Genomic DNA, 57,671 nt, shown 5'->3' with positions numbered 1-57,671 from the left:
TGTTTGCCTCCTTAATGCACGAATACGCAATGGAAGTCAATCAACTGCAAAAAGACGCACCCTTTATTATTTTTAACTGTGCTGACTATGCGAATAATCCGCAGCTTTTGCTTGGACAACTCTTCGGAATCAAAAAGGGTGCTTACACTGGTGCAAATGAGCAAAAAGGATTACTTGAAAAGGCCCATGAAGGCATTTTATTTTTAGATGAAGTACATCGTCTTCCGCCGGAAGGACAAGAAATGCTCTTCACGTTTATCGATCGTGGTGTATATCGTCGCCTTGGTGAAACAGAAAATGAACGTAAGGCAAAAGTATTAATTATTGCAGCAACAACAGAGGAACCAAATTCATTTTTATTAAAAACATTTACAAGACGAATTCCAATGACCATCACATTGCCACCGCTTCGAGAACGAACATATGAAGAACGCTTTACACTTTTACAGCTTTTTTTTACAAATGAAGCCATTCGTCTCAGAAAGAACATACATGTGAGTCCAAATGCAATGCGTGCCCTCGTCTTTTATCAATGTCCAAATAATATCGGGCAGTTGAAAACAGACGTCCAAATTGCATGTGCAAAAGCCTATTCTGATTTTGTAACAAAAAAGCGAGAATCTGTCCGCGTCTCGAGTACCGATTTGCCATGGTATATAAAAGAAGGACTCTTTATTGAAAGAAAAAGCCGTCACTTATACCAAGTGCCAAATGAAACGTTTTTATTTACAAGTGATAAAGGGTGGAGCAAGCACGAACTAGACAATCAACGTACATCGATTTATGAGTACATCGATCATAAATATGAAGAACTTCAAGCTCGAGGGATTGAAGAAGATGAACTAGAACTGCTCATTGAAAATGATATTCAAAGCTTCTTCGTTCAATATTTTAATCAAATGTCTAAAACAACCAATCATGAAAATGTGTTTAAAATAGTGGACCATCGCATTGTTTCTGTATGTGAAAAAATTGCCTCACTAGTAGAAAAACACTTAGCTAAGACTTTTGATGAAAAGGTATTTCTTGCTTTAAGTTTGCATGTACAGACAACTTTACAACGAATACGAAGTGGGAAACAAATCCATCACCCACAGCTGAACCAAATTCGAACAAAATATAAAGAAGCTTTCTCTGTAGCAATGAAGTGCATTCAAGTTTTAGAAGACGAATTACAAATCACGATGCCAATTGACGAAGCCGGATTTTTAACAATGTTTTTCGTTGTTGATCCACTTCCCACCTCACAAGCGGAAGTAAAAGTCTTAATTTTAGCTCACGGAAATGGTATTGCAACTGAAATGGCTAATGTCGCCAATGAGCTTCTTGGTATGCATGAAGTAACTGGCATCGATATGCCACTACACGAATCGCCAAAAGACTTTTTAGAGCGCGTTAAAGTCTACATGCGAACACTTGAACATATAAACGGACTTCTCTTACTTGTAGATATGGGATCACTCGCTTATATAGGAGATATATTAGAAACTGAATTTCAAATTCCGGTTCGCGTCCTCTCTATGACGAGTACACCGCATGTACTAGAAGCGGCTCGAAAGGCTCAGCTTGGCTATTCATTGGATGCTTTATATGAAACCGTAAAAAATTTAACACCTTTTTATTTACATGTACACGAAGAAAAGAAAAAACCACTGTCTCCAATGAAATCAGTTATTTTAACAGCCTGCCTAACTGGCGAAGGAAGCGCGATTGCTATTCAAAAGATGCTTGAAAATTATTTGCGCTTTGATAAAAATTTAATTGAAATTATTCCCATTAGCATCGTTCATCAAAAAGATTTAACAAAGATGCTTGAGAATATAAAAAAGGAACGAAATGTCATTTGTATTGTGACCAATTTCGATGTGCAAGTACCATGCTTAACTTACCATTTCCAAGATATCGTAAACTATAAAGCCATTCAGCCAATTCAAGAACTTATTACGTATGAAGAAACATACGCTAAAATGGCTGATATTCTCGGACAACAAATGCAGCGAGACGACGGGGCACTCATGATTAAGACGATTCGTTATACATTAAATACAATTCAAGAGCTCATCTCCTTGCAGCTAAATCCCGATAGCCTAATGGGCGTCATCTTACATATGAGCTGTATGATTGATCGTCTTCAAAAAGGAGAGAGTTTACTTCCTTATCCAGACCGAGAAGCTCGTCGCCAAGATGAATATTGGATGTATATGAAAGTAAAAAAAGCGCTGCAACCAATTGAAAATACATTTAAAGTAAACATTCCAGATGATGAAGTATTTTATGTGTTGGACTTCTTCATCAAGAATCAACCGCAAAAAGATCATGAAACAAACGAACGCCCGTGAAACTTCACAGGCGTTTCTTAATCCGTCTTATTCTTCCTCGTATCTCCCCTTTTTTAAAGGTTTCCGTATAAACATTCACATATGCATTTGCATGTTCGATTTCTTTCAAAAGCTGCTCAAATGTCTTTCGTTGTAAAGGCCCTTCTAAATCTTCAGTCGTTACTGTCCCTTTAACAATTCCTTGATCTACACTTATTCCATGCTTCACAGGCCCATATAAAAACAAAACTTCTGGCCCCACTTGATTCTTTCTTCCGAGATGGATTTGACATGATATCACTTTCTCTATTTCCTTTACTATTACTCTATAATGGATTTTCGTTAAATCACTATTAAAAATAAGCTCGACTACACCATAAGCGTTCGTCTTTACAGGAGGTACTTCCCTCTCTCCTTTTAACCTAGCAAAGAAATGTTTTGTCATACACGCAACATTCTCCTTATATAAAATTTACTTTACACACTCCTGTAACTAATTTATTGCTAAGGCATAATCAATTATGACCTTTTCCCTTTCATTCCCCATTCCACACATTTATAAAAACTTTACAAAGCAACGACTCCCCTTATATCACGCGCTTAAATTTTCATTTTCTTTAGATGATCCTTTGAAAATTTTACAAGCTCTATTCCTTCCGGTAAGCAAGTCTCTGTTAAAATTTGCAGTTCTTTTACGCGGTCCATCACGTAAGAAGATCGCTTTATCAGCTCCGGATCAATATAGGCCGGATGTACCATAACTTCTACAGTTTGCTCGTCCTTCACACGTTCTTTTAGTTTTAGAAAATAATCTCTCTGCACGCCAGCGCTATAAAAGTCACAATAAAATACATCTGAAAATGGAAACACCGCTTTTTCCTCTTCGCAGCGACGAACGGGCACGTTATATTTAGCTGCCAATCGCTTCATGACATCATGTAAAATGGGCAAACCGTGTATATGATGATGACTATCTAAATGCGTGAGTCGTAATCCAAATGATAAAAATTTTTCAATTTGAGCATTCCATTCTCTCTCAACCTCTTTTGGATTAAATTCCTCTTCTCTTACAATACTTTGTTTATGAAACAATCCCGTTTTTTCATCTACGAGGGATGGAACGTTCGTAAGGAGCGGCTTTCCAGCAGTTAAAACGAGATGTACCCCTACTCCTAATGATGGATATTCATTTGCTAAACGAACCGCATGCTCTACTGCTGGCATGTTCATCATCATTGTTGTCGAATTGACAATTCCATTTACATGACCATGAATAATCCCGTAATTTGTACCTTCTGAAAGACCGAAATCATCTGCGTTTACAATTAATTGAATCATCATTTCTCCTCCTCATTCAAGAAAAAAGCGGGCTTAGTAAGCGCCGCTTTTTATTTCTCTATTTTTTTAAAGAACTGCGGAAGATGTTCTTTATGCGCTTCCAACATTTCATCTAAAATTTGTTTTGCCACTTTATCTGATGGTACAAGTGGGTTAATTGTCATTGCAAGCAGTGCTTTATGATAATCTCCTGTAACAGCTGCTTCAATTGTTGTGCGTTCAAATGATTTAATTTGCTGTACTAAACCGCGAACTGGAACTGGTAAGTCCCCGACCGTTATTGGTTTTGGACCATCCTTTGTAATGATGCAGTTTACTTCAACAGCAGAATCGTGCGGTAAGCTTGCAATAGTACCGTTATTTCTCGTATTTACAGGCTGAATGTCACCTTTATTATTGTAAATAGATGTAATTAAACTACATGCTGCATCGCTGTAATACGCGCCACCTCTTTTTTCTAATTGCGGTGGTTTAATATCTAAGTTTGGATCTTTATATAGTTCAAATAAGTCCTCTTCTAATTGTTTCACTACTTCTGCACGTGTTCCTTTTTCTACAGAAGCCTGTTTCTCTTCTTCTAACATTTCACGTGTTTTATAATAGTAGCGATGATACGGACATGGAATCGCACGCAACGCACGAATAAAATCTGGCTCCCAATCAAGAGCAGCGATATTTTCCATCGTAATTTGGTTTTCTGGATCTGTTACAAGTTCTAACACACGATCCATCACACTTACCCCGTCTAAATACACATCTAATCCGTAAACCATATGGTTTAAACCTGCAAAATCAACTTGTATGCGGCTTGCATCCACTTCAAAAAGCTTTGCAAGACCCATACGAATACCGATTGGAACGTTACATAGTCCAACTACTTTTTCAATATTTGTATAACGAAGTACAGCTTCCGTTACCATACCTGCTGGATTTGCAAAGTTAATTAACCAAGCATTTGGGCAAAGCTCCTCCATATCTTTACAAATATCTAAAATAACAGGAATCGTTCTCAACGCTTTGAATAGACCACCAGGGCCATTTGTTTCCTGACCGAGTACATCATATTTTAATGGAATTGCTTCATCCTTCGCACGCGCTTCTAATAAACCAACGCGGAGCTGCGTTGTAACAAAATCTGCATCTTTCAATGCTGCGCGGCGATCTAATGTAAGATGAATATCAATTGGTAAGCCAGCTTTTTTCACCATTCGTTTCGCTAAATTACCAACAATTTCTAATTTTTCTTTTCCAGCCTCAATATCGACTAACCAAATTTCACGAACTGGCAATTCATCATATCTTTTAATAAATCCTTCTATTAACTCTGGTGTATAACTAGAGCCACCACCAATTGTAGCAATTTTAATCCCTTTCATACTTTACTCTCCTTTCGCATCCAGCTTTTTATATAGATCAATAAATTCTGTTGCTAATTCTTTTACTGTAATCGCATTCATTAAATGATCTTGTGCATGAATTAAAAGGACACTAATCTCTGTTTTTTCTCCTCTTGCTTCTGATTGTATGAGTTCTGTTTGAAAATGATGTGCTTCATTAATCGCTTCTTTCGCTCTCCCCATTGCTTCATCTGCCGCTTGTAAATCTCCTTGTTTTGCATATTGCAATGCTTCCATTGCATAACTTCTTGCATTCCCGCTGTGTAAAATCAATTGAAATGGAATTTGTTCTGCTGTAGTCATCATTATTACCGCCCTCTCTATTTCGTTCAAGCTTGGCATTCCTTCTGCTTGAACCTCTCTATTACATTGTTATTATTTTTATCTTATTTTAATGTTCTTCCAGATGTTTTCTTGTGTAGAAAGTGACTGTTCTCACAGACTATATGAACCTGTGAGAACAATCATGATTACATAGGTACAGATTGATCGTTTCCTTGCGCTGCTGCCTTTTCAGTGCGTACAACAGAGCGATCACATAATACAACGAATGGATAGTAAATCACCATCGCAAGAACAAAGTTAAACAATTGTAGAATTGCACCAGAAATATGTCCTCCTGTTACAAGATAACCACTAATAACTGGCGGTGTTGCCCATGGAATCATCGCAACTGTTTTTGGTACCCACCCAAAATAAAGAGCTGTATAAGAAGTAATGACAAGTACAATTGGCGTAATAATAAACGGAACGAATAGAATTGGATTTAAAATAATTGGTGTACCAAAAATAACTGGTTCGTTAATATTGAATGTACCCGGTCCAATTGACAGACGAGATACACCGCGTAATTGCGCGCTTTTTGCGACAATTAATACAACAACTAAGAATGCTAATGTTGCTCCGGAACCACCAAGATATACGAAAGTATCAAAGAATGGTTTTGTAACAATGTTCGGAACATCAAATGCAGATGTACCATCTTGGAATAATTTAATATTTTTCTCTAATGCCGGTAAATACAATGGCTCAATAATACCTGCAACAATATTTGGGCCATGTAACCCAAAGAACCAAAGTACATGAACAAATAAAACAACAATAATTGCACTTGGTAATGAACCTGCTAAGTTTTGTAATGGTACTTGAAGTGTATGAAAGATGAACTCATGAACACTTGTACCTGCTAATTTCACTGCTAATGTAATAAATGATACAACTGTTAAAATTACAAACGCTGGAACTAATGCTGCAAAAGATCGAATAACCGCTGGTGGTACCCCATCTGGCATTTTAAGAGTGATTTCTCTTTGTACAAAAAAGCGAAATACTTCAGTCACAAGAAGTGCAACAATAATTGCTACGAATAAACCTTGAGCACCTGTCCAAAGAAAGTTCAAACCGCCTTCTTTTGGGGTTACTGGAGTCAGAATAATTAAAGAACAGAATGAGATAAGACCTGCTGACAATCCATCAACGTTATAAGATTTCCCTAAGTTATAAGCTGTCGTAAATGCTACACTCAGCGCCAAAATTGCAAATGAACCAGTCCACATTCCACCTCCAATATCTTTCCAAACTTCACCAAATGTATCTTTCATAAAATTTTGGAAAACTTCAGATGGAAAACCATTCACAAGTGATGCAAGCGCCCCCACTAAAATCAATGGCATAACTGCAATAAATCCGTCACGAATCGCCGCCAAATGGCGTTGCGATCCGATTCTACCAGCAACTGGAACAATATACTTCTCCATAAATGCAATAAACTTTTGCATTTCATTTCCCTCCCTAATTATTTTTTAAGTGTTAACGCATGATCTAATACTGCTTCTCCATTCATCATGCCGTAGTGCATTGGATTAATTACATCGATTCCTACATTTCTTTCATCTGCAAGCGGTTTCAAAGAAGATAGCATGTAACGAACTTGTGGTCCCAGTAATAATACATCCGCTTCATCAATATTGTTTTTTACTGCATCACCAGATACAGCCCAAATCTTTCCTTCTAGACCACGAGCTTTTGCAGCGGCTTCCATTTTTGTAACTAGTAAACTTGTAGACATTCCTGCTGAACAGCAAAGTAAAATATTCATAAATAAGTCCCCCTATGATTGTAAATTATTTTTTATTTTTCTTTACGCCTTTTATTAATGCAATTACCGTGCCAACTTTTATAAACAGCTAAAAACCAGCACTTTTTATATGTATTCTCCTTGTGTGTTATCGCTTTCATTTAGTGTGTCGTCAAAATATGTATAGTGTGTTGCGAAACAACACACTTTTAACACATAACGGCAGAAAAAGCATTTACTGTTTAAAAATAAAACTACCCCCACCTCCTCTATATGAGTTTAAGGTGGGGGCTTACTAGCCGACATTTTCATCCTTTATTTAAGCAGCTTATTCAATTCCTGAATTTTTTTCCTCCAATAGATCGCCATTACATACCATATAATGAAGTAAATAAGAATGAAACTACTTATACAAATTACGATTGGAATAGGACGAGCTGGAACCCACCCCATCCAGATTGCAATCGGTAAGAATGTACCTAGCAAAATGATAAAATGCACAATCGTTTGTATTAATATCCCCCACTGTTCTTTCTCAAATACAAAAGAAGCAAAAGAAAAAATTACCCCGACTATATTCGCGATCCCAAGATGAAAAAGTAACGTCTTTGTCTCTAGTACATCCATTCCATTCACATAGCCAATCCATAAAAATAATAGACTATACATCATCGCCATCGCTATCCCTGTAAGCACTTTACTCCACACTCTCTCAAACAATGTAACCATATCCCTATCCTCCTCCCATATTTAAAGTTTCTTTAATAAGCGGTACATATTTTCTTGAAACATACTCCTTCATCCCATTTGAAAAGTGCGCACACATCGTGCCACTAAAAGACATTTCAAAACTCGTTACATGTTTTAGATTTGCTAATATAGATTTTGAGAATCTAACAAAATGGTCCCCTTGTAATTTTATTTCTAACTCATACAAGCGCGATTTCACTTCCAGAATGCCCTTTATTGTTTGAGCCATTACTTTGCGATCCTCTGCATAAAACCAATAAATATCTTTCGGTTCCAACACATAATATTGTTGTTCAAATATCCCCACAATTTGCTTCATATTCCCCCCTTCTATCCTTTTTAAAAGTTGCTGAACTTCATCAGTCACTTCTTTTGCTTTCACAATAACCTCTACCTCATCTTGTGATGGATTTAATTCAAGGTAAATCTTCAATTGCTCCCCCCCTTACACTTCTATTGTTACATATATTCCAAAAAAAGGAATGAACAGGTGTATAAGTGGTGTTGTTTTCGTCATAACCGACTCGTTTTCGGACATAAAAGGTGGCGAGGTGGCAAGAGGTGTTGAAATATGTCGACTGGTCGATATCTCGTGTCGAACCGCCGATATGTTATGCTGAATCGCCGATATATTTTAACTTGCGCCGATAAATGAGGGAGAATCGCCGATATATTTGATGTTGTGAAGAGTAAATAGAAAAACCTGTGCCAAAGGCACAGGTTTTTCTTCTATTCTTCCGCTATTTTCTTATATAATGCAATAAACTCACTAGCTAATTCTTTCACTGTAATCGCATTCATTAAATGATCTTGCGCATGAACCATAAGCAATGTAACCTTTGTTTGATCTCCGCCAGCTTCTCTTTGAATTAAATCTGTCTGCAAGCTATGAGCTTTCTGTAACTCTTGAAGCGCTTTTTGTATTTTAGCTTCTGCCTCCTCAAACTCTCCATGCTTAGCATGACCGATTGCTTCCATCGCATAACTTCTTGCATTTCCTCCGTGTAAAATTAAATGAAAAGCTTGCGTTTCTAACGTATCCATTCGAATTCCCTACTCCCCTTTTTCTTCAGCTATTTTTTGTTTGTCTCACATTTTCTAAAGCGGCAAATACATGAAAAACGCGAGTACAAAGTTCATAATTCGTAAGACAACCGCTGAAAAGAATCAGTGTCGTCCATGGTACCGCTGCACCGCTTGGTCTCGCCACAATTCCCTACTCTATTGCAAAATCTCTCCTACTATATTATGAATGCTTCGGAAACTTGTTTGTTCTAAATGAAACAAATGACCCAAAACCTGGAACAAGCGCTATGAATAAACTCTTGACTCCCCACTCTCTTGCGTATGAAGTATATGCGGCATTGCGAGTAAAAAATAATCCCCCTGCCGCCAGCTCATCTACTTTATACTACTCGCCTAGACTGTAAGCGATTCCAAAACTTACTATTAAAGACATTATATTAAATGTTTCTCCAACTGGATACCCTAATTCCTTTTGCCAATTTTCTCCGAATCAACTTGCTATAAGCTCACTGTACCCCGGTATTGGCAAAGTAAAATATGCATCATACTCCCCCTTTCTTATGATAAATCTAAGTAGCTACTAGGTTATCAATCTATCTGTCTAGATTTCATTCGTTATACCAAACATAAAAACAAAAATTTCCCTGTTTTCACGCTATTCTATCTATCTGTATTTTCCTAGTAAAGAGAGCTACAACTCGCTATAATGGTTCAGTATGATTTTTTTATTTGATAGGAGGGTATAAATATGAAAGCTTATCGCTTTCCCATTATTTTATTATCTTCCATCCTAATTGGTGGTTTCATTGGGTATTTCATGGGCGCTGATGCGGTTTCTTTAAAGCCGCTTGGTGACATTTTCTTAAACTTAATGTTTACGATTGTCGTACCTCTCGTGTTCTTTAGTATCGCATCATCAATTGCCAATATGGATGGCTTAAAACGCTTTGGAAAAATTATGTCTAGCATGGCTGGGACTTTCTTATTTACAAGTATTATCGCTGCAATTTTTATGATTATTGTTGTGAAAATCTTCCCGCCTGCACAAGGTGTTGTATTAGAACTAACACAGCCTGATAAAGTTGAAAAAGGTGTTAGTGTTGCTGATCAAATCGTTGGTATTCTTACAGTATCAGACTTTTCTAAGTTGCTATCTCGCGAAAATATGTTAGCTCTTATTTTCTTCTCTATTTTAATGGGGATTGCAACTTCAGCAGTTGGTGAAAAAGGAAAACCATTTGCAACATTCTTACAAGCTGGTGCTGAAATCTCAATGAAAGTTGTATCTTTCATTATGTATTACGCTCCAATTGGACTCGGTGCTTACTTCGCCGCGTTAGTTGGTGAATTTGGACCACAGCTTCTTGGAACGTACTTCCGAGCTGCAATGGTATATTATCCATCTTCTCTGGTATACTTCTTTATTGCATTTACATTTTATGCCTACCTTGCAGGCCGCAAACAAGGTGTGCATATCTTTTGGAAGAACATGGTCTCTCCTACAGTGACATCACTTGCAACTTGTAGTAGTGCCGCAAGTATTCCAGCAAACTTAGAAGCCACGAAAAAAATGGGCATTTCTTCTGATGTTCGTGAAACAGTTGTCCTTCTTGGATCTACACTTCATAAAGATGGCTCTGTTTTAGGCGGTGTGTTAAAAATCTCATTCTTATTTGGGATTTTCAATATGGACTTCTCAAGTCCAAAGACATTAGCGATTGCACTTGTTGTTTCCCTATTAGTAGGAACCGTAATGGGCGCAATTCCTGGTGGCGGTATGATTGGTGAAATGTTAATTGTTTCTCTATATGGCTTTCCACCAGAAGCTCTTCCGATTATTGCAGCAATTAGTACAATCATCGATCCACCAGCAACAATGTTAAACGTAACAGCAGACAACGCTTGTGCCGTAATGACAGCTCGTCTTGTTGAAGGAAAGAACTGGATAAAAAATAAATTTGCATAATATATAACAAAAAGCAGAGGCAACAGGCCTCTGCTTTTTTAGCTGTTGTTTTACAAAATCCCTTATTACAACAAGAAAGACAATGCTATCTTTTCGGATGCCATTGTCTTTTACTTCTTCTTATTCAATTCTGTCTCAGCCAATAATGGTAATATATTATCAAAAATATGAGTATTGTTATCTTTTCCGGTTACATATCCACCATAAAATCTGCTGAATACACTATCATTTCGAAATTCATTCATCCGCGCATATAATGTTTTCGCAAACTCTATGTCCCCTGTTTTTAATACATATAAAATTGTTAATCCATATACAGCTGGCGATTCATAATCAACTGCTGGCTCTCCTGTTTCTAAATGATAACGACCGTATAACTTTCCATCTTGTTGGAACTTCTTCTTAATAAACGCAAAGTAAGCCTCTGATGTAAGTCCTCCCAAACTACGGTGATATGCTACATAAGATTGATCAATTAAGTTTACAATCTTGTCATATCGAAATGTACCATCTTCTTTATATTCTTTTGGAAATGCCCAATTCTGTCGCGGGTAATCTGCTAAAAATTGAATGATTTCTTCATAATGCGTCGCTGAAATTTTCCCATTTTTCTTCATATAATAAAAAGCATGTGGATTTATATAAGATGTCGTTAAAAAATTATTTTGTATGCGATTGTCTGCATCATAATAATCAACATACTGCTTTCCTCTTTTATTGAAACGAAGTACAGCATCACTCAATTGATCAGCAAGACGTTTATAACGTTTTTCTTTATACATATCATACGCACGATATAACTGTTCAATAATGCGTAAATCATCAATAAGTGCATTTGTTGCGGATTGCTTCTTCCCCACTTCAGAAATTTTCCATAAAACAATATAGTCTTTCTGTATAAAATAATTTTGAAGTACCTTTAATTGCTCGTCAAACAACGATTGGTCATCTTGATCAAGAGCATATTGGAACCAAAGACCCACTGATTCTGACAATGCTTCGCGACCAGCGGCCTCATTCTTCCCCTCTTTTGGATCGGATATTCGATGTGTTGCAAGTGAACCATTTTCGTTAAACATATGCCTTAAAATAAAGTGCTCAGTCCGGTTTCCTTGAAATGCAGTCAAAAAAACCAATCCCCCTAACAAAAATAACACAATCATTCCAGTCCAAATGTACAGGCGTTTGTTCACATTCTCTCACCTCCTCAATCAGATTAACCGTAATTGTATGAGAACATACATAAATGAAGAATCTTTATATCATATTTTTGCAATTCAACCAGAGGTATTCATGAACCGACGAAACACTTATAAAAAAAAGCCCGTCCAAAAGTTATACTTTTAGACAGGCTCTTCCTTACCCTTTTTTTGTAGGTCTATATAATAATTGGACAAGATGGTCATATTCCTTCCGGGTAATCTCTTTATTATATAATTTTAGTAACAAGTCTTTATGCTTTTTTGAAAATGCCATTTTATTAATGACCTCAGGATACATAAAACATCTCCTCCGTTTCATATGAACTTCTTTCTTCTATTTGCTTCAGCTGCCCCTCAAAAACAGAACTCATGTTCGCAAAAAGAATTATAAAAGATTTTGTTCTAAAACACAAACGAAATGTTCCTTTGTCTTCTTTCTGAATTTTTCAACACAATACTATCATATTCATTTTTTAAAATACAGATATACCCTAAGATTTTTTGAATAAATTTACCAATCCAATCAGAAAATAATGGCAAAAATGTAGAGGAGTAGAATTATGGATACTGTTACATTATCACGTGCTTTCTTTGGGTCATCATTAGCATTCCATATCATTTTTGCAACACTTGGAATCGGGCTTTCTTTAATGATTTTCATCAGTGAAGTATTATACCACTTAAAAAAAGATTCCGATTATGCCATCATGGCAAAGCGCTGGACAAAAGCTTTTGCTATTCTTCTTGGCGTCGCAATCCCGACTGGAACAATTGTAGGTGTACAAATTTCACTTCTTTGGCCTGGATTCGCGAAAATTGTCGGCCAAGTTATTTCCGTTCCCTTTCAGATTGAAATTTTCGCCTTCTTTTTAGAGGCATTATTTATGTCTATTTACGTATACGCAGCGGATAAATTACCTCCAATGATGAGACTTGTTTCGCTCTTTTTTGTCATGCTTGGCGCGACTGCTTCCGCTGTATTAATTACATCGGCAAATACATGGATGAATACACCAGCGGGATTTTCTATGAATCCAGATGGTTCTGTCTACAACGTAAACCCTTGGAAAGCTTTCTTTAACCCAAGCTTTTTCACAAGTTCCTTTCATGTTGTCATTACAGCTTACGCAACAGGGGCAGCTGTTATTGCGGCGATTGGGGCTTTTAAATTATTAAAAAGAAATACGAGCAAGCGAGAAATTGCCTATCATAAAAAAGGATTATTTTTAGGACTTGTCGTCACGTGTATAACAGGAGCTATTATGTGGGTTTCTGGGCACGAATCTGCGATTGCCTTACATAACCATTCGCCAGAAAAATTAGCAGCGGCAGAAGCTTTATTTGAAACGACATCACATGCGCCCCTTGCGATTGGTGGATTTGTAGATTCCGCAACCAATAAGCTGCAATATGCGTTAGAAATTCCAAATATGCTGAGCTTATTAGTTGGCCTAGATCCTAACACGGTTGTAAAAGGGTTAAATGAATTCCCACAGGAAACATGGCCACCATTTTATACGCACACCTTTTTCAACTTAATGGTAGGCTCAGCTGTATTTACTTTTGCTGTTGCGGTCATTGCACTTCTTTACTGGTACTTTATTTACCGAAAGAAAGGAGTACAGTTACCAAGATGGTTACTATGGGCTACTGTTGCATGCGGACCCATTATGATGCTTGGCATTGAATTTGGATGGATCTTTAGCTGTAGCGGCCGACAACCTTGGACCATTTACGGTATGCAGCGAACCGTTGACGCGGCTACACGCGCCGATTTCGTTGGACCGTTATTCATCTTATTTATTATTTTATATATTGGACTCGGTCTTTTAACTGTTGTTGTACTTCGAACATTCTTTAAAAGACATCCATTAAAAAATGATTTACACCCGCAAGGAGGAGACTCGCATGCATGAAGCTAGTATTGCCATCATCATCTTATGGGCTCTTATTTTCGTATACAGCATTTTAGGTTCCATTGATTTCGGAGCGGGATTTTGGGGCATGGTGTATGCAAAACATCCAACGCTTGCTGCTAAGCTTGCGAATCGTTATTTATCACCAACTTGGGAAGTGACGAATACGTTTCTCGTATTTGTTGTCGTTGCCTTTCTTGGTTTTTTTCCTAAAGCAGCTTTTACACTCGCTACCGTCATGTTTGTACCTGTTACACTCATTTTAGTTCTCGTCTCTATTCGTAGTACATTTATGGTATTTGCCTATTCTGTTCCGAAGTATGAACATACTTTACGCTTTATTTCCGGTATTACAGGATTGCTTATTCCAGCCTTACTGATTACCGTTTTACCAGTAACAGAGGGTGCCTATATTTCAACGAGCGGAGGCAAAGAGGTTCTCTTATATAGTAAACTTTTATCAAGTCCTGTTATTTATTGTTATATGCTATTTGGATTAACTTCTGAGCTATTTTTATCTTCACTTTTCCTAGCTGATTTTGCTAGAGAACGCCGCTCAGAAGATACATACCGTCTTTATAGACGAAACGCCATTATACTTGGACCAGCTACCCTTGTTACAGCTATCATTGCCCTTGTGGTCATGGATCCGGAAACACATTGGCTTATGCAAGGATTAATTAAACAATTCCCCTGGTTCACGATATCTATTATTTTATTTGTTATCGGTTATTCCTCTCTATGGTGGTCAAATAAAAAGCATGGTTCTCTCGGTTGGCCTCGCATTGCTGTTTTAGCAGTCGTTGCTCAATATGCTTTCGCAAGTTATGCCTATGGCGTTGCTCATTTACCATATATTATTTATCCAGATATCACCGTGTTCACAAGCTTTACAACGAAAGAAACATTCTATGCTTTGCTTATCCTTTATGCGATTGGTATCGCAATCTTGCTTCCAGGCTTTATCTTCTTCTGGAACCTCTTCCTAAAGGATCGAACATTTTTAAAAGAGAAGTAAGAAATGTAAAAAGACAGTTTCAAAGTCATACGCGGCTTATGATTCCTTTTCTTTCATCTGTAAAACAAAATAACCCCCTTTGCTACCGTCTTAGTAAAGGGGGCTTCTCTATTATAAAGCTAGGTACATGTGATCCATTAAGGAAAAGGTGTTCAAAATCGTACATATTTCTATTTGTAGACATCTATACCCTATCTTGCATAAACGTCATTATTGATATAAGTGACTACCAGCCTCTTTAAATTCTTTCGCTTTTTCTTTCATTCCTTTTTCAATTGCTTCTGTCGTTTCTAAATCATTTTCTTTTGCATATTCTCGAATATCATGTGAAATTTTCATACTACAAAATTTCGGGCCACACATCGAACAGAAATGAGCTGTTTTCGCTCCTTCTGCTGGCAATGTTTCATCATGAAATTCCATTGCTCTTTCAGGGTCTAACGATAAATTGAATTGATCGCGCCAACGGAATTCAAAACGCGCTTTTGATAACGCATCATCTCTTTGTTGTGCTGTTTTATGTCCTTTTGCAAGGTCAGCTGCATGCGCTGCAATTTTGTAAGTAATCACACCTTCTCGGACATCATCTTTATTTGGCAACCCTAAATGCTCTTTCGGTGTTACATAACAAAGCATCGCAGTCCCAAACCAACCAATCATCGCTGCACCAATTGCAGAAGTAATATGGTCATAACCTGGTGCAATATCTGTCGTTAAAGGCCCGAGCGTATAAAAAGGCGCACCTTGACAAATATCTATTTCTTTCTCCATGTTTTCTTTAATTAAATGCATCGGTACGTGCCCTGGTCCCTCAATCATGACTTGTACATCATGCTTCCAAGCAATTTTCGTTAACTCACCTAACGTTTCAAGCTCTGCAAACTGAGATTCATCGTTTGCATCTGCGATAGATCCTGGGCGTAACCCGTCTCCTAAAGAGAAGGAAACATCATACTGTTTCATAATCTCACAAATTTCTTCAAAATGAGTATACAAGAAGTTTTCTTTATGATGATATAGACACCACTGCGCCATAATCGACCCGCCCCGTGAAACAATTCCCGTCATACGTTTTGCTGTGAGCGGGATGTAGCGCAATAATACGCCCGCGTGAATTGTAAAATAATCCACACCTTGTTCCGCTTGTTCAATTAATGTATCGCGGTATACTTCCCAAGTTAAGTTTTCAGCAATCCCATTTACCTTTTCTAACGCTTGGTAAATCGGTACTGTCCCAACTGGTACAGGAGCATTACGAATAATCCATTCGCGCGTCGTATGAATATTTTTCCCCGTTGATAAATCCATAATGGTATCCGCACCCCAGCGCGTTGCCCATGTCATCTTTTCTACCTCTTCGGCAATCGAAGACGAAACAGCAGAATTTCCGATATTCGCATTTACTTTCACATGGAAATTACGGCCGATAATCATTGGTTCTGCTTCTGGATGGTTAATATTTGCTGGTAAAATGGCGCGTCCTTCTGCAATTTCTTTACGAACAAACTCCGGTTCTACCCCTTCACGAATTGCAACATATTCCATCTCAGATGTAATAATGCCTTTACGAGCATAATGCATCTGTGTGACATTCGCATCTTTCTTCGCTCTAAGAGGTTTACGACCCATTTGCGGGAACACAGGCGTATGGTTCGAAGCAGCTTTCACACCATCATCTTCCGGTTTGATTTCGCGGCCCTCATACTCCTCTACATCTCCGCGTTCCATAATCCAATTGCGACGAGGAGTTGGAATCCCTTTTTCTAGTTCCACTTTATATGCTGGATCCGTGTAGGGACCGCTTGTGTCATATACACGAATCGGGGGATTTGGCACTCCGTTTGTGTCACTTAATTCAATCTCACGCATCGGCACTTTCATACCTTCACGTGATCCATCCACATACACTTTCTTACTCCCTGGTAAACTCGCCTTCAATTCAATTTGCTCCGCTGAAACAGATTGTTTCATGATTTTTGTTTCCTCCCCTTTATCATTTCAAGAAATCTACCTTACCTAGAAACTCCAACCCATCTTCTAGGAAATTCGATTCTCCCTTCAGCTGCTAAACAGTCAGCTCCGCGTTTCTTGAATCCAGCTTCACCTTCTAGCCCCTCACGTCTAAAAACCTGCCACATAAGAAAGTAAAAAAACACTTTCTGTGCGGAAGAACTTTATACATTGGGATGAAACAGTCGGCTCCGCCTTACATGTGAAAAGGACGAGATTCAACTTGTGGCCAGCGCACGCCAAATGAAAAAGAGCCAGGTCCATAAAAAAATAAGGACCTGGCTCATAAAAGTCATCATTATGTAAAGCCATTAACTTCCCTACGCTGGTACGAGCCAGATCAGGTCCAAAGGGTTAAGAAGTTTATGTACTTCTCTCTCAGCCCACACATACATTGGGCACCCCTAGTTTATCACTGATTTAATTTTCAATACTTTTCTATCATACACCATAATCTGAAAAATGCAAATCAATTTACACTTTTACGGAATCATCCACGTTAAATAATAAGCTTGTACATACGTCATAATTCCAACGATAATGACAAAGAACAGACTATGTTTTACTGTAAAGCGGAATAAGTCGGATTCTTTTCCTGCAAGTCCTACTGCTGCGCACGCGATTGCAATCGATTGCGGAGAAATCATTTTACCCGTTACACCACCTGTCGTATTTGCCGCAACAAGTAATACTTCTTTTACACCCACTTGCTGTGCTGTAATCGATTGTAAGTTCGAGAATAGCGCATTTGCCGATGTATCTGATCCTGTTAAGAATACGCCAATCCAGCCAAGGAGTGGTGAGAAGAATGGGAATAATCCTCCTGTTCCAGCTAATGCTAATGCAAGTGTAGATGATAAACCAGAATAATTCGCAATAAATGCAAATCCTAATACAAATCCAATAGATAAAATTGGCATTTTTAATTCTTGCAATGTTTCTTTCAATGTTTCAACCGCTTGTTTTGCACTCATTTTTAATACAAAAATGGAAATGAGACATGCGATTAAAATGGCTGTTCCTGTTGCTGATACAATATCAAATTTTAATACAGCCTCATATGGCGTTGGTTTATTTACAATCGGTTCTGCCTTCATAACTAAATTGTGCAGACCTGGAATTTCAAACTTCATAACTAAACTTTCTAACGCCCCGCCTGGAGCAAATAATGCTTTAAAGAAATCTTGACTCCAAATCACTACCATAGCAGTCAAAATAATAAATGGCGACCAAGCTTTCACAACTTTTCTACCTGTTAAATTTGGCATAGATGAAGCTTCTGTTGTTGCTGCGGCTTCCACATTTGCTTGATTCGATTGATACACTTCTTTTGGCTGCCACACTTTTAAAAATAGCGATAAACATACTAAGCTGACAAGCGCTGATGTAATATCCGGAAGTTCTGGTCCTAAAAATGTCGCTGTAATAAACTGTGTAATGGCAAAAGAACCACCCGCTACAAATAACGCCGGCCATGTTTGTTTAATTCCCTTGAAACCATCCATTAAAAATACAATAAAGAACGGAACAAATAGCGATAAGAATGGCAATTGGTGCCCAGCCATTTGCCCAATTTTATGAGGATCAATACCTGTTACTTGCCCTGCAACTGTAATCGGTATTCCCATTGCTCCAAATGCTACTGGTGCTGTATTTGCAATTAAGCAAAGCCCTGCTGCATATACAGGATTTAAGCCAAGTCCTGCTAGAAGCGCTGATGTGATGGCTACTGGTGCTCCAAATCCTGCTGCCCCTTCCAAAAATGCTCCAAATGAAAAACCAATTAAAATGACAAGTAAACGATGATCATTTGTAATTGATAATACAGATGCACGAATCATGTCAAACTGTCCTGTTTTTACAGAAATTTTATATAAAAATACCGACATGATAATAATCCAAGCAATTGGCCATAGCCCATATAGAAAACCATATCCAGTTGCCGCCATCGCCATTGTAAATGGCATTTTATATGCAAATAGCGCTACCAAAATTGTTAATACAACGGTAATAAACCCTGCTACATACCCCTTCATACGAAAAACAGCTAAAGCCAAGAAAAAAAAGATAATTGGAATAAGTGCCACCGCTGCGGAAATCCAAATGTTCCCGAACGGATCATAAACTTGTGTCCATGTGTTCATTGTCCCTCTCCCTTTCTGTAATCCCCTTTTTACATCTCTGTAACCTTATCAGCATACTGTATGGTCATCATACCTTTAAGGTAAAAATAAAAACATTTAAGAAAACGTTTTCATTTTTTTATATCTATACTTTACCACATCATTTTTTATTTTAAAAACATTTTTTGAAAATTTTATTATTTTAAATGAGAGTATGGTTGATTCATTTTAAACAAACGTTTGATTATATGTTTCATTGTGCACACGAGTTGATGTTTTTCTGCTTTCTTCTTCAGCTTCACTCACTTTTTGTAATTCAAAAAAATTTGTCAGATTATCGGCGATATATAGTGAAAAATCGCTACTATGATGTGAGTTTATGCTTCTAGCACAAAAGAAAAACCTGTGTCAAAAAGTCATTTTTTACGACCTTTTGGCACAGGTTCTATCTTCTTCGTCTTCTCTTTTTTCTTCTCATCAGTTTTTTTCGCCGTGTATTGAATTGATCCGCTATAATATGCAATGTGCTAGCTGCAATAATTCCTAGTACAAATGTTATCAATCCTACTTCATGTTCTTTCGCTATATCGACTAATTTTCCATCCAATACAGTTTGATTGAATATGTATAAAAGTGGAGAGAAAACGAGTAACATGTACAATATCCGAATGAGATCACCGATTATAATTGTATGTGTCAAAAAAGAACGATGAGGCATAATACATTGGTACGGGTACCAAAAAATTCGAAGTAATCCCCATTTATTATAAGCACTACTATGGATATCTAAATCCGGTGTTAAAAAAAATGTACCTACTAAAAAGCCAATGGCAAACGTTAAGAGAAAATCAAAATTTGTTAGACCATACGAAACAAGCAAAAACAAAACAATCGGAAGAGAAAGTAAGTTGATTTTCGTATGTGTTTTTCCTGATGGCATAATGCACTCCTCGCTTATGTTCGCCCTCTAAGTACAGGACAATTCTTACCTATTGATTTAAATGTTGATCGATAAACGATGTATCTATGCCTGAACCAAACCAATTGGCTAATTTCATTTTTGCTTTTTCCTTTACATCTTCGTCTACATACATGGATGCCTGCAATAATGCGGCCGTTAGTGCACCTAAATCATCCGTATAACCAATGCCGGCTATGAAATCAGGAATCGCATCAATCGGCGCAATAAAATAAGCAAGCGCTCCAATAATTGTCGCCTTCACTCGTTTCGGAACATCTTGTCTTTGCAACACGTAAAACAGCAATAAACTTGCATAAATGACAGATTGACCTGCTTGTTTCGCCACATGCTTTATTTTCTTCCAAAATGCTTCCACTGAAAATTTTCTTTCCATATAAAAGCCTCCATATCTTGTTATACTTCCAACGAACGATCTTCTTGCATTTCAAAACATTCATCGCATATACATAGATTTTACCAATCAAATTGTATTTTAACAGACAACCCTAAAAAGAACAAGTGTTCTAGTTATTTTCATATGCTTGTTCTCATATAATCATTTTCTAATAGATTACATCGTATGTCTTCCCTTATATTTCTCAATATAAAATGTTAAAATTCTCTTAACATCTCCTTTTACCTTTGTTATATTTTCTAGTTGACGAACATATAAACCAATGTTAAAGTTTTTTTGGCAGTCACAATGAAAAATACAAAAAAATGTCAAATGTTATAGTGTTTCTCAGAATTGAATTTTGTTGTATAATACAAAAATGACGTTATACTTATGATTTAACAAAAGAAACCAAAAAGGGTATGCATAGTTAAAGTCGTATATGAGTAAATAGAAAATACTGCTCATAACAAGAGAAACTATGTATTTTTTATTTTAGCATTTTTCGCTCCAAAATCGACCAAGCCTGACAGAGAAAGGGTGGAATGGATGAAGGAATCTTTAAAATCACAATTTCATAATGTACGTTTTACTTTGTTCGTTGCTTTAGCTTTATGGCTAAAAACTTACATCATTACACGTACAAGTTTTGATTTGAAACTTGAATCTTTCATGCAAGAGTTTATCTTATTTATTAGCCCACTAGCAGCATCATTACTGCTTGTAGGTCTTGCATTATTTGCAAAAGGAAAGAAACGCAACTATATAGCACTTGGAATTGATTTTGTGTTAACAATCATTCTAGTTGGTAACGTAATGTTTTATGGATTCTATAACGACTTTGTTACTTTACCAGTTCTTGGGCAAACATCTAACTTCGGACAGTTAGGGTCTAGTGTAAAAGAACTTCTTAACTACAAAATCGTCGTTGCTTTTGTTGACATTATACTTTTCTTCGTACTGCTTAAGAAAAAGCAAGATTTCGCAAAAACAGAACGTGTATCACGTCCAATGCGTTCTTTATATTTTGTATCAACGATCGCCATTTTCTTTGCAAACTTAGGTCTGGCAGAAACAGAACGTCCAGAACTATTAACACGCTCATTTGACCGCGTTATGCTTGTTAAAAACTTAGGTTTATATGCTCACCAAGTGTATGACCTTGGGTTGCAAGCAAAATCAAGTTCCCAAAAAGCATTCGCTGATGGTAGCAAGCTGCAAGAAACAGAAAACTACGTGAAAACAACACAAAGCAAACCGGATCCAAACATGTTTGGGATTGCAAAAGGGAAAAACGTAATCGTTGTCTCTCTTGAATCCTTACAAACGTTTTTAATTGGGGCAAAAGTAAACGATCAAGAAGTTACGCCATTTTTAAACCAATTTGTAAAAGAAAGTTATTACTTTGATAACTTCTTCCATCAAACTGGGCAAGGAAAAACATCAGATGCTGAATTTTTAGTAGATACATCATTGTATCCACTTGATCGCGGTGCTGTATTCTTCACACACGGTAACAATGAATATACAGCGACTCCAGAAATTCTACGTCAGCAAGGATATTACACAGCTGTATTCCATGCAAACAACGCAACATTCTGGAACCGTAACATGATGTATCCAGCATTAGGATATGATCGTTACTACAACGAACTTGATTATAAGATTACACCAGAAACGAAATTAAACTGGGGATTAAAAGATATCGAATACTTTGATCAATCCATTGATATGTTAAAGCAAGTGAAGCAACCATTCTATACTCGCTTCCTAACGTTAACAAACCATTACCCATTCACATATGATGAAGGTACGAAATTAATTGAACCTTACAATTCTGGTGATGGAGTATTTGACCGCTATATGGTAACAGCTCGCTACTTAGACGAAGCAATGAAACATTTTATTGAACGTCTAAAAGCAGAAGGTATTTATGACAATTCTGTTATTGTATTCTACGGTGACCACTATGGTATTTCTGAAAACCATAACCGTGCTATGGCACAGTTCTTAGGAAAAGAAGAAATTACAACATTTGACCATATGAACTTACAAAAGACACCTATGTTTATTCACGTTCCAGGTCAAAAAGAAGGGAAAACAATCTCAAAACCAACTGGTGAAATTGACATTAAACCAACCATCCTAAATTTACTTGGTGTTGATTCAAGTAATGATGTACGCTTTGGTCATGACGTATTCTCACCAGATTATAAAGGATTCGTTGTTCTCCGCGATGGTAGTTTCGTTACGGATAAATATATGTATGCAAACAATACATTCTACGACCGTATGACAGGTGAAGTTGTACAATTACCAAAAGAGGAATCGCAAGCGTTAATTGATCGTGCACAAAATGAGCTCCGCATGTCCGATCAACTCATCGAGGGAGACTTACTTCGATTCTCAGAAAGCAACAAAATTAAAACAGGTGAAGTAAAAACAATTATTAAAGAAGACAAAAAGGGTGCTGAGTAATCTCAGCCCTTTTTTTATGCTAAAATTACATAATCTTCACTAAATATTTACATTAAATTCACGAAACATCTTTATAATTGAATTTGTAAACAACATTCCAAACCATTCTCTTCTCTCGTATTTTGTTCGATACATCCCCATGAGAAATGACTGGAATTTTGTTCACAACTTTCTAGTGTTACAGAAGTGACACTAATTGTCTGTAAAAGGCATTTTGCTTTGTCACTCACCAAGCCTTTAATAAGACAATGTCCCTATGAAATATAGCTACCCTCCTTGGCAACATTCCGTATGAATGTTGCTTTTTTTAATTGAAAAAGCAGGATTCTTATTTCTCATTTTCGAATTTGTATATACAAAATACAATAACAATACTGGCTTATATATAAAATATTGGTCACTCCTAAATCACAACATACAAATATATTTCATAACATTTACTATACAGAATGAGAAAAACGCCTCATCACGTATGTGATTTGGAAAGGATGGGATGTAATTTGGCATATGAAAGATTTATACTGTGGAACGAGACAATCATTGATGCACAAAAAAAAAATCCATACATAGATTTAGAAGAACGCGGATTACAATTTGGCGATGGTGTCTATGAAGTCATTCGGCTCTATAAAGGCAACTTTCATTTATTAGAGCCACATTTAACAAGGCTCTATCGCTCAATGGAAGAAATTGAATTATCACTACCCTTTTCGAAAGCAGAGCTCATTGTATTACTTTACAAATTAATCGAAAAGAATCACTTTCACGAAGATGGGACGATTTATCTACAAGTTTCCCGCGGTATCCAAGCACGTGCACATGCATTTTCCTTTGATTTACCTCCAACAATCTATGCTTATATCTCGAAAAAAGAACGACCTTCCCTATGGATTGAATATGGAGTACGCGCTATATCAGAACCTGATGTGCGCTGGTTACGTTGCGATATTAAATCCCTTAATTTATTACCGAACGTATTAGCCTATACAAAAGCAGAACGTAAAGGTTGCAAAGAAGCTCTTCTCGTTCGAAACGGTATCGTTACAGAAGGAAGTCACTCTAATTTCTTTCTTATAAAAAATGGTACTCTTTATACACACCCTGCGAATCACTTAATCTTAAATGGAATTGTACGCCAATATACGCTATCTTTAGCAAATAAATTAAAGATTCCTGTACAAGAAGAGCTCTTTAGTATTCGCGATGTCTACCATGCAGATGAATGTTTTTTTACAGGAACCACAATAGAAATTTTACCGATGACGCATCTTGATGGAACCGCAATTCAAAATGGACATGTGGGACCAATTACGAAATTATTACAAAAATCGTTCGTCCAGAGCTTCACAACTTCTGACATTTCTTTTCCATAAATACGAATAATGTTCCGCTCATTTTTTTCAAATATATGTATTTCAAATAAAAATCAATGTAAAGAATCTACCTTTGTTTCTGTCTTGTAACCTTTTTGTCATATTCAGATTCCTTCATAAGTCTTGACAGTAATCGACATGCCTTTTAGAATTTTTAACAGTTGGTAAATATTTCTTCACTATACTACAGACAGAAAGGAATCGACAAAACATGAAAAAATATCTTGCCGGTCTTGCGGCGGTGTCTGTAGCAGGAGGAGCAGCTCCAACACTTGATAGTGTTCAAGCTGCCCCAGAGCAAACTCCACAAAACCCTGCTACACGGTCTGTTCAAGTCGCAACACCAAATAGTTCAAATTACACTGTAACCGCTGATGTGTTACACGTTCGTTCAGGATCTGGTACTTCTCATCACATTATCTCTCGCGTGTACAACGGGCAGAAGTTAAATGTCATTGGTCAAGAAAACGGTTGGTTCAAAATTAACTTAAATGGAAAAACTGGTTATGTGAGCAGTGAGTTCGTTTCACAAGGCAATGCAACAAAACCAAATGTAAGCACAGGTGGAAAGAACAAAGTAACGGCTGATGTATTACGTGTACGCACAAGTCCTAACACTTCTAGTTCTATTATAGGCCGTGTGTACGAAGGGCAAACATTAAACGTAATCGGTCAAGAGAATGGCTGGCTTAAAATTAACCATAATGGACAAACTGGTTACGTAAGCAGCCAATTTGTATCTGGTGCTTCTCCAAGCGCTAGCCCTGCAAATAACAATAGTAATCATGCAACTGTACAAGCAGCAAGCGGAAACTATACGATAAACGTATCTTCCCTTCGCGTTCGTACAGGACCTAGCACTTCTCACACTATTTTAGGATCTGTTCGTAAAGGACAAGTTGTAAAAGTTGTTGGCGAAGTGCAAGATTGGTTTAAAATTAACTATGCTGGCCAATCAGCTTACATTAGTAAAGACTATGTAACAAAAGGCGGCTCTAACGACAATGTCATTCAAGGAAATCAAGAAGAGCCAAAATATCAAAGTGGTAGTCATGTAACTGTCCAAACTGGCGGAACTTACGTTGTAAATGCAACATCTTTACGCGTTCGTACGGGTCCAGCTACATACCATAGCGTAATCGGTGGTGTATTAAACGGACAAACATTACACGTAACTGGTAGCGAAAATGGTTGGTTTAAAATTAATCACCAAGGTCAAACTGGGTATGTGAGTAGTGAATTTGTAAAATTTGTTAAGGGCGGAACAGCTCAGCCAGAACCACCTAAACAACAGACACCACAATCACAGGGAGCTATTGGAGATTATTATGTAAATGCCTCCGCATTAAATGTACGTAGCGGCGAAGGTACAAACTACCGAATTATCGGTGCTCTTCCTCACGGCCATAAAGTTCAAGTACTCTCTGAAAACTCAGGCTGGAGTAAAATTAACTATAACGGACAAACTGGTTATATCGGAACTCGTTTCTTATCTAAAACACCAGTTGGTGGTGCAGTAGAAACAAAACCTAATACACCATCTAACATGCAAAACAATAATAATAACAATACAAATAATAGTGGTAATAACTCATCTATCCTTGCATATGCAAAATCAATGGCAGGTGTTCCATACGTATGGGGCGGAACTTCTGCTAATGGTGTGGATTGTAGTGGTTATATTTTCCATGTATATAAGAAATTCGGTCATAACATTAGCCGTCAAAGTGTGGCGGGATATTGGAGCAGCCTACCAAAGACTTCAAATCCACAGCCTGGCGACTTAATTTATTTCCAAAACACTTATAAATCAGGTCCTTCCCACATGGGCATTTATCTTGGTGGTGGATCATTTATCCAAGCTGGAGATAAAGGTGTAGCTGTTGCTTCATTAAGTAACTCTTATTGGAAGAGTCATTTCTTAGGTTATACGAAAGCACCTTAATTGATAGTTTCAGAGTCTTCTAGATTGCTAGAAGGCTCTTTTCTTGTTTTAAAAATATGTCGCTTCCTTTTCATTTCATATACTATATTCTATGAAAATATTTCATAACGTTACCATAATAAATCTCTCCTCATGAAAAGATATAACCTATTTCTCCTTTCTCCTGTTTATATGTGTTTTCTTCATGAATTTTCTTTTTATTTAAACTTTTATATGGATGTTTGACCTCAGAGGTCCGGTATGGTAAGTTACTTAAGATGTTATGTTTCTAGCAGTATAGACATCCGTTATTTATACTTTTTTACTATGAGAAAGGAGATTTACACTGCATGAATTTTTTATGGGGAATTGGCGGTGTGATTGGAGTATTAGCAATCGCATTTTTATTATCTTCCAATCGCAGAGCTATTAATTGGCGCACAATCTTAATTGCGCTAGCGCTACAAATTACATTTTCCTTCATCGTATTACGATGGGATGCTGGAAAAGCTGGATTAAAGATCGCTTCTGATGGCGTCCAAGGTCTTATTAACTTTTCTTATGAGGGGATTAAATTTGTCGCTGGGGACTTAGTAAACGCAAAAGGCCCTTGGGGATTTGTATTCGTAATTCAAGCACTACTTCCAATTGTATTTATTAGTTCATTAGTAGCAATTTTATATTACTTTGGTATTATGCAAAAATTTGTAGGTATCGTTGGTGGCGCATTAAGCAAACTTCTTGGAACTTCTAAAGCCGAAAGTTTAAATGCTGTAACAACTGTTTTCTTAGGACAAACAGAAGCACCAATTTTAATTAAACCGTACTTAGCACGCTTAACAAATAGTGAATTCTTTACCGTTATGGTAAGCGGTATGACAGCAGTTGCTGGATCCGTTCTTGTCGGCTATGCAGCTATGGGAATTCCGCTTGAGCATTTATTAGCAGCTGCAATCATGGCAGCACCTTCAAGCTTATTAATTGCAAAATTAATCATGCCGGAAACAGAAACACCAGATAACAACGTAAAGCTTTCTACCGAACGTGAAGATGCAAACGTTATTGATGCAGCTGCACGTGGTGCATCTGAAGGGATGCAACTCGTGATTAACGTAGCGGCAATGTTGATGGCTTTCATCGCATTAATTGCTGTACTAAACGGCCTATTAGGATGGATTGGTTCTTGGTTCCATATTAAATTGAGCCTAGATTTAATCTTTGGCTATTTATTATCACCATTCGCTATCTTAATTGGGATTTCACCAAACGAAGCTGTACAAGCAGCTGGTTTCATCGGTCAGAAACTTGCAATTAACGAATTCGTTGCTTATGCAAGCTTAGGACCACATATATCAGAGCTCTCTGATAAGACTGTTATGATCTTAACATTTGCAATCTGTGGTTTTGCAAACTTCTCTTCTATTGCAATTCAATTAGGTGTAACAGGAACACTTGCTCCAACGCGCCGAAAACAAATTGCACAATTAGGGATTAAAGCAGTTATCGCTGGTACATTAGCGAACTTCTTAAATGCAGCAGTTGCAGGTATGATGTTCTTATAAAATGATAAGCCCATTCCAACTCATTGGAATGGGCTTTTATTTTTGATTCATACACACCCCTTTCATATGAAAACTTCTAAACGAACAACTTCACTATATCCGTATGTATAAATTAAAATAACTATGATTCATTCTTATATAACTGTGCATATTACAAATACAAGCCTTAGGAGGAATCAAATGAAGCATAACTCTATAAAAGTATTACTACTCTGGATTGTACAAATTTTATTTTATTTTACAACCATATATATAACAACATATAAACACGCTATACTCTTTACAATTTCCTATGTCTGCATTCACATACTGTTTTTATTTATACCAGACAAACAGGCTTTTGTACTCTTTATACTTGGGACGATTCTTTCTGTATTCTATTTATTCTACCAGTCATGGGTTTACTTATGGAGCACACCCCTACAATTGGAGTATATGATTACACATTTCCTTATGATAGCTAACTTCTTCTTTGTATATATTTCAACTTATATGTTAAAACAAGTGATTCTGGAAAATAAAAAATTAACCGAACGAATACAAGTGTTAGAACAGTACATCGGTGAATCAAAGCTCCTAACAAGAACAGAATTTGAAAGACGCCAAACTTTGTTAATTGCTGCCATGAAACGTCGCAGAGAAACAGGAATGATTATCTATTTCGATTTCACATCTTTTAGTAAACATACAAAGAAAAGTGTTATGGATCGCATCGCTTCTTTATTACTTTCTACTGTACGACAAGATTTTGACCTTGTGGGAAAATATGATCATAATACTTTCGTGACTTTACTTCAAAATACAGATATAGCTGGCGCTGAAATTGTCATAAATCGACTGCATCCGAAAATGAAAGAATGGCTAACCGACGATGCAATACAACAAATTCAAATCACACAAAAGCAAGTGAATGGACAGGAGTCTAGAACCTTATGATGACACTCATTATTTTGCTATTCTTTCTCCTATTTTGCATACTTGTCCTTTTAATTAGCATCGTCTTCTCTATTAAATATGTTTTAATTTGTACTGCTTTCTTATTTTCAGCCCTACTTGCTTATTATTCATTATTAACGATTGCAGGGCTGATTCATCGAAATAGAAAGAAGAAAGAACCTTTATTGGAACATTATCCGAGTGTCGATATTTTCATTCCAGCACATAACGAAGGAATCGTTATGAAAGATACGCTAGAAGCAATAGCAAAGATTGAATATCCAGGTCAACTAACCATTTATCTATTAAATGATAACTCAAAAGACGAAACACCCGAAATTGGAGATGCATTCGATAAAGCTTATGCTCATATTCGCCATATTCGCGTTCCGCCAGGCGAACCAAAAGGGAAATCACGCGTATTAAATTATGGCCTTAGCATTTCTAATGGTAAATATTTTTGTGTATATGATGCCGACAATCAGCCCGAACCACATGCATTACGAATGCTTGTACAATATGCTGAAACAACCGAAGATGCAGTTGGTGCAGTGGGACATGTTCGAACGATAAATGAGAAACGAAATTGGTTAACCCGAATGATTTCGCTAGAATTTCAAATTTTCCAGCTTCTCATGCAATCCGGACGCTGGCTGTTATTTCAAACTGGCTCTCTTACAGGGACAAATATGCTCCTTCGCCGGTCTGCTGTAGAAGAACTCGGCGGCTATGATCCATATGCAATTGCAGAAGATGCGGAACTGACATTACGAATTACGCAAAAGGGCTATGTACTACCGATCGTCCCTGAATCTGTTACCTGGGAACAAGAACCAGAGCACTTAAAAATTTTGATTAAACAACGAACACGCTGGCTACAAGGAAACTTATACATTTTAGAAAAAATATTTTCTTCATTCAGTTTCTTTAAAGGAAAGTTGCTTGTCCATTCCTTACAGCAAGTACTCGTGTACCTTGTCTTTTGGTTATTTCTAATCATCTCGAATGTTTGGTTCATTGTAGGATTACTTGGTCTATTTCACATTCAATATACTATTCCATTACTATTTATGTGGTATGTCGCATATATTACGTATACTGCCCAACTATTTAGTTCGCAAAGTGTTGAAAGAACATTTACACCAATAAATATTTTCATTAGTATCATGATGTACTTTACCTATGCACAGCTCTTTACTTACTTATTTATTCGTAGCCTTATTCTTTATTTGCGTGCAAAAAGTAAAAAACAAGTCATCGGTTGGGATAAAACGGTTCGGTTCAAAAAAGAGAAGTAGCCCTATTTAAACAAACGTTTGATTAAAAAATAAGCACAGAGCGCCGTATGCTCTGTGCTTATTTTTTGACCAAAAGTCTATATATCGGACAAATACCCCTTAGCCGAAAGTAAGTTTCACGTCCATCCCCCAACGAACGATCTACTTTCATTTATATACGAAAAAGTGACTGCTATTTTTGTAAAACCAATTGCTTGTCTTGTTGCTCTTTCACTACTTGCGTCTTTGGTTCCGTGCTTTCTTGCACATTGCGATGTGCTACACGTTTCAAACAAATATGCTTCCACTTTCTTTCGTAACGTTTCATTGTTCTAGTTGTCCCCCTTGAATACGCTTAAAACTTTATTGAAATCGCTTACAAGAAATAATATAACATATATATGGAAAAGTGACAACACATTTCTGACAATTTTTTGTCAAAAATATGAATAACTTATGAAAATAATGCGAAAAAACACAAAATTCATTAGCTGATCGACCTTCTCTGTCGAATTATCGATATTATTTTTCGTAAAAAAAGAGCTGATCCAATCAGCTCTTTTTCCAATCATTTACGTTGGCGATTTCGCCCTTCTTTTTGCAACTCTTTAAATAATGAGGCTACCATAAAGAAGATAACAAATGCAAATGGAAACGCCGCAATAATGGAAGCTGTCTGTAATGCAGCTAAACCACCGACATAGAGTAAAATTGCTGCTAATGCTGCTTGAACAATACCCCAAATCAACTTAATGCGATTTGGTGGATTCAAACTACCATGTGTTGTTAGCATACCAAGAACAAATGTCGCAGAATCCGCCGATGTAATAAAGAACGTTGAAATCAGCAGAATTGCAAGTACCGATAACACAGGACCGATACTACCCATATGATCGAACACAGCGAATAATCCAACTTCTGTTCCCATCTCTTTAATTTGTTCATAAATATTTGCATGGTCAAATAATTCCATATGAATACCAGTACCACCAAAAACAGAGAACCAAAGTGCCCCAATTAATGTTGGAACGAGCAGTACACCAATTACAAACTCTCGAATCGTACGTCCGCGCGATACACGAGCAATAAAAGTCCCAACGAATGGTGACCATGCAATCCACCATGCCCAATAGAAAATTGTCCATGATTGAATCCATTGATTTCCGCTTTTATCTAATGGACTTAATCGGAAACTCATGCTTGGTAACTCCTGAATGTAGGCTCCAATTGTCGAAGTAAAATAATTCATAATAAAGTTCGTTGGACCTGCAAATAATAAAATTGCCATCAGTGCAAAAGCTAAAATAATATTCGTATTACTTAAATATTTAATCCCTTTATCCAAACCTGTTTGGGCAGATAACATAAACAGAACTGTTACAATTCCAATAATCACGAGTTGTGTTGTTAATGAATTCGGTATAGGAGTTAAATACCCAATACCGCCCGCGATTTGTTGTGCACCAAGTCCTAACGAAGTTGCAACACCAAACACTGTTGCAAAGACAGCTAATACATCAAATATATGTGCAACCCGCCCATGCTCTCCACTCTTAAATAAAGAGCCTACGGTCGCACTAATGGTACTTGGTTTTCCTTTTCGGAATGTAAAATACGCAATACAAAGCGCTACAAGCGCATATAGCCCCCACGGATGTAAACCCCAATGGAAAAATGAGAAGCGAAGCGCCAGACGTGCACTTTGTTCTGTAGCACTTTCTCCATATGGTGGTGCATATAAATGATTTAATGGTTCCGCAACGCCCCAGAAAATCAGTCCAATTCCCATACCAGCACTAAATAACATGGCAAACCATGTTAAATAACTATAATCAGGTTCATCATCATCTTTCCCTAAACGGATCGAACCGTATTTTGAAACAATTAAAAAGATAGAAATCCCTAGGAAAATAGAAACAGAAATAATATAAAACCAACCAAACTTACTAACTAACACATTCTGGATAGCGGTTGTGACATTTCCTAAACTTCCTTTTCCAATTATTGATTCAGGAATAATCCCCCAAATCGTAAATGCAAGACATAATACCAATGAGACAATAAATGTTTTCGTCAGTTTCCTCATCAAATCCCCCTTCGTAGGTTTCTTTCGCTTTGTAAAATGACATTAATTCCAATGTGTTAAATCGGATAAATTACAGTAATACTGCCGATATCTGTCTACAAATGTGTAAAATAATTGCCACCAATTAGAATTCTTATAGACAATTTGTATCTCCTTAAATCATCCTTTTACTTCCTTGAAAAGCAAAAGGTGAAGATTACAATGTCAAATGATGCGAGATAAATGCGGATAGGAATTTACTTTCCTAAAAAAAGATGTGTTACAGTTGTAAAAAAAGAGAAAATGCATGGATATTTACTCTTTCTTTTTGTAACAATTATGCGGTTTTTTGTTGAGATATATTACGTATTTTTAAATCTACACATAAAATATTTATGTTTATATAACTATATTAGTCATAAATTAGTAAAATACTCAAGGAATGTAACATATTAGTAAAGCTTTCGTAATACCATTGTAATATTTTTATCTCTACCGAAAAATAGCTACTATATCAAAAATGAAGGATATATAATATAAACTACTTAAAAATAAGGAATGAAAAACGCTTTCTATTCTTTTTTGATATGTTACAAAGTATTAATGATTCTTTACGAATGGTTTGTAATTCTGTGATTTCCCCAATTCTAAAAAAATCTGTTGCTATAATGAGGACACGAAAACAAACGCAATGGAGGCTATCATGAAAAAATTAATTGGTATAGCAACAGCAGCAGTTTTTGGTCTTGGGATTTTCACTACTTCTGCTAGTGCAGAAACTGTTGTAACGACAGACGTACTAAATGTACGAGAAAACCCAACTACGGAATCAAAAGTTGTAGGAAAAGTATTAAATGGTCATAAACTAGATGTTATAAATACAGAAAACGGATGGTCACAAATCAAATTTAATGATAAAGACGTATTCGTAAGTGCAGAGTTCACAAAAAGCATCTACTATGTAACTGCTAACGTATTAAATGTACGTGCAGAAGCAAACACAAATTCAGAAATTCTTGGTACGTTAAAGAAAGATGATAAAATCGAAACGACGAACCAAGTACAAAATGGATGGTTACAATTTGAATATAACGGGAAAACAGCTTATGTTCATGTTCCTTTCTTAACAGGTAAAGCTCCTGTAATAGAAAAACAAGAAACACAAGCTCCTGCTAAATCAGCTGCGCAAGCAAAACCTGCCATGCAAGTAAAAGCAGCTGCTACAAGTGCGCCTGCTGGCGGCCGTGAGTTAACGGTTGTAGCGACAGCATATACAGCTCATCCAAGTGAAAACGGCGGCACATATGGTGGCCGTGTATTAACTGCAATGGGTCATGACCTAACAGCGAATCCAAATATGAAAATGATTGCTGTTGACCCAAAAGTGATTCCATTAGGATCAAAAGTATGGGTAGAAGGTTATGGAGAAGCAATCGCTGGTGATACTGGCGGTGCAATTAAAGGAAACCGTATCGACGTTCTAGTTGGTTCAGATAGTGTTGCTAACAAATGGGGACGTAAAACGGTAAAAGTGAAAATTTTAAAATAATCAATAACTGCTAAATAATAAGCCAGTTCTCTTATATTTGAGAGCTGGCTTTTATTTTTCTATAATGACAGTAAGGAGGTAGAAATATGAACTTACAAGCAAAAATAGACTGGATTGGAACTCCGAAGTCTTACATATATAAAGATGGTGGTGTGACATATGATGCAATCTCCATTGATTTCTCGATTGAACAAGATGACAACCGCTATAAATTCATCATGCTGAAGCATGATGAAAAGACACATTATAAAATGGTCCAATACGGTGTTAAGCCCGGGTCACAAAAACCATTTCCAATCGATATTCCCTTCCGCACGGACATGCTTCCATTCATTAACAAAATTCTACAAGATCCTTATGTACAAGCCGTATTATCCTAAAATCAACCTTATGAAAAGAAACTATCCCGTTAACGAGATAGTTTCTTTTCTAGTTCATGCATCGGACCAGCAATTTCCTCAGACTTTCACGTATTATTTACTACAAGTGAATGATATAGTACTTTTCCATCTTCATTTACCGTAACCATATGGTCATTACTAAGGCTTTTAAACTTCACTGACCCATCACCATAACGAATATGATATTCCTCATACGTCATTACTTTATACTTCATAGCACTTTGCCTTTCTACATTGCGGACATCTATTATGAATCATTCTTCTGTAATTCCTTTTTTTCTGTTTTCCTACATTTTTGTTTATAATGGTAAAGGAACGAAAATTTTTGTACGGAGGAAAATTATGCTGCAACATTCAATTACAAAAGATGAAATTATGATGATTGCAAGTGAATTTGTTCAAGGATTAGATCCGCAGCAAGCGACTGATCAAGAACATGTTGCGAATGCTCGTCATTTATATCGTAGCGGTGTTGTCTATAACGTAGATTTTGATGGGTATACGCTATCAGGAACGGTAGAGGCTGAAAGAAACATATATAGCGTTCATATTCCCATTCGCAATGTATCAGACAGTTATTGCGATTGTTTCGCACCAACACAATGCGAGCATATGCTTGCCGTCTTATTATCAGCTGCTTCTAGTTTTGGAAAAGTGGGAGATGTATTAAAATTATTTAAAAATAAAACGAAACCATCGCAGACACCCATTCGAACGGCACGACAACTGCTACAATCCTCCTCTTTTGCAGAAACGGATTATACAAGTTGGTATTCATACTTTGACTCTGAATATGAAACGTTTAAGAAAGAACAAGCGCGTCTTACTTATAAACAAATGTATTTTCTAATGAGCATTTTTACAGATTTTTATATGAAATTGGAACGGAAAGCTCCGCGCGTTGTTGCGATCCATGAGTTATATAAACTGCATGGTGCGCTATATTCTTTTCAAAAACTATTAGAAGAAATTGAAGAGTTTGAAACACGAAAAATCTATTCTTATCATCAACCCGTTAATGTCATTCATCTATTTGTAGATAAAGTGGAGTCCATTGTACGAGATTTCAAATCAGAACCTGCACCTGCTGAATGTAAGCCCATTTTGCAGGAAACGGCCCAACTCGTACATACTATGTTCTTCTCAGTAGACTCCTATACACAAGAAAGATTCTTTATTTATCGTCATATATGGGGAGAACTCTTAACAGAGAACCTTCTCCTTGAGGAAGAGAAGGAACGTATTGATACAAAGATGCACCCGCTCTCAAAAGCACTCGCATCTTCACACCTACTCTTTCTACAGCGAAATGATGAAGGGGCTATGGAACTATTAGAAAAACAACCCGCGTTAGTCGTTAGTCTTTATTTTGATTGGCTAGAGGAATTGCTAAGTACGATGCAGTGGGATCGTGCAAAAAATTGGCTGTCTTTCACATATAAACAAGTGAAAAAAACAATCCAAGATCAAGCCGATACGATTTTTGTGAGAGATATCGTTCGTTTATTTGTCATGATGTATGAAACATATGCGACACAAATGAATGAACAAGCTGGGCTGGAAATGATTTTGCAAGATTTATTACCGTACAGCTTCGCGAATTATGAACAATATGCATTGGCAAAAAAACAGTATCGCACCTGGACGGAATTACACCTCCTGCATGGTCTTGAGGCAATTGAATTATTAAAGGAGCCGCTAAAAGAAATTGAAAAAGAAGCACCTGAAGCAGCGCTCCCTCTTTATCATCTTGCCACAGTACAAGCAATTGAGGAACGAAATCGAAAGTCTTATCGCCGCGCTGTTCGTTATTTAAAAAAATTACGTATGCTGTATAAACGGCTAAAGCGAACAGAGGAATGGAGTGCCTTCATCATTCAAATTGCCAATTTACATTCACGCTTACGAGCCCTACAAGAGGAATTACGGAAAGGAAAATTAATCGATGATCAAACAAATTGAAGTAACAATTCGGCTCCAATATGTCAATCAAGGTTGGTTCCTTTGGGGAGAGAATGAAACCGGGCATCCATTACCCGAGGTGGCTTGGAGACAAAATGCCTTTACATGGCACTCAACTTCCTTTTACGGTACTTTTTTAAAAAAAGCAAGTTATGACGGACGACATGGGTTTATCTTAACGAACCTTCAGGCATTTGAATACATTGCAAATAAACCGATGAACTCCTTTGCCAATCTGCAATGGAATGGACCAGCTATCCTACTAACGCCAGATGCAAAAGAACTATGGGATGCCTTTGTAACCGGGGACTTCTTCCCTGATATGAAGCGATGGGCTCATTCTCCATCATGGAAGGTAGAGAAAGATTCTATTGAAGATCGCACGCTAGCGACCTTATTCTCCGAAGCTGTTAATGAAAGTATTTTACAAGATACTCGCTCAGGGGACGGATGGGAAAATGCGAAGCGATTATATGAGCATTATGAGTTTTCAAAAAAACAACTAGAGACGGCACTTCATGAAGAAGACTGGCTCCGCAAAATTGGTTATATGGAAGACGACCTTCCCTTCACAATCGGTCTTCGTTTACAAGAACCACATGATGACTTTGAAATGTGGAAATTGGAAACAATTCTTACGCCAAAACGCGGAGCACATCGCATCTATATATATACTGACTCTCATTCATTGCCAAAGAGATGGAAAGGCTATGAGGACCGAATTAAAGAAATGCAGGAAGGATTCAGCAAGCTTGTTCCATGGCTGAAAGAAGAGGACCATTTTCGAGATGAACTCTATGAAACAGAGGCTTGGAACTTTTTAACGGAAGCAAGCAATGAATTATTAGCCGCCGGTGTTACGATTTTATTACCATCTTGGTGGCAAAATTTAAAAGCAACGAAACCAAAACTGCGCATCCAATTAAAGCAAAATAAAGCGCAAACACAATCATTCTTTGGTATGAACACACTCGTGAATTTTGATTGGCGTGTTTCTACACAAGGAATTGATCTTTCAGAAAGCGAATTTTTTGAACTTGTCGAGCAAAATAAACGACTGTTCAATTTAAATGGACAATGGATGAGGCTTGATCCTGCCTTTATTGAAGAAGTAAAAAAACTGATGAAACATGCGGACAAATACGGACTGGAAATGAAAGATGTGTTGCAGCAGCACTTATCTAGTTCAGCCGAAATAGAAATGGACCAAGAAGAGAGTCCATTTGCTGATATTGAAATTGAGCTAGATGACTATTATGAAGAGCTTTTCCAAAAATTGCTACATATCGGTGACATTCCAAAAATTGAAATACCATCCTCCTTACAAGCAACACTTCGCCCGTATCAAGAACATGGCGTTAGTTGGCTATTATATTTACGCCAGCTTGGATTTGGAGCATTATTAGCAGATGATATGGGTCTTGGGAAAAGTATCCAAACAATTACTTACTTACTCTATGTAAAAGAAAACAAGCTTCAAACAGGTCCCGCTTTAATTGTTGCACCAACATCTGTTCTTGGGAATTGGCAGAAAGAATTCGAGCGCTTCGCTCCCCATTTAAAAGTAACATTACATTATGGTAGCAATCGCGCGAAAGGAGAAACTTTTAAAGAATTTCTACAAGATGCAGATGTTGTACTAACTTCTTATGCACTATCGCAACTTGATGAAGAAGAATTAAGCACATTATGTTGGGATTCTATTATTTTAGATGAAGCACAAAATATTAAGAATCCACATACGAAGCAATCGAAAGCTGTTCGCAACTTAAAGGCGAACCATAAAATTGCGTTAACAGGAACACCGATGGAGAATCGCCTTGCTGAGCTATGGTCGATCTTTGACTTTTTAAATCATGGGTACCTTGGAAGCCTTGGACAATTCCAGCGCCGCTTCGTTACACCGATTGAAAAGGATCGAGATGAAGCCAAAATCCAGCAAGTACAGCGATTCATTTCACCATTCTTACTACGTCGTACAAAACAAGATCAAACAGTCGCATTGAACTTACCAGATAAACAAGAACAAAAAGCATACTGCCCGTTAACTGGTGAGCAAGCATCGCTATACGAACAACTTGTACAAGATACATTAAAAAATGTAGAAAACTTAAATGGAATCGAAAGACGCGGCTTTATTTTACTTATGCTAAATAAGCTAAAACAAATTTGTAATCATCCTGCTCTCTATTTAAAAGAAGATGTACCAAAAGATATTGTACAGCGTTCCATGAAAATGCAAACATTAATGGATTTGATTGAAAATATAAAGGAGCAAAATGAAAGCTGCCTCATTTTTACACAATATATCGGGATGGGGCACATGTTACAGACTGTATTAGAAGAAACATTTGGTCAGCGCGTTCTTTACTTAAATGGAAGTGTACCAAAGAAAGAGCGTGATAAAATGATTGAACAATTCCAAAATAGAACATATGATATCTTTATTCTATCCTTAAAAGCTGGGGGTACAGGGCTAAACTTAACTGCAGCTAACCATGTCATTCACTATGATCGCTGGTGGAATCCAGCTGTTGAAAATCAAGCAACAGACCGAGCTTATCGCATCGGTCAAAAACGATTCGTCCATGTGCATAAACTGATCACAACAGGAACACTGGAAGAAAAGATTGATGAAATGCTTGAACGTAAACAATCGCTCAACAATGCAGTTATCACAAGCGATAACTGGATAACAGAGCTATCTACAGACGAACTGAAAACACTTCTTGGCGTATAAAACGGCAAAAGGAGCCATCCTTAATGGGATGAGCTCCTTTTTCTATGCCAAAACCAATTGCTAATCAGAATACCTGTCAGTCCACCGCACGTATCTAACAAGGAATCTTGCCACATCGGTGTACGATCCCCTGTAAACCACTGGTGAATCTCATCAAATGTTGCATAACCGGCAACAAAAAGTAGCGCAAAAAGAAACGATCGCTTCCTTGCATAACTAGAGCGATAAAGCGCGTAGTATGTCAATGCACCAAGCATAAAAAAAACCATGAAATGGGCACCTTTGCGAAGGAAAAATTCAATAAAACCACCGACTCCTTTGTTCGCAATACTAACCGGGGTTCCTCCACCATAATCAATCGATACCCATGAAAAGTGCTCTTTCACAAACTCTACATTCACGTACTGCTCAATATCTGAACGCATATCTTGCTTCTTATACGGTTGTGCTGAAGAATAAAAAATAATTCCCATCCATAATAAAACGGGAATCCAAAATAACCACTTTCTCTTCATTTTTGAAACTCCTCTCTCCTTCTCCTAAGCGTACCAAAAAAAAGAAAAAAATTCACGCCAAAATCTTACTATTACCTCCTATATATATGGTGAAAAGGGGGTGAGAACATGGCGGTGGAAACCATTGTAACGGATTTAACTTTACGACTTGTTCTAAACGCTGGTCTAGACAAAAATGGAAAAACAGTATTTAAAAACAAACAGTTTAAACAAGTTAAGCCAAACGCTGATTTAGAAAAAGTACATGACGTTGCACGCGCGCTTTCTTCCTTACAAGAATTAAAACTTCACGCTGTACAAGTTGTCAGCACAGCTGATCTTTCAAACCTATAAAGGAGGTATAACTTATGCAAACGCTAGAATTAATTTTTTCGAAAGAAGATGGAAAAACGGTTGTTTTCTCCCTCGATAATCCCGTTACGCCTGTCAATGAGCAAACTATTAGTCAAGTGATGGATACGATTCTTTCTTCTTCCATTTTCTTATCACTTGGAGAAAACGCACAAAAAAAAGGTGCACGACTTGTTGAAAAGACAGTAACAGAAGTAAATATTGCTCCTTAATACAAAAAGGACGAAGCTGCCTTACGCTGCGGCTTCGTCTTTTTTCTTCGGCATTTCAATTGGAATGAAAATATGGGAAAATCCAACCGAAACATATTTATACTGTTCCTTTCCAAGCGTGAACTCCGTTGTATACGTCGAGAAGAACAGATAATCATTTCGTTTTGTATAATGATCAATTAACACTCCTACTTGAGGTTGTACATATTTGTTCGCTAATTTCTTACCGATTGTTGCAAGTTCCCCGAGTAACCCATCTGGATCCTCTTTTTCAACTTCTGTAAGCTTTTTACTAATATCATTTCGATTCATGAATTGTTTTGCCGCCCACTCTGTATACTCTCCTTTGCTCGGGTTACTATTAGCTAAATAAACAAACAAAAGAACAACGAGAGCCGCAATGATATATTTCTTTTTCATACTTTTATCACCCGCCTAACACTTTCTATTCTCATATATATGTCCAAGCGATGCAAATTATAAAAAGGATTATAGAAGAAATCCTCTAAAAACCTCTATAACTTTACAATTTTTTACATTATTTTAAATCTAATTTTATATTTGGTCTTTATTATAAAATGTGTAAACCATCTTAATTTTAAAGGAGGTCTTCCATTGCCGGAGATAGCAAAGATTCATACTATTTCAAATATGATAATGATGCTGTTACCGCATAGGGATCTTTTTTTTCGCACTCAAATCTATACTACGGATGAAATTTTTTACTCACCAAAAACACCGTTTGAAATCATAAAGGAGCTCATTATCTCACACAATTATTCTACATACGAGGGAAGACGAAAGGCAATCGTTGCAAAATGGAAATTATATCAAAACACACCAATTCCTATTGATCACCGCCGTTTCATCTGCGCCATTCCTACTCATTCTCCTCATACTTGGGACTGCACATGGTTATTTTATAAAAACATCGCATATATAGAAAAAGGTGCTAACAACCGGGCTATCGTATATTTTTGCAATGGAGACAGTACCACTCTCTCCATTAGTGCTTATCAAATGAAATTACAATGGAGAAAAGCTGGTAATCTTTTAGCTCAAATGATGCTTGAAGATTTTCATAACGATTTTTAAAATATATACGAAAGTGGAGTCAGTCTGTTTCACCTGCCTCCACTTTCTGCTCACTACACCTCTGTACGCATCTTTTTGAGCGCCTGCCGATATATCCACCTCACTTGATAGTACGTTAACCCCATCTCATCTGCAATTTCATTAATGGTCTTTCCCCCAAAAAAAGATTCGGTAATCACATACTTTTCTCGTTCATTTAACAAACTCATATACTCGTAAACTTCCGATGATACCTCTACTACTCCACATACATGTTCTAAATGCTCTTGTTCAAAGCAAGTGTGGTATGTTTGAAATCGATTCTCCTTCTTTAATTTCTCTAGTAAATACCCACGCACTGTCACAAATGCATAATTCGAAAAACTTCCTTTCTCTTCCTCATATCTTTCATATGCCATCCATAATCCAATTAAACCGCACTGATAAAACTCCTCATAATCTTTATATAAACAGAGCCGCTTCATTTGATTTTTAATCATTTTCTCATACAAAGTAACTGCCTCAGTAAAAGTGACCGGCTTCATCTCATACCCATTTCTAAAAGGTATACCTTTTTGTTATTCCGCGGTACTTTTACAATATAAAAAGAGAAAGGAAATTTCATGGCAAGTTATTTCAAATTCTATCTCGCAAATTTCAAATTTGGACAAGCTAAATTTAAAATTTCCATACCGCTATATGAAGTAAGTGCAAATAAAAAAAGCGACCCTAAAAAAAGCCGCTTTCATAATCTTATTGACCTAAGTTAGAGAAGCTAGAACCAATACCACTTAAACTACTAAATGCAACAGAAAGGATAAAGAAGATTACAATCAGTATTGTTGCTTGTTTCTTGCTTAATCCTGCTACAATTTGTAACCCTAATCCCATAACAACTAATCCCCAAATACTGAAAACCTCAAACGCTGAAGCAGCACCATGAAGATACGTACCTGGTTCAAATAAAGGTGCTAAACTTGTGTAAGAAGTTTCTGCAGATCCACCAATTATCAATTTTAAAATAAGATTTACAATAGCTCCTAAAATTGTAATGGTATACGTATATAAGTAAATAGATAATACCTTCATATATGGTGTATCATTGCTCATAAACATCATAATAATTTTATAAACCCCTGCTGCAACAAAAAACCAAAATGCTGTACCAATTATTCCTCCGATAGCTCCAAGTCCAATCCCAAAATACCCTGCCATTTTAGCAGCTTCTGGATTCGGAACATTTGCCAATACTTCTGGACTAGTCATCGCTTGGTACATCGTAATACTAGTTACAATTGCAGTTATGATAATGAAAAGAAAGAATGCTCCCCAAACCGGACTCTTCGTTTTCATTCGTTCAAACTGTACGCTAGGAGATGTAATCATCCCGAATAATGATGGCTTTTTCCCACTTACATCTTGCGTATTAATATTTGGCTCCATTGTAACGCCTCCTTATAATGTATATCACCCGTTCTACCGGGCGGTTCACCTTCTCTACTTAAGAGACTACGAACCGCCCACTAGAACAATATATGTGTAGTAGAGAGTACCTCTCTACTACACTAGCAAACTACTCGTAACGAAGTGCTTCAATTGGGTCTAATTTCGCAGCCTTGTTCGCCGGAATTAATCCGAAAATAATACCGAGTGTCATGGAGAATACGACGCCGCCAACGACAACTTCCCATGAGACAAGCGGTGGCCATTTCGCGAATGTAGAAACAATATATGCCCCGCCATAGCCAAGACAAATCCCAATTAATCCACCAAGCAACGTTAACATAACAGCTTCAATTAAGAATTGTAGCAAAATTTTGCTGCGCGTTGCTCCAAGCGCCTTACGTATACCAATTTCACGCGTACGCTCTGTGACAGATACAAGCATAATGTTCATAACACCAATACCACCAACAACTAGAGAAATACCAGCGATTCCTCCAATAATCATTGTCATGATATTGGTTACTTTAGAAACTCCTTCTTGGAATTCTTTTAAGTTCAACATCTCATACTTACCTGAACTTTCACTCGGCTTACGACTATTTAATACTTCAACAGCCTTTTTACCTGCTTCTTCTAGGTCATCTACATTTTTAGATTGAATCGCAATACTTTGAATTTCATCTGTTCCATATAAAATTGGCCACAATGTAATCGGAATTAACACTTCAGCACTTTCAAATCCCATAATTTCATTCTCGGATTTATACACACCAATAATTTGCATTGGCTGACCTTTCATCTCGAGAATTTTCCCAACAGGATTTTCATCTTTGAATAATACTTCTTCTGTCTTTGTACTAATCATGACCGCGTTATTTCCTTGTGAAATATCCGCTTCATTTAACGAGCGCCCTTTCACAACCTTTACTTTATTGACCGAAAAGTATTCACTGTCTAGCCCTATGACCGTAACCATTTCTTTTTTATCATTTACCTCAAGTGGTTCCATTGTATTATTCGTTGTAATTACATGTGAAACTTCTTTAATATTTTTCACTTCAAAAATATCTTCATCTGTAATTTTCGGTGCTTCTTGTTCTGCCCCAAATGGATCATTAATATCAGGAACAAAATGAATCGGCATCAAGTTATTACCAGAACCCGCAATTTTCGACTTTAACATCGCTTCCCCGCCCTGTCCAATGGCAACAACGGTAATAATAGAACCGACACCGATAATAATACCAAGCATTGTAAGTGCGGAACGAAGTTTATGCGCTAGGATAGAAGATAGGGCGATTTTTATACTATCTAATAAACTCATACCGCACACCTTCTATCTTCTGTAATTTTTCCATCTCGCAGCACAATGCGGCGTGAGGAATATGCCGCTACTTCTTCTTCATGTGTAACCATAACAATTGTTGTACCTTCTGCATTTAATTTTGTGAAGATATCCATCACTTGTTCGCCAGATTTCGTATCAAGAGCACCCGTTGGCTCATCGGCCATAATAAACGTGGGTTCATTCGCAATTGCCCTTGCAATTGCGACACGCTGCTTTTGTCCACCTGACAATTCATTCGGTAAATGGTGCACTCGATCTGCTAATCCTACCTTGCTAAGGGCCTCAAGGGCACGCTTACGACGCTCAGCTTTCTTCACACCACCGTACACGAGTGGAAGCTCAACATTTTCCACCGCAGAAAGACGCGGCAATAAATTAAAATGTTGAAAGACAAAGCCAATATACTCATTGCGAATAAGAGCAAGTTTTGACTCGTCTGCTGTTAAGATATTCACATCGTTCAACATATATTCACCTTCTGTCGGACGATCTAAACAACCAATAATATTCATAAGTGTCGATTTACCAGAACCAGACGGGCCCATAATCGATACAAATTCACCATTTTGAATCGTTAAACTAATGCCGTGTAAAATGGGTACTGCCAATTTTCCTTGATAATACGTTTTTTGAATATTATTTAGTGTAATCATTTTTCTTTCACTTCCATTCCGTCATACACTTTGTCGGAAGGATTTTTAACCACCTTTTGTCCCACTGTTACGCCTTCAAGAACTTCTGTCCAGTCTCCATCAGTAGACCCTTTCTTCACATTTTGCTTACGAAGCTTTCCTTTTTCTTCTATGTATACAAATGCGTCGTCACCTTTTTCAACAATGCTCTTACTCGGAACAGCAATCATTTTCTTATTTTCTAAATTTACTTGAAGTGACACATGATAACCTGGAGATAAACCATCTTGACTATCAAGGCTTGCTTTATATGTATATTGAGACATACTTTGAGTCGCTTCACCCGCTCCTGCCGCTTGTGCCATCTCTGCACTTGTTGGGAACTCACTTACCTCTATAATCTTACCTGTCCATTTTTTCTTACTGTTTGCTTTTGCTGTTACAGTAAATGTTTGATCTTTTTGAATTTGTGATTTTTGAAGCTCAGTTAATGTCCCTTGAATTTGGAATGGATCTTTAGAAGCAATTTGTAAAAACGCTTTTCCTTGTCCACCCATCGCTTGTGAGGAACTTTGCGCTGCATCTTTATCTAGCTTTTGTACAACACCTGCAAAGTTGCTATAAATCGTAAGTTCTTTCTGTTTTTTCTGTAATTCTTCTACCTGCAACTGACCTTTTTCTTTTTCAAGATCCGTTGTTTTTTGCTGTAATTCTAATTCACTTACTTGCTCTTCCATCGGCTCTGTCACTTCTTTTCCAGCGCCGCTATCTTTCGCTTTCTTAATCTCTTTCTTCAATGAATCTATTTTCTTCTTCGCTTGATCATAACGCATCGTTGCCATTTTTTGCTCAAGCTCCACTTGTTTCATTTGTAAATTGATTTCTTCATTATCATAAGAGAATAACTTCGTTCCCTTTTCAACTTCTTGCCCTTCTTTTACTGCAATATCTTTCACTTTCCCTTTTGTTGGATCTGCATAGAAACTTTCAATATTTCCTGGCTTTACTTGTCCTGCAATTAGTTTCGTATTATTTAGCTTACGCTCTGTTACTTTTTCGAAACTAACAGCATCCACCTTCGCCTCGCCCTTCTTCTTATTTTGCATGACGAAAATGTTAATCGCTGCAACGACAACAATTAATGCAATAACCCCAATGATAATCCATTTCTTTTTTTTGTTTGGAGTACGAACCGTGTTTGGTAACATATTTTCTCTCCTTTTTATATTGATATAACAATCGTATCATTATACAAAACTTTCAGAAAAGCGTAACGAAATCTCTCCTACTATTACGCTTTTTTTACAAAGTTTTACACTAACAATTCTATTGTAACAAAAATAGTAATGTTTAGAAATATGACATCTTATCTTTTAAGCAAGTTTTAAGGAAGAATCGCGTAAAAAAGTCACCTTACATAAGGTGACCTGAGCGATTTTTAAAAAGATGCTCTCTCGGCTCATCTTCCACTAAAAATCTCGAATCATCTTTTCTCATTTTTTTAGGAATATTCCTTTTCACAAGCTGAAAGGCTTCATATTCAGCAGCATTCATTGCTCTTTGAATCGTACATCCTTCGCTTTCCCCTTGTTTATCAAGCATCCAGCCTGTTTCACTTTTTAATTGTCTCCGGAACTCTTCTTTTGCTTCCTCATTTGGAAACATCCCTTCATTTACTCTTAAATAAGTCTCCACATTCATCGGAAACCACTCATCCTCATAACCATTCTCCACGAAACAAATTGAAATCCCAACCGGTGTGCTACGAACGACAAAATCAAATGTACAATCCTCTTCTGTGACAGTTGCTGAACAAAAATAGAACGTCTCAACTTCCGATACAAAAATCCCCAACGCCTGCATCTCCTTTATACATATAATTTGCCTTTCATACCCTAATAAATTTTAACATTTGTTTTTGAAGAATTTGTAAAGTATACATTAAGTTTATATGTAGAAGCCATGAAACACTTATATGCTTGAAAGGTAGATCATAAAACAGCGGTTTTCTTCATCTATGCATGGGAGGGAATCTATTGATATGTAAGTTTCCTCAGTTCCAGCTCATTGCATGAATCTCCCTTTATTAAAGGAACTTTTCTCTCTTTTTATCTATCAATTTATAGAAGATAATAAAAAAATAGATTTACTAATATTTTAGAAAGGAAGCGAATCAAGTGAACTATAAGGGAATTACAGCAAAACTTACAGTAGGAATTTTGGCAGCGAACTTACTCATTTCTCCAGCAAATACTTCAGCAGCAAAAAAGACCTTTCCAGATGTACCAGACTGGGCGAAACAATCCGTTAACTACTTAGTGGAGAAAAAAGCACTTGATGGAAAACCAGATGGAACGTTTTCACCATCTGAACAAATTGACCGTGGTTCAGCAGCAAAGTTAATGGCTATGGTACTAGGTTTACAGGTTAACAAAGAAGCAAAACCGTCGTTCCAGGATGCGAAAAATCATTGGGCAGCTCCGTATATTGCAGCGGTTGAGAAAGCTGGTGTCATTAAAGGAGATGGGAGCGGTAACTTTAACCCATCTAAACACATTGATCGTGCTTCTATGGCCTCTATGCTTGTTGAAGCTTATAAATTAAACAATAAAATTATTGGTGATTTACCAACGCAGTTTAGTGATTTAAAAGGACATTGGGGCGAAAAGCTGACGAATACATTAGTTGCACTAGAAATCTCAAAAGGTACTGGTGACGGCTGGAAGCCACGTGGTATTGTGACTCGTGCAGAAGCAGCGCAATTTATTGCACAAACAGATATGAAAAAAGCAGACAAAGCAAAAAGAATGTATATGAACAGATATTTCATTACATATCACCAGCCATCCTTATCCTCAGGGATTACAGCGAATCAGCATGCACCGCAAATCATCGTGGTAAAAGAACAGCGTACAGATGGTTGGCTAAAGATTGTAACGTCTAAAGGAGAAAAATGGACTCCGTTACATGAAAAGAAAGAAACGATTCATAGTACATTTACTACGTATCAAGAAGCATCGCATTCATCTAAAGTATTAGGTACATATACTGCACAAACAGTAACCGTTATTGAGGAAAAGGGAAGTTGGATTCGTATTCGTACAAATGCTGGTTTCCAATGGGTAGATAAAAATCAATTAACCCCTCAAAACAAACAAAATAAACAAAATAATTTCTTAGAAGGAAAAGCAATTATTATCGATCCAGGTCATGGCGGGATCGATGGCGGTCATAAAGGAATTTATATGAATGAAAGCCCAGTTGTATATGACACAGCAGTACGCGTGCAAAAACTATTTGCTCAAAAAACACCGTTTACTGCACTGCTGACACGTGATGCACATTCAAGACCAGGAAACAATTCAAAAGACTCTCTAGCAAAACGAGTGGAATTTGCTCAAAAAAATAAAGGTGATATCTTTGTAAGTATTCATGCGAATGGTTTCAACGGTAACGCACATGGTACAGAAACTTTCTACTACAAAGCCCCAACAAAAGGAGCAAATCCATATGTAAATGATAGTCGTGTACTCGCTGAAAAAATTCAAAACCGTCTGATAACAGCTCTTAAAACACGTGACAGAGGTACAAAAGTAGGAAATTTATATGTCCTTCGCGAAAATACAATGCCATCTGTATTAACAGAGCTTGGCTTTGTAGATAATGAAGCAGACGGAAAAAAATTAGCTTCACCTGAATGGAGACAACGCGCAGCTGAAGCCATCTATGCGGGTATCCTAGATTACTATGAATGGAAAGGCCGTAACATGTCTGCTTATTACTAAGTCAGCCTATATACGCTAAGAACGAAATATAAATTAAAAATTCACAAGTAGAGTTATATTCATTCGTATAAATCTTACACCATTATAAAAAGAGCAATCCAAAAACAGTTCGTTTTTGGATTGCTCTTTTCTATACATCGTTATGCTGTTTTGTTTGCTGGATTTTTTCTTTCGTGTCCAAGTTGTACGATTAATAGGAATAATGTTGATAGAATACCACCTGCAAGTAGTAAGATAAAGCAACCATCCCAGCCAGAGTGATCAACCATGAATCCGATGATTAAGTTCGCTGTTAAGCTTCCTCCTACATAAGCAAATAGACCGCACATACCAACTGTTGTACCTACTGCAAATTTCGGTACTAATTCCATTGCACTTAAACCAATTAAGAACTGAGGAACATAAATTAAGCAACCGATAACAGAAACAGCAATACTTACAACCAGTATGCTAGTTGCCTGCCAATATACAATCGTTCCAACAACAACACCAACCATACTAATTACGCATAACGGCATACGTTTTCCTTTAAATAATTTATCACTTAAAAGACCAACTAGTAAGGAACTTGGAATTGCCATTCCTTCAAAAATAGAATATGCTGCATGGGACTGCGCTTGTGTAAATCCTTTTACAGTCGTTAAGTAAATTGGTACCCAGTTAATAACACCGAAGCGAATTAAGTATACGAATGCATTCGCAATACATAAGTACCAAACAAATTTATTTTTCACAACATATTTCATTAAAATGTCTTTTGGTGACATTTTGTTTGCATTGTCTGCTTTTTCAAGATTTTCATAGTCATTACGATATTCATCAATTGGTGGAAGACCAGCAGATTCTGGTGTATCCTTCGCATTGATCCACATAAGAACTGAAATTACCATTGCAATTATCGCCGGGAAGATAAACACGCCGGCTTGCCAATGACTTTCACCGAAAATACCTACACCGATACCAACAAGTGGTGGTACAAGCATTCCGCCGACGTTATGTGAAATATTCCAAAGCCCTGTTTTGGTACCACGCTCTTTCTTTGAGAACCACTTTGTCATTACGGTACTACAAGGCGGTGCCCCCATTCCTTGGAAAATATTATTGAAAACTAATAATGTTAAAATTATTCCAAATGAAGATGCAAACCCAAAACAAATATTTATAATTGCTGATAAGAATAAACCAACCGCAATAAAACGCTGAGCATACGCTTTATCTGATAAATTCCCCATAAAGAACTTACTTAGCCCATATACAATCGCAACAACGGAACCTAATAAACCAATTTCCGTTGTACTAAAACCATATTCCTTCATTAAATACGTACTTGATAACGTAAAGTTACTACGAACTAAATAATACGCTGCATATCCAACTGAAATCCCAATTAACACGCGGATGCGTAACAGTCTGTATACTTTATCAATCATATCCGCTGGTAATCGTTCTATAGCTGGTGCTGGCTTTAACCATTTAAACATACCATCTCTTCTCCTTTACCTACTTTTGAGAGAGACGCTGTCTATTCCAAATCTCGATAAGCCCACTATTCGATATATCTTTATTTGTTCTTCTCACAGGCTGACCTTCTATTTCTTTCTGATTCTTTGCAAGCATAGTCGGCACACCAAACGAAACTTTCTCTAAAATATGCCCCGCTTCTCCCGATAAGCAATAATCAATAAATAAATCTGCTATAATACCACCTGGTGCATCTCTTAGTTTCGAAATGGCGTTCACAGATAACCCTGTCTGCCCCGGCACTTGACTTACAATCGGAAAGCCCTGTTTTTGAAGCATTCGCTGATCTCCTATAAAGTTAATTCCGATCAAATATTCCCCACTTGCTACATACTCAGCCGGCATATATCCATTGATTGTCACTTTCGCAACTTGATAGGCAAGGTTCTTCACATACCCTTTTGCTTCTTCTTCACCAAATGTATCAATAAATGATTGGAACAACGTGTAGGCAGTTCCTGAAATATTTGGATTCGGCATGACAATTTTCTCGGCATATGCAGGGTGTAATAAATCTTTCCACTCCTTCGGATAAGAAAGTCCGAGCGGCGCAATTTCCTCATTCCACCGCTCCCTATTCACCATAATCGCAAGTTGTTCTACTTCATAGCCATACCAAAAGTCATCTTTATCTTTAACAGCTGTAGAAAGACGACTTGCATGCTGACTTGTAACTGGAATTGATAGCTTTTTTCGCTTCATCGTTTGATGCGCATCTAGCGTACCGCCAATAATAATATCCGCCTTCGGACTTTTCGATTCCTCTTCTACTCTCCGCAGGATCTCTTCTGTCGACAAACGAATAAACTCATACGTACACCCGCGCGGCTTACAAAATGATGAAAGAAGTGCTTCACCTACTTCTTCACGAGCCGCTACATACGCAACAAGATGACGGTCCTTTAAATTCGGAAGACCATTTTTATAATATGGAATAGAGGTTGTATCTCGAGAGCAACTAGACATCGCTCCTCCTATTACAAGCAAGAAAAGAAAAAAGGCTATCTTTCTCATGAAACATTCTCCTTTACAAGCAAATCAGCTAGGGAGCCTTTCATATACATGACATTCCCATTATTATCACCAAGATATTGCACAACGAAGTACGAAGGATAGACAGAAATCGTCAATATATCCTCGCGATCATTCGTAACGCGCTTTCCTCTGTGATAAGCAGTCACATAAGCAATCGGTTCATTCTGCGATTGCAATAACTTCTGAATTTCTCCATAATCTGTCATTTGCTTTGCCTGCCGAATCGAATCCAAAATCGGCGTAAGATCCATCGTACACACTCTTTCGCCTTGCCTTACCACAACTTCTTGCGCCGATGCAAAGAAATGGTGAATCATCTCCGGCGTATAATAGAGACTTAATAAATACGTTTGAAACGCGGAAACCATCGTATCCATGCCTTTCTTCCCGTATACTTCAGCCCCATACTGGAACAAGTCACCTACTGCAAAAGTAAGCTTATGTCCATTCAAGTACGTTACTTCTCCAGTAAATACTTGTTCCTGGATCTTCGCTTCCGTTTGCTGTACTTTCATTCGATCGAAGAATGAAACAATCGCATGTAGACGAACTTCATCCGTTACAACGACTTCTCCCCACTTCTCATGCTTTACTCTCACTTCAGTTGGAAGGGATTCATTCGATTTTTCTAAAACGGCTTCTTTGTCATCCACAATTGTAACGTGGTTATATAACTGTTCTTCTAACACATAAAACAATATGAGAGAAGCGATTATACAAAAGACAAAGAAAAGAATTTGAAATGATAGCCTTTTCATTTCTGCCTACCTCCAAGATAAAAAAACGTTGTTTCGAAAATATCGCATAATTGTTTCATAAATGTATCATTCAACCGCTTTCAAACTTTTTATATTTTCCATGTGCCTTGGCAATAAAAATGTCAGCATCACAATCGTTCCCTCTTCCGCGCTGCTTTTAATCTGCATACTTCCGCCTTGCTTATTCATAATCTCTTGGCAAATGGATAAGCCATAACCATTTCCATAACTAGAAGTAAGCTTTGTCCCTTTTGAAGAACGATTCCATTCAGCTAGTACTTCTTCATCCATGCCAATTCCGTCATCATAAATCATTACGCTTGCTTCCCGTTCATTCATCGTAACATTCAAACTTACCTTTGAAGCATCGCTATACTTAATCGTATTATCAAGCACATTTAAGAAGATTTGCTTTGTCTTATCAAAATCCGCCACAACATGTATTTCCGATAATTCATTCATCGCCTTAATCTCAAATTGCTGTAAGCGCGGCGTAACAATGGAAATGGCTTCGTCTGCTAACTCCCTTATATTCACAATCGTCGGCGACACTTCAAACGTACTCGTGCCATATTTTGAAGATTGCAGAAGTTCCTCCACAAGCGATAATAATCGCTGACTTTCCACCGAAACATAACGGAGACTCTCCTTTATATCTTCCCTTTCCTTTAGCTTTGGAATTAAATCGACATATCCAATAATCGCTGTAAGAGGTGTTTTCAACTCATGTGTAATTCGATCTAAAAAGTCCTTTTGCTTTTCCTTCTCTTCCTTCAGCTGTGAAATATGAAGCTCAATCCCATCCGCCATCGCATTAAAGGACGCAGAAAGCTGCGCAATTTCCACATATTCACTCAGCTCAATCTTACTTTGATAATCACCATTTGCGAGCCGCTGCGCCATTCGTCTTAACTGATCAATGGGCTTATGAAGTGAATTCGCTAATCGAATCGCAAAGAAAATTCCTCCTGCAACTAAACAAAGCGATGTCACCAAAAACGTCCAGCTCACATTTGTTAAAATCTCTTTCTCATCCTTCAGCTCACTAATAAAGCGAATGGAGCCAATGACATCGTTTCCATAATAAACCGGACTTGAAAATAAAAGGAGCGGCGCTGATTCATTCTCTTCAAACACATACGCTTTCTTTCCTTGTAGTGACTTCTCAATATCGACGTTCTTATGAAGCAATGCCCCTTTCTCCGTATCTGCCACAACATCTCCATTTCTCCCAATCATCTGAACGCGGACATCCATGCGTTTTGCTAAATAAGAAGCCACTAGAAGAGAGCTTTGTCCGATTTTCTCTACTTCTGCTTCCTTCTCTACATAATTCATCGTATACATTTGCGCTTCTACACTTAACTTCTCTAAAGAAGCCGCTGCATTACGATACATATTCTTCTCAAGCGCAATATAAATAACTGTATATAAAAGACAAAGAATCGGAATCAACAATCCGACAATGCCAAACACCATATTTCGTTTTAACGACATCTCATCACCTAACAATCCAGCTTATATCCAACGCCGTAAATTGTCTTAATATGCTCACCGCTCGCCTTAAGTTTCTTTCTAAGGCGCTGCACCATAATATCCACCGCTCTTGTATTTCCGATATACTCAAAGCCCCACACCTTCTCAAGCAATTCATCCCTCATAAATACGCGCTGCGGATTCGAAACAAACAACTTACATAAATTAAACTCCCGGTACGTCAGCTGCACTTCCTCTCCACTCACATGCACCTTCCGTTCCTTTGGACAAACGACAATCTCACCAGCACGAATCACCTCATGATTCTGAGGCACTTCCCTCTTCGTCACACGCCGCGCCATATTCTTCACTCGAAGAATGAGCTCGGCATAATTAAATGGCTTCGTCACATAATCATCAGCTCCAAGCTGAAGCCCAAGCAACTTATCATTCATCTGACTCTTCGCCGTCAACATCAGCACCGGAATATCGCGATTCCTCTCCCGAAACAAACGAAGCAACTCATACCCATCCGTATCCGGAAGCATCACATCTAAAATGAGCACATCCGGCCCATCTTCCCATCTCTCTAGCGCCTCTTTCCCACTAGCTGCCGTCAGTACATCATATCCTTCGATCTCCAGCTGCATCCGAATCAAATTCCGAATGCTCGCCTCATCATCCACCACGAGAATTTTCATCTGTCTCCTCCTTTCATCGCATATTTTAGTATAGCAAATATCCTACAAAAAAAGAGAGGCGATCATCGAACATATTTTGTCGATGATTGCTTCTCTTTTTTCATCATTGTGTTAATTCAAGATGCGCTTTTAATTTATTTGTTAACTCTTGTTTTGCATGATCTGTAACATAATAGTACCAAATACCATCAGCAGCTTTATGTCCATCACCTGGGATTTGAATATCCTCGCTGTTTTGTAAACAATCCTTATAATTCTTCTGCATATCAAACATTTGATCTTGTGTTAAATTCGTCTTCACATTTTTTTGAATCGCAGTTAACACATCACCATAGCTTGTAAGCGAAGAGAAGCTTGCCCCTTTTTTAATAACCGCTTGCATCACTTGGCGCTGACGCATTTGACGCCCAAAGTCCCCACGTGGATCCGCTTTACGCATACGTGTATAAGCTAGAGCCTCATCACCTGTTAAGTGGATGCTTCCTTTTTTAAAGTGATGTCCTTCAAGAGAAAATTCTAAATCATTATTCACATCTACTCCATCAACCGCATCAACAATATCCTTAAATCCTTCCATGTTCACTTCTATATAGTAGTTAATAGGAATGTTTAAGAAATTCTCTACTGTCGCAACAGACATATCTACTCCACCGAACGCATAAGCATGGTTAATCTTATCTTTCTTTCCTTTTCCCACAATCTCTGTGTACGTATCACGAGGAATACTTAGCGTTTTCATAGAGTTCGTTTGTGGATTGAGTGTAATAACCATAAGAGAGTCTGAACGCCCTTTATCAGCTCCACGTTCATCTGCTCCTAGTAATAAAATTGAAATAGGTTTAGATTTACTAATTTTTTCTTCCTGTTTATTGTTTTCGTCACGTTTTAAAGGTTTATGAACTTCATCTAATGTTTTTGAAACTGAGGAATAAATGTTGTAGGCGTAAATTCCTCCGCCTATAATCATGATTCCTATAACTCCTAATATCCATAATAAAATCTTCTTTTTCATTCTTTCACCTTTCTTTCTTTAACCAACAATAACTCCCTAATTATAAAGATTCAGTTCCCAAATTTAAGACCATACCTATTATACGATATATTTGCTTTTTTATCATTTAACCTCAAGACATTCCTCTTCCACTACACTAATAGTTTCATCTAAAAAAATAGACGAATAACAAAAATATTTTTCGTTATTCGTCTATTTAAATTTATTATTATCTCTTATTCCTTTTTTTCTCCAAGAGCAAATGTAATTTCTGCTTCACAAGCAATTTCGCCATCTACTGTTGCAACAGCTTTTCCTTTTCCAATTGGACCGCGTACGCGTGTCATTTCTACTTCTAATCGGAGTTGATCTCCTGGGCGTACTTGCTTTTTAAAACGGCAATTATCAATACCTCCAAAGAAGGCAAGGCGTCCACGATTTTCTTCTTTCTTTAATATCGCAATTGCTCCGACTTGAGCCAATGCTTCCACAATTAATACTCCCGGCATGACTGCATAGTCAGGAAAATGCCCATTAAAGAATTCTTCATTTGCAGATACATTTTTAATACCAACTGCGCGCTTTCCCTCTTCTACTTCTAATACTTTATCAACTAGCAAGAATGGGTAACGGTGTGGAATGATTTCTTTAATTTGTTCTATATTTAACATGAAAATATCGCTCCTTCTTCCGTATTGGTCTTACCACTAGGATATATGTTATTATCCCATTTTGCCAGTGGTTTGTCATTATAAAAAAAGAAACGCTATTGATTTCAAAAAAATGCACACACTCTTTTCTCAATAACAAGCTTCGTATAATAAAAATAATTACAGCTGACACGGAGGTAGAAAGAAGTGTGTGCCCAAGTTAGGGAAAGGCAATATATGTACCAAAACATTGGTTGCCTTAAGTGTCGTATTCACAACTCATTATATATGACAAAAATAAGAAAGAAAAATCCAATTTACACTCGTTTTTCTATTTATTTCTTGTTTTTACTATAGATTTCTTTATTTTCCTTATGTTTTCTTAAATGTTATATTTTAATAATAGGTTAACTTTTTATAGTAAATTCACTTTAATTTTCTCAGAAACCACAAATTTATCTATTCCCTAAATATTGGTTAGCTAAATAATTGTAATAAAACCCATTTTTTCACCTACCGAAAAATGGGTTTTATTATGGCTAATTAAGAACTACTTCTTTTCTAATAATTGTTTCATGTAGTCCAATAACTCACTCTTTAATTCATTATGTTGTAACGCCATCTCAATAGTCGTTTGAATAAATCCAAATTTTTCTCCAACATCATAGCGTTTCCCTTCAAAATCATATGCAAATACTCTTTGAATTTCATTTAGACGTTGAATTGCATCAGTTAATTGAATTTCACCACCAGCGCCTGTCTGTTGATCTTCTAAGAACGCAAAAATTTCTGGTGTTAAAACATAACGACCCATAATCGCTAAGTTTGATGGCGCTGTTCCTTGTGCTGGCTTTTCGACAAATTGACGCACTTGATAACGACGACCACTCTGTTCGATTGGATCGATAATCCCATAACGATGCGTTTCGTTTTCTAGCACTGCTTGAACCCCAATAACAGACGATTTTGTTGCTTCGTATTGATCCATTAGTTGACGTAAGCAAGGAGTCTCTGCTTGGACAATATCATCACCAAGCAATACTGCAAATGGTTCATTACCAATGAATTTACGTGCACACCAAACAGCATGTCCAAGGCCTTTTGGCTCTTTTTGTCTTATATAGTGAATATTAATCTTGGAAGACTCTTGTACCTTTTCAAGGATTTCGTACTTTCCTTTTTCTAATAAATTTTGCTCCAGTTCAACGGAATGATCAAAGTGATCTTCAATTGCTCGCTTACCTTTTCCCGTTACAATAATAATATCTTCAATTCCAGATTCAATCGCTTCTTCGACGATATATTGAATTGTTGGTTTATCAACAATTGGTAACATTTCCTTTGGCATTGCTTTTGTGACAGGTAAAAAACGTGTTCCTAGACCTGCTGCTGGAATAATAGCTTTTCTTACTTTTTTCATTCATACTCATCCTTACTTATAAAAGTCTATTTTAATTATACAAGCTATAATTAGTTTATTCTTTTTTTAATTTAATTATAATATTATTTTTTTTATGACTATTCCTTCTATTAATCTAAAAAATTATCAACATTTTTATTCAATAAAAATAAGATTCATATATGAAATATTTAATGTTACAACATAAAATATAATAATTTATTTGATACAAAGGAATACCTATAGAGTTAAATAGAGAGCGTCAATATTTTTGTGTAAATGACTTTTCGCCCCTTTCAGATAGAACTTCACTTTTAATATAAAAATAAATTTGTTTGAAATGGTTTGAGGGGTGTAATGATGACTGTATATTTTTTCAATTAAATGAGGGATTTCTGTCATTTTAATTCCTTTTTGGACTAGTATTTCAATGATTTCCGATGTAAACTGATTCATAGGAAGATCGCTTTTCTTAGAATTTTGTGTGATAACTTAATTCTATTAAGACAGGTCTTCCCTTTTTTACATCTTTATTCATTTACACAAAATATTCTATACTTTCGTTAAATAATCTTAAATCTATAGTAAAAGAATTATAAATATGTTTTACCTATAACTAAAACATATGATACAATTGACCGAAAATCACATTTTATAATTAATATATCTTAATAAGGCTAAGTTGTTACTTAAAATCAAATAATTTTCATTACATAGATTTAAAATTAAATTTTATATAGTGAACATAATAAGTAATAGAGAGTTGTATTACCACTTAAAGATGGACATACTTGCGCTTTTACAGTAAATATGGACAGTCTTAAGTATAGATTAATTTTAAAAGAAATTTGATTAAAAATTATTAGAAGACATTATACTATATAATCACTTTAAACTCATTTATTGGAGTTAGTATAGTCATATGGACACAACTTAGTTAAGTCCTTACAATGGATTTCAAGGAGGAAGTGTCCGTATGGCAAACAAGAAATTTAATGCAGAATTTAAAAAGAT

Annotated in this window: 51 protein-coding genes, 2 pseudogenes and 1 riboswitch (1 of these 54 running past the window's edge); of the genes and pseudogenes, 18 read left to right on the top strand and 35 right to left on the bottom strand. The window is 36.9% G+C overall.

Annotated features, from left to right (window positions below):
* Positions 1-2,339, top strand: partial view of a sigma-54-dependent transcriptional regulator gene (locus MR063_RS17815; RefSeq protein WP_242200456.1) — the 3' portion only. 355 nt of this gene lie to the left of the window's left edge; only the last 2,339 of its 2,694 coding nucleotides appear in the window; the start codon falls outside the window, past its left edge; the stop codon is at positions 2,337-2,339.
* 4 nt (positions 2,340-2,343) lie between these two features.
* Here the strand turns inward: MR063_RS17815 and MR063_RS17810 are convergent, their stop codons facing one another.
* The 10 genes and pseudogenes from MR063_RS17810 to MR063_RS17760 form a co-directional block, all read right to left on the bottom strand.
* On the bottom strand, positions 2,344-2,763 hold the full coding sequence (locus MR063_RS17810; RefSeq protein WP_242200454.1) for a CHRD domain-containing protein: 420 nt from the start codon (positions 2,761-2,763) through the stop codon (positions 2,344-2,346).
* Between the two features lie 155 nt (positions 2,764-2,918).
* The gene (gene chbG / locus MR063_RS17805) at positions 2,919-3,656 is read right to left on the bottom strand and encodes a chitin disaccharide deacetylase (RefSeq protein WP_242200452.1); all 738 of its coding nucleotides are present in this window, start codon (positions 3,654-3,656) and stop codon (positions 2,919-2,921) included.
* A gap of 50 nt (positions 3,657-3,706) precedes the next feature.
* Entirely contained in the window at positions 3,707-5,032 is a 1,326-nt protein-coding gene (gene celF, locus MR063_RS17800; RefSeq protein WP_242200451.1) for a 6-phospho-beta-glucosidase, read from the bottom strand.
* A 3-nt stretch (positions 5,033-5,035) separates the two neighbouring features.
* Positions 5,036-5,359: a PTS lactose/cellobiose transporter subunit IIA gene (locus MR063_RS17795; RefSeq protein ID WP_087095567.1), complete on the bottom strand. Its 324-nt coding sequence runs from the start codon at positions 5,357-5,359 to the stop codon at positions 5,036-5,038.
* A gap of 164 nt (positions 5,360-5,523) precedes the next feature.
* Entirely contained in the window at positions 5,524-6,831 is a 1,308-nt protein-coding gene (gene celB / locus MR063_RS17790; RefSeq protein ID WP_242200450.1) for a PTS cellobiose transporter subunit IIC, read from the bottom strand.
* A gap of 17 nt (positions 6,832-6,848) precedes the next feature.
* A complete protein-coding gene (locus MR063_RS17785; RefSeq protein ID WP_242144885.1) occupies positions 6,849-7,151 on the bottom strand; it encodes a PTS sugar transporter subunit IIB in 303 nt (100 codons plus the stop codon).
* Positions 7,152-7,445: 294 nt separating this feature from the next.
* Positions 7,446-7,859: a DUF3021 domain-containing protein gene (locus MR063_RS17780; RefSeq protein ID WP_242200448.1), complete on the bottom strand. Its 414-nt coding sequence runs from the start codon at positions 7,857-7,859 to the stop codon at positions 7,446-7,448.
* A 4-nt stretch (positions 7,860-7,863) separates the two neighbouring features.
* Positions 7,864-8,313: a LytTR family DNA-binding domain-containing protein gene (locus MR063_RS17775; RefSeq protein WP_242200446.1), complete on the bottom strand. Its 450-nt coding sequence runs from the start codon at positions 8,311-8,313 to the stop codon at positions 7,864-7,866.
* A gap of 296 nt (positions 8,314-8,609) precedes the next feature.
* Positions 8,610-8,924, bottom strand: coding sequence for a PTS lactose/cellobiose transporter subunit IIA (locus MR063_RS17770; RefSeq protein ID WP_242200444.1), 315 nt, complete (start codon positions 8,922-8,924; stop codon positions 8,610-8,612).
* 370 nt (positions 8,925-9,294) lie between these two features.
* Positions 9,295-9,435 (bottom strand): annotated as a pseudogene (locus tag MR063_RS17760) (PTS cellobiose transporter subunit IIC); the annotation flags it as partial.
* Between the two features lie 219 nt (positions 9,436-9,654).
* On the opposite strand from MR063_RS17760, the gene MR063_RS17755 reads away from it, so the two are divergent.
* Positions 9,655-10,872 (top strand): dicarboxylate/amino acid:cation symporter, encoded by a 1,218-nt coding sequence (locus MR063_RS17755; protein WP_242200442.1) that lies wholly within the window; start codon positions 9,655-9,657, stop codon positions 10,870-10,872.
* 110 nt (positions 10,873-10,982) lie between these two features.
* On the opposite strand, the gene MR063_RS17750 is transcribed toward MR063_RS17755, so the two are convergent.
* The gene (locus MR063_RS17750; protein ID WP_242200440.1) at positions 10,983-12,065 is read right to left on the bottom strand and encodes a transcriptional regulator; all 1,083 of its coding nucleotides are present in this window, start codon (positions 12,063-12,065) and stop codon (positions 10,983-10,985) included.
* 569 nt (positions 12,066-12,634) lie between these two features.
* Between MR063_RS17750 and MR063_RS17745 the strand changes: the two genes are divergently transcribed.
* Together MR063_RS17745 and MR063_RS17740 are read left to right on the top strand one after the other, a co-directional pair.
* Positions 12,635-13,990, top strand: coding sequence for a cytochrome ubiquinol oxidase subunit I (locus MR063_RS17745; protein WP_242200437.1), 1,356 nt, complete (start codon positions 12,635-12,637; stop codon positions 13,988-13,990).
* Positions 13,983-15,008 (top strand): cytochrome d ubiquinol oxidase subunit II, encoded by a 1,026-nt coding sequence (locus tag MR063_RS17740; protein WP_242144876.1) that lies wholly within the window; start codon positions 13,983-13,985, stop codon positions 15,006-15,008. The genes MR063_RS17745 and MR063_RS17740 overlap by 8 nt, the downstream gene beginning before the upstream one ends.
* 210 nt (positions 15,009-15,218) lie before the next feature.
* On the opposite strand, the gene thiC is transcribed toward MR063_RS17740, so the two are convergent.
* The 5 genes from thiC to MR063_RS17720 form a co-directional block, all read right to left on the bottom strand.
* The gene (gene thiC, locus MR063_RS17735; protein WP_242200435.1) at positions 15,219-16,979 is read right to left on the bottom strand and encodes a phosphomethylpyrimidine synthase ThiC; all 1,761 of its coding nucleotides are present in this window, start codon (positions 16,977-16,979) and stop codon (positions 15,219-15,221) included.
* A 41-nt stretch (positions 16,980-17,020) separates the two neighbouring features.
* The gene (locus tag MR063_RS21860) at positions 17,021-17,146 is read right to left on the bottom strand and encodes a hypothetical protein (RefSeq protein WP_277927922.1); all 126 of its coding nucleotides are present in this window, start codon (positions 17,144-17,146) and stop codon (positions 17,021-17,023) included.
* A 172-nt stretch (positions 17,147-17,318) separates the two neighbouring features.
* Positions 17,319-17,434: riboswitch (TPP riboswitch) on the bottom strand.
* A 66-nt stretch (positions 17,435-17,500) separates the two neighbouring features.
* A complete protein-coding gene (locus tag MR063_RS17730; RefSeq protein ID WP_242200434.1) occupies positions 17,501-19,162 on the bottom strand; it encodes a lactate permease LctP family transporter in 1,662 nt (553 codons plus the stop codon).
* 424 nt (positions 19,163-19,586) lie between these two features.
* Positions 19,587-20,081, bottom strand: coding sequence for a metal-binding protein (locus tag MR063_RS17725; RefSeq protein WP_242144873.1), 495 nt, complete (start codon positions 20,079-20,081; stop codon positions 19,587-19,589).
* Positions 20,082-20,130: 49 nt separating this feature from the next.
* The gene (locus MR063_RS17720) at positions 20,131-20,496 is read right to left on the bottom strand and encodes a YkvA family protein (RefSeq protein ID WP_242144872.1); all 366 of its coding nucleotides are present in this window, start codon (positions 20,494-20,496) and stop codon (positions 20,131-20,133) included.
* A 549-nt stretch (positions 20,497-21,045) separates the two neighbouring features.
* On the opposite strand from MR063_RS17720, the gene MR063_RS17715 reads away from it, so the two are divergent.
* The 6 genes from MR063_RS17715 (at position 21,046) to MR063_RS17690 (ending at position 30,067) form a co-directional block, all read left to right on the top strand.
* The gene (locus MR063_RS17715; protein ID WP_242200432.1) at positions 21,046-22,974 is read left to right on the top strand and encodes an LTA synthase family protein; all 1,929 of its coding nucleotides are present in this window, start codon (positions 21,046-21,048) and stop codon (positions 22,972-22,974) included.
* A 488-nt stretch (positions 22,975-23,462) separates the two neighbouring features.
* Positions 23,463-24,347 (top strand): D-amino-acid transaminase, encoded by an 885-nt coding sequence (locus tag MR063_RS17710; RefSeq protein WP_242200430.1) that lies wholly within the window; start codon positions 23,463-23,465, stop codon positions 24,345-24,347.
* Positions 24,348-24,558: 211 nt separating this feature from the next.
* Positions 24,559-26,292, top strand: a complete 1,734-nt coding sequence (locus tag MR063_RS17705) for an SH3 domain-containing protein (protein ID WP_242200428.1) — start codon at positions 24,559-24,561, stop codon at positions 26,290-26,292.
* 329 nt (positions 26,293-26,621) lie between these two features.
* The gene (locus MR063_RS17700) at positions 26,622-27,833 is read left to right on the top strand and encodes a NupC/NupG family nucleoside CNT transporter (RefSeq protein ID WP_242200426.1); all 1,212 of its coding nucleotides are present in this window, start codon (positions 26,622-26,624) and stop codon (positions 27,831-27,833) included.
* A gap of 180 nt (positions 27,834-28,013) precedes the next feature.
* The gene (locus MR063_RS17695; RefSeq protein WP_242200424.1) at positions 28,014-28,769 is read left to right on the top strand and encodes a GGDEF domain-containing protein; all 756 of its coding nucleotides are present in this window, start codon (positions 28,014-28,016) and stop codon (positions 28,767-28,769) included.
* Complete coding sequence (locus MR063_RS17690) at positions 28,766-30,067, top strand: glycosyltransferase family 2 protein (protein WP_242200422.1); 1,302 nt, start codon at positions 28,766-28,768, stop codon at positions 30,065-30,067. Before MR063_RS17695 ends, MR063_RS17690 begins: the two co-directional genes overlap by 4 nt.
* Positions 30,068-30,239: 172 nt before the next feature.
* On the opposite strand, the gene MR063_RS21855 is transcribed toward MR063_RS17690, so the two are convergent.
* Together MR063_RS21855 and opuD are read right to left on the bottom strand one after the other, a co-directional pair.
* Positions 30,240-30,374 (bottom strand): hypothetical protein, encoded by a 135-nt coding sequence (locus MR063_RS21855; RefSeq protein WP_087095574.1) that lies wholly within the window; start codon positions 30,372-30,374, stop codon positions 30,240-30,242.
* A 240-nt stretch (positions 30,375-30,614) separates the two neighbouring features.
* Positions 30,615-32,132, bottom strand: coding sequence for a glycine betaine transporter OpuD (gene opuD, locus MR063_RS17685; protein WP_242144864.1), 1,518 nt, complete (start codon positions 32,130-32,132; stop codon positions 30,615-30,617).
* A 682-nt stretch (positions 32,133-32,814) separates the two neighbouring features.
* On the opposite strand from opuD, the gene MR063_RS17680 reads away from it, so the two are divergent.
* Entirely contained in the window at positions 32,815-33,660 is an 846-nt protein-coding gene (locus MR063_RS17680; protein ID WP_242144863.1) for a cell wall-binding protein EntA, read from the top strand.
* Between the two features lie 86 nt (positions 33,661-33,746).
* On the top strand, positions 33,747-34,040 hold the full coding sequence (locus tag MR063_RS17675) for a DUF3910 family protein (protein WP_242200420.1): 294 nt from the start codon (positions 33,747-33,749) through the stop codon (positions 34,038-34,040).
* Positions 34,041-34,126: 86 nt separating this feature from the next.
* Here MR063_RS17675 and MR063_RS17670 read toward each other — a convergent pair.
* Positions 34,127-34,339: pseudogene (locus MR063_RS17670) on the bottom strand (TcaA NTF2-like domain-containing protein); the annotation flags it as partial.
* Between the two features lie 64 nt (positions 34,340-34,403).
* Here MR063_RS17670 and MR063_RS17665 point away from each other — a divergent pair.
* Both MR063_RS17665 and MR063_RS17660 read left to right on the top strand, forming a co-directional pair.
* Positions 34,404-36,023: an SWIM zinc finger family protein gene (locus tag MR063_RS17665; protein ID WP_242200417.1), complete on the top strand. Its 1,620-nt coding sequence runs from the start codon at positions 34,404-34,406 to the stop codon at positions 36,021-36,023.
* Complete coding sequence (locus MR063_RS17660) at positions 36,007-38,763, top strand: DEAD/DEAH box helicase (protein WP_242200415.1); 2,757 nt, start codon at positions 36,007-36,009, stop codon at positions 38,761-38,763. The genes MR063_RS17665 and MR063_RS17660 overlap by 17 nt, the downstream gene beginning before the upstream one ends.
* 20 nt (positions 38,764-38,783) lie before the next feature.
* Here the strand turns inward: MR063_RS17660 and MR063_RS17655 are convergent, their stop codons facing one another.
* A complete protein-coding gene (locus tag MR063_RS17655; protein ID WP_242200414.1) occupies positions 38,784-39,278 on the bottom strand; it encodes a VanZ family protein in 495 nt (164 codons plus the stop codon).
* 108 nt (positions 39,279-39,386) lie between these two features.
* Between MR063_RS17655 and MR063_RS17650 the strand changes: the two genes are divergently transcribed.
* Both MR063_RS17650 and MR063_RS17645 read left to right on the top strand, forming a co-directional pair.
* Complete coding sequence (locus MR063_RS17650) at positions 39,387-39,611, top strand: DUF1659 domain-containing protein (protein ID WP_087099367.1); 225 nt, start codon at positions 39,387-39,389, stop codon at positions 39,609-39,611.
* A gap of 14 nt (positions 39,612-39,625) precedes the next feature.
* On the top strand, positions 39,626-39,841 hold the full coding sequence (locus MR063_RS17645; RefSeq protein ID WP_242200413.1) for a DUF2922 domain-containing protein: 216 nt from the start codon (positions 39,626-39,628) through the stop codon (positions 39,839-39,841).
* A gap of 21 nt (positions 39,842-39,862) precedes the next feature.
* Here MR063_RS17645 and MR063_RS17640 read toward each other — a convergent pair whose 3' ends face one another.
* Entirely contained in the window at positions 39,863-40,261 is a 399-nt protein-coding gene (locus MR063_RS17640; RefSeq protein WP_242200412.1) for a DUF4359 domain-containing protein, read from the bottom strand.
* Between the two features lie 195 nt (positions 40,262-40,456).
* Between MR063_RS17640 and MR063_RS17635 the strand changes: the two genes are divergently transcribed.
* Entirely contained in the window at positions 40,457-40,936 is a 480-nt protein-coding gene (locus MR063_RS17635) for a competence protein ComK (protein ID WP_242200411.1), read from the top strand.
* Between the two features lie 53 nt (positions 40,937-40,989).
* Here the strand turns inward: MR063_RS17635 and MR063_RS17630 are convergent, their stop codons facing one another.
* The 6 genes from MR063_RS17630 to MR063_RS17605 form a co-directional block, all read right to left on the bottom strand.
* Positions 40,990-41,460 (bottom strand): sigma-70 family RNA polymerase sigma factor, encoded by a 471-nt coding sequence (locus MR063_RS17630; RefSeq protein WP_242200409.1) that lies wholly within the window; start codon positions 41,458-41,460, stop codon positions 40,990-40,992.
* Positions 41,461-41,668: 208 nt separating this feature from the next.
* On the bottom strand, positions 41,669-42,358 hold the full coding sequence (gene yknW / locus MR063_RS17625; RefSeq protein WP_242200407.1) for a YknW family membrane protein: 690 nt from the start codon (positions 42,356-42,358) through the stop codon (positions 41,669-41,671).
* 130 nt (positions 42,359-42,488) lie between these two features.
* The gene (locus MR063_RS17620; protein ID WP_242200404.1) at positions 42,489-43,685 is read right to left on the bottom strand and encodes an ABC transporter permease; all 1,197 of its coding nucleotides are present in this window, start codon (positions 43,683-43,685) and stop codon (positions 42,489-42,491) included.
* Positions 43,682-44,362 (bottom strand): ABC transporter ATP-binding protein, encoded by a 681-nt coding sequence (locus tag MR063_RS17615; RefSeq protein ID WP_242200403.1) that lies wholly within the window; start codon positions 44,360-44,362, stop codon positions 43,682-43,684. The genes MR063_RS17620 and MR063_RS17615 overlap by 4 nt, the downstream gene beginning before the upstream one ends.
* The gene (locus tag MR063_RS17610) at positions 44,359-45,549 is read right to left on the bottom strand and encodes an efflux RND transporter periplasmic adaptor subunit (RefSeq protein ID WP_242200401.1); all 1,191 of its coding nucleotides are present in this window, start codon (positions 45,547-45,549) and stop codon (positions 44,359-44,361) included. Before MR063_RS17610 ends, MR063_RS17615 begins: the two co-directional genes overlap by 4 nt.
* A gap of 205 nt (positions 45,550-45,754) precedes the next feature.
* Complete coding sequence (locus MR063_RS17605) at positions 45,755-46,204, bottom strand: hypothetical protein (protein ID WP_242200399.1); 450 nt, start codon at positions 46,202-46,204, stop codon at positions 45,755-45,757.
* 314 nt (positions 46,205-46,518) lie between these two features.
* Here MR063_RS17605 and MR063_RS17600 point away from each other — a divergent pair, with 314 nt between their 5' ends.
* Positions 46,519-48,126, top strand: coding sequence for an N-acetylmuramoyl-L-alanine amidase (locus MR063_RS17600; RefSeq protein ID WP_242200397.1), 1,608 nt, complete (start codon positions 46,519-46,521; stop codon positions 48,124-48,126).
* A gap of 140 nt (positions 48,127-48,266) precedes the next feature.
* On the opposite strand, the gene pgtP is transcribed toward MR063_RS17600, so the two are convergent.
* The 8 genes from pgtP to galU all read right to left on the bottom strand — a co-directional run bounded on the left by pgtP (position 48,267) and on the right by galU (position 56,678).
* Positions 48,267-49,607 carry an MFS transporter gene (pgtP, locus tag MR063_RS17595; RefSeq protein ID WP_242200395.1) on the bottom strand — a complete coding sequence of 447 codons (1,341 nt, stop codon included), beginning with the start codon at positions 49,605-49,607 and terminating at the stop codon, positions 48,267-48,269.
* Between the two features lie 19 nt (positions 49,608-49,626).
* Positions 49,627-50,661 carry an ABC transporter substrate-binding protein gene (locus MR063_RS17590; RefSeq protein WP_242200393.1) on the bottom strand — a complete coding sequence of 345 codons (1,035 nt, stop codon included), beginning with the start codon at positions 50,659-50,661 and terminating at the stop codon, positions 49,627-49,629.
* Entirely contained in the window at positions 50,658-51,440 is a 783-nt protein-coding gene (locus MR063_RS17585; protein WP_242200391.1) for a DUF3919 family protein, read from the bottom strand. The genes MR063_RS17590 and MR063_RS17585 overlap by 4 nt, the downstream gene beginning before the upstream one ends.
* A 66-nt stretch (positions 51,441-51,506) precedes the next feature.
* Positions 51,507-52,937 carry a sensor histidine kinase gene (locus MR063_RS17580; RefSeq protein WP_242200389.1) on the bottom strand — a complete coding sequence of 477 codons (1,431 nt, stop codon included), beginning with the start codon at positions 52,935-52,937 and terminating at the stop codon, positions 51,507-51,509.
* Positions 52,938-52,945: 8 nt separating this feature from the next.
* Positions 52,946-53,617: a response regulator transcription factor gene (locus MR063_RS17575; RefSeq protein ID WP_242200387.1), complete on the bottom strand. Its 672-nt coding sequence runs from the start codon at positions 53,615-53,617 to the stop codon at positions 52,946-52,948.
* A gap of 103 nt (positions 53,618-53,720) precedes the next feature.
* Positions 53,721-54,629, bottom strand: a complete 909-nt coding sequence (tagU, locus tag MR063_RS17570; RefSeq protein ID WP_242200386.1) for a polyisoprenyl-teichoic acid--peptidoglycan teichoic acid transferase TagU — start codon at positions 54,627-54,629, stop codon at positions 53,721-53,723.
* Between the two features lie 215 nt (positions 54,630-54,844).
* Complete coding sequence (gene fabZ, locus MR063_RS17565) at positions 54,845-55,279, bottom strand: 3-hydroxyacyl-ACP dehydratase FabZ (protein ID WP_087099396.1); 435 nt, start codon at positions 55,277-55,279, stop codon at positions 54,845-54,847.
* 529 nt (positions 55,280-55,808) lie between these two features.
* Positions 55,809-56,678, bottom strand: a complete 870-nt coding sequence (galU, locus tag MR063_RS17560; protein ID WP_242200384.1) for a UTP--glucose-1-phosphate uridylyltransferase GalU — start codon at positions 56,676-56,678, stop codon at positions 55,809-55,811.
* Between the last annotated feature and the right edge of the window lie 993 nt (positions 56,679-57,671).

Origin of the sequence: Bacillus cereus group sp. BfR-BA-01492 (genome assembly GCF_022662815.1) — a bacterium.
Classification (GTDB): domain Bacteria; phylum Bacillota; class Bacilli; order Bacillales; family Bacillaceae_G; genus Bacillus_A; species Bacillus_A cereus_BD.
Note: the sequence above shows the minus strand (reverse complement) of the source record. Positions and strands in the feature narration are given on the sequence as shown.

Coding starts and splice junctions, on each gene's coding strand:
- tagU (WP_242200386.1), bottom strand. CDS start 54,629: ATGAAAAAGAAGATTTTATTATGGATATTAGGAGTTATAGGAATCATG.
- MR063_RS17605 (WP_242200399.1), bottom strand. CDS start 46,204: ATGCAGGCGTTGGGGATTTTTGTATCGGAAGTTGAGACGTTCTATTTT.
- celB (WP_242200450.1), bottom strand. CDS start 6,831: ATGCAAAAGTTTATTGCATTTATGGAGAAGTATATTGTTCCAGTTGCT.
- MR063_RS17580 (WP_242200389.1), bottom strand. CDS start 52,937: ATGTCGTTAAAACGAAATATGGTGTTTGGCATTGTCGGATTGTTGATT.
- MR063_RS21860 (WP_277927922.1), bottom strand. CDS start 17,146: ATGTGGCAGGTTTTTAGACGTGAGGGGCTAGAAGGTGAAGCTGGATTC.
- MR063_RS17785 (WP_242144885.1), bottom strand. CDS start 7,151: ATGAATATTTTACTTTGCTGTTCAGCAGGAATGTCTACAAGTTTACTA.
- yknW (WP_242200407.1), bottom strand. CDS start 42,358: ATGGAGCCAAATATTAATACGCAAGATGTAAGTGGGAAAAAGCCATCA.
- MR063_RS21855 (WP_087095574.1), bottom strand. CDS start 30,374: ATGAAACGTTACGAAAGAAAGTGGAAGCATATTTGTTTGAAACGTGTA.
- MR063_RS17705 (WP_242200428.1), top strand. CDS start 24,559: ATGAAAAAATATCTTGCCGGTCTTGCGGCGGTGTCTGTAGCAGGAGGA.
- MR063_RS17725 (WP_242144873.1), bottom strand. CDS start 20,081: ATGCCATCAGGAAAAACACATACGAAAATCAACTTACTTTCTCTTCCG.
- MR063_RS17630 (WP_242200409.1), bottom strand. CDS start 41,460: ATGAAGCCGGTCACTTTTACTGAGGCAGTTACTTTGTATGAGAAAATG.
- MR063_RS17660 (WP_242200415.1), top strand. CDS start 36,007: ATGATCAAACAAATTGAAGTAACAATTCGGCTCCAATATGTCAATCAA.
- MR063_RS17615 (WP_242200403.1), bottom strand. CDS start 44,362: ATGATTACACTAAATAATATTCAAAAAACGTATTATCAAGGAAAATTG.
- MR063_RS17715 (WP_242200432.1), top strand. CDS start 21,046: ATGAAGGAATCTTTAAAATCACAATTTCATAATGTACGTTTTACTTTG.
- MR063_RS17650 (WP_087099367.1), top strand. CDS start 39,387: ATGGCGGTGGAAACCATTGTAACGGATTTAACTTTACGACTTGTTCTA.
- fabZ (WP_087099396.1), bottom strand. CDS start 55,279: ATGTTAAATATAGAACAAATTAAAGAAATCATTCCACACCGTTACCCA.
- MR063_RS17640 (WP_242200412.1), bottom strand. CDS start 40,261: ATGAAAAAGAAATATATCATTGCGGCTCTCGTTGTTCTTTTGTTTGTT.
- MR063_RS17620 (WP_242200404.1), bottom strand. CDS start 43,685: ATGAGTTTATTAGATAGTATAAAAATCGCCCTATCTTCTATCCTAGCG.
- MR063_RS17795 (WP_087095567.1), bottom strand. CDS start 5,359: ATGATGACTACAGCAGAACAAATTCCATTTCAATTGATTTTACACAGC.
- MR063_RS17770 (WP_242200444.1), bottom strand. CDS start 8,924: ATGGATACGTTAGAAACGCAAGCTTTTCATTTAATTTTACACGGAGGA.
- MR063_RS17720 (WP_242144872.1), bottom strand. CDS start 20,496: ATGGAAAGAAAATTTTCAGTGGAAGCATTTTGGAAGAAAATAAAGCAT.
- MR063_RS17590 (WP_242200393.1), bottom strand. CDS start 50,661: ATGAGAAAGATAGCCTTTTTTCTTTTCTTGCTTGTAATAGGAGGAGCG.
- MR063_RS17680 (WP_242144863.1), top strand. CDS start 32,815: ATGAAAAAATTAATTGGTATAGCAACAGCAGCAGTTTTTGGTCTTGGG.
- MR063_RS17665 (WP_242200417.1), top strand. CDS start 34,404: ATGCTGCAACATTCAATTACAAAAGATGAAATTATGATGATTGCAAGT.
- MR063_RS17755 (WP_242200442.1), top strand. CDS start 9,655: ATGAAAGCTTATCGCTTTCCCATTATTTTATTATCTTCCATCCTAATT.
- MR063_RS17745 (WP_242200437.1), top strand. CDS start 12,635: ATGGATACTGTTACATTATCACGTGCTTTCTTTGGGTCATCATTAGCA.
- MR063_RS17695 (WP_242200424.1), top strand. CDS start 28,014: ATGAAGCATAACTCTATAAAAGTATTACTACTCTGGATTGTACAAATT.
- MR063_RS17700 (WP_242200426.1), top strand. CDS start 26,622: ATGAATTTTTTATGGGGAATTGGCGGTGTGATTGGAGTATTAGCAATC.
- MR063_RS17740 (WP_242144876.1), top strand. CDS start 13,983: ATGCATGAAGCTAGTATTGCCATCATCATCTTATGGGCTCTTATTTTC.
- galU (WP_242200384.1), bottom strand. CDS start 56,678: ATGAAAAAAGTAAGAAAAGCTATTATTCCAGCAGCAGGTCTAGGAACA.
- MR063_RS17655 (WP_242200414.1), bottom strand. CDS start 39,278: ATGAAGAGAAAGTGGTTATTTTGGATTCCCGTTTTATTATGGATGGGA.
- MR063_RS17810 (WP_242200454.1), bottom strand. CDS start 2,763: ATGACAAAACATTTCTTTGCTAGGTTAAAAGGAGAGAGGGAAGTACCT.
- MR063_RS17690 (WP_242200422.1), top strand. CDS start 28,766: ATGATGACACTCATTATTTTGCTATTCTTTCTCCTATTTTGCATACTT.
- MR063_RS17730 (WP_242200434.1), bottom strand. CDS start 19,162: ATGAACACATGGACACAAGTTTATGATCCGTTCGGGAACATTTGGATT.
- MR063_RS17575 (WP_242200387.1), bottom strand. CDS start 53,617: ATGAAAATTCTCGTGGTGGATGATGAGGCGAGCATTCGGAATTTGATT.
- MR063_RS17780 (WP_242200448.1), bottom strand. CDS start 7,859: ATGGTTACATTGTTTGAGAGAGTGTGGAGTAAAGTGCTTACAGGGATA.
- MR063_RS17645 (WP_242200413.1), top strand. CDS start 39,626: ATGCAAACGCTAGAATTAATTTTTTCGAAAGAAGATGGAAAAACGGTT.
- pgtP (WP_242200395.1), bottom strand. CDS start 49,607: ATGTTTAAATGGTTAAAGCCAGCACCAGCTATAGAACGATTACCAGCG.
- chbG (WP_242200452.1), bottom strand. CDS start 3,656: ATGATTCAATTAATTGTAAACGCAGATGATTTCGGTCTTTCAGAAGGT.
- MR063_RS17585 (WP_242200391.1), bottom strand. CDS start 51,440: ATGAAAAGGCTATCATTTCAAATTCTTTTCTTTGTCTTTTGTATAATC.
- thiC (WP_242200435.1), bottom strand. CDS start 16,979: ATGAAACAATCTGTTTCAGCGGAGCAAATTGAATTGAAGGCGAGTTTA.
- MR063_RS17610 (WP_242200401.1), bottom strand. CDS start 45,549: ATGTTACCAAACACGGTTCGTACTCCAAACAAAAAAAAGAAATGGATT.
- MR063_RS17710 (WP_242200430.1), top strand. CDS start 23,463: ATGGGATGTAATTTGGCATATGAAAGATTTATACTGTGGAACGAGACA.
- opuD (WP_242144864.1), bottom strand. CDS start 32,132: ATGAGGAAACTGACGAAAACATTTATTGTCTCATTGGTATTATGTCTT.
- MR063_RS17675 (WP_242200420.1), top strand. CDS start 33,747: ATGAACTTACAAGCAAAAATAGACTGGATTGGAACTCCGAAGTCTTAC.
- celF (WP_242200451.1), bottom strand. CDS start 5,032: ATGAAAGGGATTAAAATTGCTACAATTGGTGGTGGCTCTAGTTATACA.